This is a genomic window from Streptomyces sp. NPDC017940, from assembly GCF_044328435.1.
Classification (GTDB): domain Bacteria; phylum Actinomycetota; class Actinomycetes; order Streptomycetales; family Streptomycetaceae; genus Streptomyces.
The window spans coordinates 226950-279248 of sequence record NZ_JBIRHJ010000008.1 but is presented as its reverse complement, the minus strand read 5'-3'; the positions used below and the strand labels follow the sequence as shown (position 1 = coordinate 279248).

43 protein-coding genes (1 of these 43 cut by a window edge) are annotated in these 52299 nt (G+C 72.5%); 18 read left to right on the top strand and 25 right to left on the bottom strand.

Annotated elements, in window-relative coordinates; translation table 11 throughout:
- The first annotated feature begins 236 nt into the window (after nt 1-236).
- A complete protein-coding gene (locus tag ACH4DX_RS27540; RefSeq protein WP_398157147.1) occupies nt 237-929 on the top strand; it encodes a GntR family transcriptional regulator in 693 nt (230 codons plus the stop codon).
- A complete protein-coding gene (locus ACH4DX_RS27535) occupies nt 926-2272 on the top strand; it encodes a nitrate/nitrite transporter (RefSeq protein ID WP_398157146.1) in 1347 nt (448 codons plus the stop codon). The genes ACH4DX_RS27540 and ACH4DX_RS27535 overlap by 4 nt, the downstream gene beginning before the upstream one ends.
- 132 nt (nt 2273-2404) lie before the next feature.
- On the opposite strand, the gene ACH4DX_RS27530 is transcribed toward ACH4DX_RS27535, so the two are convergent.
- Nucleotides 2405-3229, bottom strand: a complete 825-nt coding sequence (locus tag ACH4DX_RS27530) for a maleylpyruvate isomerase family mycothiol-dependent enzyme (protein WP_398119645.1) — start codon at nt 3227-3229, stop codon at nt 2405-2407.
- Between the two features lie 166 nt (nt 3230-3395).
- Between ACH4DX_RS27530 and ACH4DX_RS27525 the strand changes: the two genes are divergently transcribed.
- Nucleotides 3396-4202: a carbon-nitrogen family hydrolase gene (locus tag ACH4DX_RS27525; protein ID WP_398119646.1), complete on the top strand. Its 807-nt coding sequence runs from the start codon at nt 3396-3398 to the stop codon at nt 4200-4202.
- Between the two features lie 48 nt (nt 4203-4250).
- On the opposite strand, the gene ACH4DX_RS27520 is transcribed toward ACH4DX_RS27525, so the two are convergent.
- The 4 genes from ACH4DX_RS27520 to ACH4DX_RS27505 form a co-directional block, all read right to left on the bottom strand.
- Complete coding sequence (locus tag ACH4DX_RS27520; protein WP_398119648.1) at nt 4251-4748, bottom strand: LURP-one-related/scramblase family protein; 498 nt, start codon at nt 4746-4748, stop codon at nt 4251-4253.
- 70 nt (nt 4749-4818) lie between these two features.
- On the bottom strand, nt 4819-6120 hold the full coding sequence (locus ACH4DX_RS27515; protein WP_398157145.1) for a M18 family aminopeptidase: 1302 nt from the start codon (nt 6118-6120) through the stop codon (nt 4819-4821).
- Between the two features lie 430 nt (nt 6121-6550).
- Nucleotides 6551-8377, bottom strand: coding sequence for an acyl-CoA dehydrogenase (locus ACH4DX_RS27510; RefSeq protein WP_398119652.1), 1827 nt, complete (start codon nt 8375-8377; stop codon nt 6551-6553).
- Between the two features lie 184 nt (nt 8378-8561).
- On the bottom strand, nt 8562-9458 hold the full coding sequence (locus ACH4DX_RS27505) for an alpha/beta fold hydrolase (protein ID WP_398157144.1): 897 nt from the start codon (nt 9456-9458) through the stop codon (nt 8562-8564).
- A gap of 179 nt (nt 9459-9637) precedes the next feature.
- On the opposite strand from ACH4DX_RS27505, the gene ACH4DX_RS27500 reads away from it, so the two are divergent.
- From ACH4DX_RS27500 to ACH4DX_RS27490, 3 genes are all read left to right on the top strand, one after another.
- Complete coding sequence (locus ACH4DX_RS27500; protein ID WP_058850131.1) at nt 9638-10117, top strand: SseB family protein; 480 nt, start codon at nt 9638-9640, stop codon at nt 10115-10117.
- 131 nt (nt 10118-10248) lie between these two features.
- Nucleotides 10249-11205: a pirin family protein gene (locus ACH4DX_RS27495; RefSeq protein WP_398119656.1), complete on the top strand. Its 957-nt coding sequence runs from the start codon at nt 10249-10251 to the stop codon at nt 11203-11205.
- A 169-nt stretch (nt 11206-11374) separates the two neighbouring features.
- The gene (locus tag ACH4DX_RS27490; protein WP_398119658.1) at nt 11375-12418 is read left to right on the top strand and encodes an AI-2E family transporter; all 1044 of its coding nucleotides are present in this window, start codon (nt 11375-11377) and stop codon (nt 12416-12418) included.
- Nucleotides 12419-12436: 18 nt separating this feature from the next.
- Here the strand turns inward: ACH4DX_RS27490 and ACH4DX_RS27485 are convergent, their stop codons facing one another.
- Entirely contained in the window at nt 12437-14944 is a 2508-nt protein-coding gene (locus tag ACH4DX_RS27485; protein WP_398157143.1) for a SpoIIE family protein phosphatase, read from the bottom strand.
- Between the two features lie 183 nt (nt 14945-15127).
- Here ACH4DX_RS27485 and aspS point away from each other — a divergent pair, with 183 nt between their 5' ends.
- The 3 genes from aspS (at nt 15128) to ACH4DX_RS27470 (ending at nt 21146) form a co-directional block, all read left to right on the top strand.
- Complete coding sequence (gene aspS / locus ACH4DX_RS27480; protein WP_398157142.1) at nt 15128-16990, top strand: aspartate--tRNA ligase; 1863 nt, start codon at nt 15128-15130, stop codon at nt 16988-16990.
- A gap of 276 nt (nt 16991-17266) precedes the next feature.
- A complete protein-coding gene (locus tag ACH4DX_RS27475) occupies nt 17267-19525 on the top strand; it encodes a hypothetical protein (protein WP_398157141.1) in 2259 nt (752 codons plus the stop codon).
- A gap of 40 nt (nt 19526-19565) precedes the next feature.
- Entirely contained in the window at nt 19566-21146 is a 1581-nt protein-coding gene (locus ACH4DX_RS27470; RefSeq protein ID WP_398157140.1) for an ABC transporter substrate-binding protein, read from the top strand.
- Between the two features lie 58 nt (nt 21147-21204).
- Here the strand turns inward: ACH4DX_RS27470 and ACH4DX_RS27465 are convergent, their stop codons facing one another.
- From ACH4DX_RS27465 to ACH4DX_RS27455, 3 genes are all read right to left on the bottom strand, one after another.
- The gene (locus ACH4DX_RS27465; RefSeq protein ID WP_398119667.1) at nt 21205-21432 is read right to left on the bottom strand and encodes a hypothetical protein; all 228 of its coding nucleotides are present in this window, start codon (nt 21430-21432) and stop codon (nt 21205-21207) included.
- 147 nt (nt 21433-21579) lie between these two features.
- Complete coding sequence (locus ACH4DX_RS27460; RefSeq protein WP_398119669.1) at nt 21580-22026, bottom strand: ATP-binding protein; 447 nt, start codon at nt 22024-22026, stop codon at nt 21580-21582.
- Nucleotides 22027-22356: 330 nt separating this feature from the next.
- On the bottom strand, nt 22357-23232 hold the full coding sequence (locus ACH4DX_RS27455; protein WP_398157139.1) for an NAD(P)-dependent oxidoreductase: 876 nt from the start codon (nt 23230-23232) through the stop codon (nt 22357-22359).
- 117 nt (nt 23233-23349) lie between these two features.
- Between ACH4DX_RS27455 and ACH4DX_RS27450 the strand changes: the two genes are divergently transcribed.
- Entirely contained in the window at nt 23350-23934 is a 585-nt protein-coding gene (locus tag ACH4DX_RS27450) for a TetR/AcrR family transcriptional regulator (protein ID WP_398157138.1), read from the top strand.
- Between the two features lie 173 nt (nt 23935-24107).
- Here ACH4DX_RS27450 and metG read toward each other — a convergent pair whose 3' ends face one another.
- Nucleotides 24108-25736 carry a methionine--tRNA ligase gene (metG, locus tag ACH4DX_RS27445; RefSeq protein WP_398157137.1) on the bottom strand — a complete coding sequence of 543 codons (1629 nt, stop codon included), beginning with the start codon at nt 25734-25736 and terminating at the stop codon, nt 24108-24110.
- A gap of 33 nt (nt 25737-25769) precedes the next feature.
- The gene (locus ACH4DX_RS27440) at nt 25770-27461 is read right to left on the bottom strand and encodes a VWA domain-containing protein (RefSeq protein WP_398157136.1); all 1692 of its coding nucleotides are present in this window, start codon (nt 27459-27461) and stop codon (nt 25770-25772) included.
- Between the two features lie 624 nt (nt 27462-28085).
- Between ACH4DX_RS27440 and ACH4DX_RS27435 the strand changes: the two genes are divergently transcribed.
- The gene (locus ACH4DX_RS27435; protein ID WP_398157135.1) at nt 28086-30230 is read left to right on the top strand and encodes a PhoX family protein; all 2145 of its coding nucleotides are present in this window, start codon (nt 28086-28088) and stop codon (nt 30228-30230) included.
- Nucleotides 30231-30330: 100 nt separating this feature from the next.
- Here the strand turns inward: ACH4DX_RS27435 and ACH4DX_RS27430 are convergent, their stop codons facing one another.
- Nucleotides 30331-31407 (bottom strand): LysR family transcriptional regulator, encoded by a 1077-nt coding sequence (locus tag ACH4DX_RS27430; protein ID WP_398157134.1) that lies wholly within the window; start codon nt 31405-31407, stop codon nt 30331-30333.
- A gap of 209 nt (nt 31408-31616) precedes the next feature.
- On the opposite strand from ACH4DX_RS27430, the gene snpA reads away from it, so the two are divergent.
- Entirely contained in the window at nt 31617-32300 is a 684-nt protein-coding gene (gene snpA, locus ACH4DX_RS27425; RefSeq protein WP_398119683.1) for a snapalysin, read from the top strand.
- 26 nt (nt 32301-32326) lie between these two features.
- Here snpA and ACH4DX_RS27420 read toward each other — a convergent pair whose 3' ends face one another.
- The 5 genes from ACH4DX_RS27420 to ACH4DX_RS27400 all read right to left on the bottom strand — a co-directional run bounded on the left by ACH4DX_RS27420 (nt 32327) and on the right by ACH4DX_RS27400 (nt 39527).
- The gene (locus ACH4DX_RS27420; RefSeq protein ID WP_398157133.1) at nt 32327-34330 is read right to left on the bottom strand and encodes an FUSC family protein; all 2004 of its coding nucleotides are present in this window, start codon (nt 34328-34330) and stop codon (nt 32327-32329) included.
- An 813-nt stretch (nt 34331-35143) separates the two neighbouring features.
- Nucleotides 35144-36175, bottom strand: a complete 1032-nt coding sequence (locus tag ACH4DX_RS27415) for an endonuclease/exonuclease/phosphatase family protein (protein WP_398157132.1) — start codon at nt 36173-36175, stop codon at nt 35144-35146.
- 61 nt (nt 36176-36236) lie between these two features.
- Nucleotides 36237-37448: a hypothetical protein gene (locus ACH4DX_RS27410; RefSeq protein ID WP_398157131.1), complete on the bottom strand. Its 1212-nt coding sequence runs from the start codon at nt 37446-37448 to the stop codon at nt 36237-36239.
- 160 nt (nt 37449-37608) lie between these two features.
- Nucleotides 37609-38454, bottom strand: coding sequence for an ABC transporter permease (locus ACH4DX_RS27405; protein ID WP_398157130.1), 846 nt, complete (start codon nt 38452-38454; stop codon nt 37609-37611).
- Nucleotides 38451-39527, bottom strand: coding sequence for an ATP-binding cassette domain-containing protein (locus ACH4DX_RS27400; protein ID WP_398119692.1), 1077 nt, complete (start codon nt 39525-39527; stop codon nt 38451-38453). The genes ACH4DX_RS27405 and ACH4DX_RS27400 overlap by 4 nt, the downstream gene beginning before the upstream one ends.
- A 206-nt stretch (nt 39528-39733) precedes the next feature.
- Between ACH4DX_RS27400 and ACH4DX_RS27395 the strand changes: the two genes are divergently transcribed.
- Nucleotides 39734-40159: a hypothetical protein gene (locus ACH4DX_RS27395; RefSeq protein ID WP_398157129.1), complete on the top strand. Its 426-nt coding sequence runs from the start codon at nt 39734-39736 to the stop codon at nt 40157-40159.
- 21 nt (nt 40160-40180) lie between these two features.
- Here the strand turns inward: ACH4DX_RS27395 and ACH4DX_RS27390 are convergent, their stop codons facing one another.
- The gene (locus tag ACH4DX_RS27390; RefSeq protein WP_398157128.1) at nt 40181-41500 is read right to left on the bottom strand and encodes an SGNH/GDSL hydrolase family protein; all 1320 of its coding nucleotides are present in this window, start codon (nt 41498-41500) and stop codon (nt 40181-40183) included.
- Between the two features lie 177 nt (nt 41501-41677).
- On the opposite strand from ACH4DX_RS27390, the gene ACH4DX_RS27385 reads away from it, so the two are divergent.
- Entirely contained in the window at nt 41678-42586 is a 909-nt protein-coding gene (locus ACH4DX_RS27385) for a LysR family transcriptional regulator (protein WP_398119698.1), read from the top strand.
- On the opposite strand, the gene ACH4DX_RS27380 is transcribed toward ACH4DX_RS27385, so the two are convergent.
- Nucleotides 42583-43056, bottom strand: a complete 474-nt coding sequence (locus ACH4DX_RS27380) for a hypothetical protein (protein ID WP_398157127.1) — start codon at nt 43054-43056, stop codon at nt 42583-42585. The two genes, ACH4DX_RS27385 and ACH4DX_RS27380, sit on opposite strands and share 4 nt — an antisense overlap.
- 128 nt (nt 43057-43184) lie before the next feature.
- On the bottom strand, nt 43185-43973 hold the full coding sequence (locus ACH4DX_RS27375; protein ID WP_398157126.1) for a TetR/AcrR family transcriptional regulator: 789 nt from the start codon (nt 43971-43973) through the stop codon (nt 43185-43187).
- 156 nt (nt 43974-44129) lie between these two features.
- Between ACH4DX_RS27375 and ACH4DX_RS27370 the strand changes: the two genes are divergently transcribed.
- Complete coding sequence (locus tag ACH4DX_RS27370; protein ID WP_398157125.1) at nt 44130-45719, top strand: MFS transporter; 1590 nt, start codon at nt 44130-44132, stop codon at nt 45717-45719.
- A gap of 273 nt (nt 45720-45992) precedes the next feature.
- Here ACH4DX_RS27370 and ACH4DX_RS27365 read toward each other — a convergent pair whose 3' ends face one another.
- Together ACH4DX_RS27365 and ACH4DX_RS27360 are read right to left on the bottom strand one after the other, a co-directional pair.
- Nucleotides 45993-46769, bottom strand: a complete 777-nt coding sequence (locus tag ACH4DX_RS27365; RefSeq protein WP_398157124.1) for an SDR family NAD(P)-dependent oxidoreductase — start codon at nt 46767-46769, stop codon at nt 45993-45995.
- The gene (locus ACH4DX_RS27360) at nt 46762-47250 is read right to left on the bottom strand and encodes a cupin domain-containing protein (protein ID WP_398119708.1); all 489 of its coding nucleotides are present in this window, start codon (nt 47248-47250) and stop codon (nt 46762-46764) included. Before ACH4DX_RS27360 ends, ACH4DX_RS27365 begins: the two co-directional genes overlap by 8 nt.
- A 291-nt stretch (nt 47251-47541) precedes the next feature.
- Between ACH4DX_RS27360 and ACH4DX_RS27355 the strand changes: the two genes are divergently transcribed.
- The gene (locus ACH4DX_RS27355; protein ID WP_398119710.1) at nt 47542-48417 is read left to right on the top strand and encodes an LLM class flavin-dependent oxidoreductase; all 876 of its coding nucleotides are present in this window, start codon (nt 47542-47544) and stop codon (nt 48415-48417) included.
- Nucleotides 48418-48461: 44 nt separating this feature from the next.
- On the opposite strand, the gene ACH4DX_RS27350 is transcribed toward ACH4DX_RS27355, so the two are convergent.
- Nucleotides 48462-48806 carry a hypothetical protein gene (locus ACH4DX_RS27350; protein WP_398119711.1) on the bottom strand — a complete coding sequence of 115 codons (345 nt, stop codon included), beginning with the start codon at nt 48804-48806 and terminating at the stop codon, nt 48462-48464.
- Nucleotides 48803-50437 carry a cytochrome c oxidase subunit I gene (gene ctaD, locus ACH4DX_RS27345; protein ID WP_398119713.1) on the bottom strand — a complete coding sequence of 545 codons (1635 nt, stop codon included), beginning with the start codon at nt 50435-50437 and terminating at the stop codon, nt 48803-48805. The genes ACH4DX_RS27350 and ctaD overlap by 4 nt, the downstream gene beginning before the upstream one ends.
- 116 nt (nt 50438-50553) lie before the next feature.
- Between ctaD and ACH4DX_RS27340 the strand changes: the two genes are divergently transcribed.
- Both ACH4DX_RS27340 and ACH4DX_RS27335 read left to right on the top strand, forming a co-directional pair.
- Nucleotides 50554-51180 (top strand): RNA polymerase sigma factor, encoded by a 627-nt coding sequence (locus tag ACH4DX_RS27340; protein WP_398157123.1) that lies wholly within the window; start codon nt 50554-50556, stop codon nt 51178-51180.
- Nucleotides 51173-52126: a CU044_5270 family protein gene (locus ACH4DX_RS27335; protein ID WP_398119716.1), complete on the top strand. Its 954-nt coding sequence runs from the start codon at nt 51173-51175 to the stop codon at nt 52124-52126. Before ACH4DX_RS27340 ends, ACH4DX_RS27335 begins: the two co-directional genes overlap by 8 nt.
- 18 nt (nt 52127-52144) lie before the next feature.
- Here the strand turns inward: ACH4DX_RS27335 and ACH4DX_RS27330 are convergent, their stop codons facing one another.
- Nucleotides 52145-52299, bottom strand: partial view of an SGNH/GDSL hydrolase family protein gene (locus tag ACH4DX_RS27330; RefSeq protein ID WP_398157122.1) — the 3' portion only. 814 nt of this gene lie beyond the right edge of the window; the window shows 155 of its 969 coding nt (coding positions 815-969); the start codon falls outside the window, past its right edge; it ends in the stop codon at nt 52145-52147.

The following is a 52299-nucleotide window of genomic DNA, read 5'->3' as shown; positions in this document are numbered from 1 at the left end:
GGCTATCCTGCCTAGTTGGGTGCCCGCCACCTGGTTGGGGGTGGTGGGGGCCCTTGGGTTGGCTGCAACACGGTTAAATGTGGGGGGGTGGGGGGGGGGGGGGGGGGGGGCCCCCCCCCCCCCCCCCCCGCGACCGGGCCGCACCAGCGCCCCCGCCCCCTGTCCAGCGCCCTCGCCCCCTGTCCGGATCGTGGACCGCGCTCCCCCTGTATACGTCTTGTATCTATGCTGTGCGCATGCCAGCCGCCCCGCCCGCACTCCCGACCGCCCCCCACGCCTCCCCCAAGTCCCTGAAGCAGCCCCCCGCCGCCGAGCGCGTCTACGCCCACGTCAAGGAGGGCGTCCTGGCGCGCCGCTACGAGGGCGGCACGCTCCTGACCGAGGGCGAGCTGGCCGAGGCCGTCGGTGTGTCCCGCACGCCGGTCCGCGAGGCCCTGCTCAAGCTGGAGGTCGAGGGGCTGCTGCGGCTCTACCCGAAGAAGGGCGCCCTCGTCCTGCCGGTCTCCGCCCAGGAGATCGCGGACGTCGTGGAGACCCGGCTCCTCGTGGAGACCCACTCCGTGCGCAAGGCCGTGCCCGCGCCGCCCGGACTGCTCGTCCGGCTCACGGAGCTGCTCGAACAGCAGCGGGAGCAGGCCGGGGCGGGCGACTTCGCGGCGGCCGCGGTCACCGACCGCTGCTTCCACGCCGAGATCGTCCGCAGCGGCGGCAACGACATCCTGTCCCGCCTCTACGACCAGCTGCGCGACCGGCAGCTGCGGATGGGCGTCGCCGTGATGCACTCCCACCCCGACCGCATCGCCAAGACCCTCGCCGAGCACGAGGAGCTCCTCGCCGCCCTGACGGCGCAGGACACCGACGCGGCGGTCGACGTGGTCACGCGGCACGTCGGCTGGTTCCAGCACCTCGCGCGGGGAGCGGCACGATGACCACCGACGTGCCGGCCGCGGGGGCGGCACGGCTGCCGGGGGACCCGCCGGGCGGCCGCAGGGCCGTCCTCGTCTGGTCCGTGGGCGTCGCCGTCTACTTCGTCGCCGTCATCTTCCGCACCTCGCTCGGCGTCGCGGGCCTGGACGCCGCCGACCGCTTCCACGTGGGTGCCTCCGCGCTCTCGACGTTCTCGATACTCCAGCTCCTGGTGTACGCGGGCATGCAGATACCCGTCGGCCTGATGGTGGACCGCCTCGGCACGAAGAAGGTCCTCACCATCGGCGTGGTCCTGTTCACCCTCGGCCAGCTCGGCTTCGCGCTCTCGCCCTCGTACGGCACGGCGCTCGCCTCGCGCGCGCTCCTCGGCTGCGGCGACGCGATGACGTTCATCAGCGTGCTGCGGCTCGGCACCCGCTGGTTCCCGGCCCGCCGCGGCCCGCTGGTCGCGCAACTGGCGGGGCTCGTGGGCATGGCGGGCAACCTGATCTCGACGCTGGTCATCGCCCGCATGCTGCACGAGATCGGCTGGACCGCCGCGTTCGCGGGCAGCTCACTCGCCGGTGTCCTCGTCCTCGTCCTCATGACCCTGTTCCTGAAGGACCACCCGGAGGGCCACGAGCCGGAGCCGGTCGCCCCGCGCCCTGGCGCGGGCTCCGGGGCGCGCGCCACGGGCCCGGGCTACGTACGCGAGCAGATCGCGCTGTCCTGGCGGGAGCCCGGCACCCGGCTCGGCCTGTGGGTGCACTTCACGACGCAGTTCCCCGCGATGGTGTTCCTGCTCCTGTGGGGCCTGCCCTTCCTGGTCGAGGCGCAGGGCCTGTCCAGGGGCGCGGCGGGGGACCTGCTGACGCTGGTCGTCCTGGCCAACATGGCGATCGGGCTCGTGTACGGGCAGGTCGTCGCCCGGCACCACGCGGCGCGGCTGCCGCTGGCGCTCGGCACGGTGGCGGCCACGGCTGTCGTCTGGGCGGGCACGCTCGCCCACCCCGGGGACCACGCGCCGATGTGGCTGCTCGTGGTGCTGTGCGTGGTGCTCGGGGCCTGCGGCCCCGCCTCGATGATCGGCTTCGACTTCGCGCGCCCCGCGAACCCGCCGGAGCGGCAGGGAACGGCGTCCGGCATCACCAACATGGGTGGTTTCGTCGCCTCGATGACGACGCTCCTCGCCATCGGCGTGCTGCTCGACGCGACGGGCGACAACTACCGCGTCGCCTTCTCGGCGGTCTTCGTCCTGGAGGCACTCGGCGTCAGCCAGATCCTGCGGCTGCGCCACCGGGCGGCGCAAAGGGAGCGGGAGCGGCTCGTGGCGAGCAGGGTGGAGACGGTGCACGTACCGGTGTGACGGCCGCGTTCCCCTGTGCCGCGCCCCCGGCGCGGACAGCCTGGTTCCGGTCCCCGGTGTGGACGGCCTGGTTCCGGACCTCGGTGCGGACGGCCGGGTTCCGGGCCCACCCCCGGAACCCCCGGCCGACGGCTACGGCGTGACCGCGAAGTCCCGCAGGATCGCGTCGCCGAGGTCCTGGTCGCCCTCGACCTTCACCCGGTCCCTGACCGCCGCGTACGACACCCGCCCGCAGGCGAGGCGGAAGTAGACGTCCCAGTCCATGCCGATGGTGACGAGCGGACCGAGGGAGGGGGCGTTGTCGACCGTGGCCTTGCCCTCCGCGTCGACGCGCACCGTGCGCAGGAACTCCACGGGCCCGTTGATGTCGAAGACGATGGCCGAGCTCGCGGGGGCGCCCGCCTTCTCCGCGACGACCTTCGGCAGGCCCTGCAACAGCAGGTCGCGGGCGACGTAGGCGCCCGGCGAATCGAGGTTCCCCGGCTTGTTCAGGGCGGTGCGCAGGTCCTGTTCGTGCACCCAGACGTCGAACGCCCGTACGCGCGAGGCCACTTCCAGGGTCTGCTCGGTGCCGAGCGGGCCGCGGATCTTCGTCGACGGGTCGCGGGACTCGTTCCGCAGCTGCCGGGAGCGGCGGATGATGGTGTACTCAAGCTCGGAGGTCATCTCGGGCGCCGTGTGGTGGCGGCGGACGTCGACCTGCATCTCCATGTACCGCTGGCTCTCGGTCTGTACGTGGTACAGGTCCCGCGGCAGGGTGTGGATCGGCCGCGGGTCGCCCAGCATCTCGCAGTCGAGACCGATGACATGGGACACGATGTCCCGCACGGACCAGGCGGGGCAGGGGGTCGCGCGGTTCCACTCGCTCTCGGCGAGGGGTGACACCAGCTCGGATATCGCTTCCACTGCGTGGGTCCAGGCATCGGCGTAGGTGTGAAGGCTGGGATGGAGACTCACGGGACCCCTCGGCGGTCGTACGCGGGCGGTGGGTGTCTTGGGATGCGTGGGGGCCCGGGGGGTACCCCCGGAAAGGCACAGTACGCTGCCCGCGGGCACCCCGGCAGTGCTTTCGTGTGACGATCGTAGGCCTAGTTGACGGCTCGAATGCCAGGACGGTGGTAGTGTGCGCGCCTCTCTCCTCCAGATCGCCGTAGATGATGACGAACCAGTTGATTCCCGGCGGCGGCGGGTTTCTTCGCTGGTGCGCGAGGTCGCCGCGCGGGAGGGACCCGACCTGGTCGTGCTGCCCGAACTGTGGACCACCGGCGCGTTCGCGTACGAGTCCTTCGCCGCGGAGGCCGAGCCGCTCGCGGGGCCCACGTACGAGGTGATGGCGAAGGCCGCGCGGGACGCGGGGGTGTGGCTGCACGCGGGGTCGATCCCCGAGCGGGACGCCGCGGGCGACGGTGCGGGCGAGGGGGCGCTGTACAACACCTCCCTCGTCTTCTCGCCCGAGGGGGAGCTCGCCGCCTCCTACCGCAAGATCCACCGCTTCGGCTTCGACAAGGGCGAGGCGGTGCTGATGGGCGCGGGCTCCGAACTCGCCACCGTCCGGGTGCCCGAGGCCGTCCTCGGCCTCGCGACCTGCTACGACCTTCGCTTCCCCGAGCTCTTCCGGGGCCTCGTCGACGCGGGTGCCGAGGTGTTCGTGGTGCCCGCGGGGTGGCCTGCGCGGCGGCGGTCGCACTGGTCGTTGTTCGCACGGGCGCGGGCCGTGGAGGACCAGGTGTTCGTGCTGGCCTGTGGGACCGCGGGCACGCACGCGGGGGTGCCGCAGGCAGGGGCGAGCGTGGTGGTCGACCCCTGGGGCGAGGTCCTGGCGGAGGCGGCCGGGGCGGAGGAGGAGGTCCTCACCGTGGACCTCGACCTCCGCAAGGTCGCCGAGACCCGGGAGCAGTTCCCGGCCCTCAAGGACCGCAGGCTGGCGTAGGCACCACCGCTGCCGTCGGCCGGGGCGCCCGGGGGAAGGCGGAGGGGGCTAGTCCGCCTCGCCCCTGTCCTTCTCCGCCAGGCGGATCACGCAGACCGCCACCGCGAGGAGGAGGGCCGGGTCGGCGTCCTCGCGGGTGATCTGGACGCCGTAGGCGTCGCGGACGGTGAACCAGCGGCGGGAGATGTCGGCGAGCAGTTCGCCCTCGTACTCGACGGCGAACTCGCGGTCCAGGATCTTGCCGCTGACGTCCAGCTCGGACCCGTCCGCGAGCGCCACGCGGTAGTGGTTGCGCAGCAGGGAGAGCCGCTTGCGCTTCACCGTGGCCAGCGGCTCGCCCTCGCGCTCGATCACCATCGTGTCGCGCACGGACAGCATCTTCGCGTGGATGTCGATGAGGACCCGGCCCTGCATGTCCTTCAGCTCGAAGGTCTCCCGCAGGCGCATCGCCTTGCCGTCGACGAGGAAGACCTTGCGTCCCTGGTCGTCCTCGATCCAGTAGTCGTCGCCGATGCCGAACACACGGTCGCGTACGAGTAGCTTCATGCGGCCATGAGTACCCCGAAACGGACGTTCCGCTCGCGCGGACGCCCGGTCCGGCCCCGCCAGGACCGGTTCAGCCCTTGAGGAACGCCCGCAGCGCTTCCGCGAGGAGGTGCGGGTCGTCGGCGCCGCACAGCTCGCGCACGCTGTGCATCGACAGGATGGCCACGCCCACATCCACCGTCTTGATGCCGTGCCGGGCCGCGGTGATCGGACCGATCGTCGTGCCGCAGGGCATCGCGTTGTTGGACACGAACGACTGGAAGGGCACACCCGCCTTCTCGCAGGCGGCGGCGAACACGGCCCGGCCGCCGCCGTCCGTGGCGTACCGGTTGTTGACGTTCACCTTCAGGATCGGACCTCCGTTGGCCCGCGGGTGGTGCGTCGGGTCGTGCCGCTCGGCGTAGTTGGGGTGCACGGCGTGGCCCGTGTCGGACGACAGGCAGACGGTGCCCGCGAAGGACCGCGCCTTGTCCTCGTACGTGCCGCCGCGCGCGAACACCGAACGCTCAAGGACCGTGCCGAGCAGCGGGCCGTCGGCTCCCGTGTCGGACTGCGAACCGTTCTCCTCGTGGTCGAACGCGGCCAGCACGGGGATGTACGGGAGCGCGTCGGCGCCGGAAGCGGTGGCCACGGCCGCCAGCGCCGCCGTGGCCGCGTGCACGGACAGCAGGTTGTCCATCCGCGGGCCCGCGAGCAGCTCGCGGTCGCGGCCCAGGTAGGCGGGCGGCTCGACGGGGTGCGTCATCAGGTCCCAGCCGGTGACGTCGCCGGGCGCCAGGCCGCACTCCTCCTCCACGAACCGGATGAGGTCGCCCTCGTGGACGTTGCCGAGCCCCCAGACGGGCTGCATGTGCTTCTGCTTGTCGAGCTTCAGCCCGTCGGTGTGCACCGAACGGTCCATGTGGATGGCCAGCTGCGGCACTCTGAGCAGCGCGCGGTCCACGTCGACCAGGCGCGATGTGCCGTCCCGCAGGGAGAGGCGGCCTGCCAGGCCCAGGTCGCGGTCCAGCCAGGAGTTGAGCAGCGGCCCGCCGTAGATCTCGACCGCCACCTGGCGCCAGCCGTGCGCCCCGGTGTCGGGCAGCGGCTTGACCCGCAGGTTCGGGGAGTCGGTGTGGGCGCCCACGATGCGGTACGGGGTGTGGGCGGTGGCGCCCTCCGGCACGAACCAGGCGATGATCGCGCCGCCCCGCAGCAGATACTTGCCGCCGGTGCTGCCGTCCCACGCCTCGGTCTCCTCGACCTGGCGGAAGCCGGCCTTCTCCAGGCGTTCGGCGGCGCTCGCCACGGCGTGGTACGGCGAGGGGCTTGCCGCGAGGAAGCTGATGAGGTCGTCGGTGTGGCCGCGGTCGAAGCGGGGGCGAGTGCTCATGGTTGTCAGCCTAGTCAGGCCCCTGGGCCCGTTGCGTGGCCCACCTGCGGTGGGTGTGCCCGGTGGCGGGGGGTGCGGGGCGTTCTTTCCCGCCGCTTCGCGGGCGGGTGCTTCCCGCCGGGCGGTGGCCGTCCCCGTGGGGGTGCCCACCATTGGCGGGTGCGGGTTCGTTTGTTTTCGCCGCTTCGCGGCGGGTGTCTCCCACCCGCCCGCCCGTTGCTGCCCGTCGGGCTGTGGGCGTCTCCCGTGGGGGTGCCCACCGTTGGCGGGTGCGGGTTCGTTTGTTTTCGCCGCTTCGCGGCGGGTGTTTCCCGCCCGCCCGTTTCTGGCCGCCGTGGGGTGGGCGTCTCTTGTGGGGCGTGCTCTTCGTTGGCGGGTGCGGGTGGCCCGCCCGCCCTGGGGTGGGCGGGCCGTCTGCTGTGTGAAGGGGTCAGAAGGCGGACTCGTCGAGTTCCATGAGGTCCAGGGAGACACCCTCGGCGAGGGCGCGCTCGGTGGCGACGCCGGGGAGTACGTTCGCCGCGAAGAACTTGGCGGCGGCGATCTTGCCCCGGTAGAAGGCCGCGTCCTTCGCGCCCGCGCTCGGGAGCTTCTCGGCGGCCACCGCGGCACCGCGCAGCAGCAGATAGCCGACGACGACATCGCCGGAGGCGAGGAGGAGGCGGGTGGTGTTGAGGCCCACCTTGTAGATGGACTTGACATCCTGCTCCGTGGCCGCGAGGTCCGTGAGCATGACGCCGACCATGGCCTCGAGCTCGACGGCCGCCTTGGCCAGCTCCTCCCGCGCACCGGCGAGCTCCTCGCCACCGGAGCCGACGGCCAGGAACTTCTTGATCTCCTCGGCCAGGCCGTTCAGCGCGGCACCCTGGTTGCGGACGATCTTCCGGAAGAAGAAGTCCTGGCCCTGGATGGCGGTGGTGCCCTCGTAGAGCGTGTCGATCTTGGCGTCGCGGATGTACTGCTCGATCGGGTACTCCTGGAGGTACCCCGAGCCGCCGAACGTCTGGAGCGACTGCGCCAGCTGCTCGTAGGCCTTCTCCGAGCCGTAGCCCTTGACTATCGGCAGGAGGAGGTCGTTCAGCGCGTGCAGCGAGGACGCGTCGTCGCCGTTCGCCTCCTTGAGCTCGATCTCGTCCTGCACGGCCGCCGTGTGCAGGACCAGGGCGCGCATGCCCTCCGCGTACGCCTTCTGCGTCATCAGGGAGCGGCGCACGTCCGGGTGGTGAGTGATCGTCACCTTCGGCGCGGTCTTGTCCATGAACTGCGCGAGGTCGGGGCCCTGCACGCGCTCCTTGGCGTACTCCAGGGCGTTCAGGTAACCCGTGGAGAGCGTGGAGATCGCCTTGGTGCCCACCATCATGCGGGCGAACTCGATGATGCGGAACATCTGGCGGATGCCGTCGTGCTTGTCGCCGATCAGCCAGCCCTTGGCGGGGTGCTTGTCGCCGAACGTCATCTCGCAGGTGTTGGACGCCTTCAGGCCCATCTTGTGCTCGACGTTCGTCGCGTACACGCCGTTGCGCTCGCCGAGCTCGCCGGTCTCCCAGTCGAACTCGACCTTGGGGACGAGGAAGAGGGAGAGGCCCTTGGTGCCCGGGCCCGCGCCCTCGGGGCGGGCGAGGACGTAGTGGAGGATGTTCTCCGACATGTCGTGCTCACCGGAGGTGATGAAGCGCTTCACGCCCTCGATGTGCCAGGAGCCGTCCGCCTGCTGCACGGCCTTGGTGCGGCCCGCGCCCACGTCCGAACCGGCGTCCGGCTCGGTGAGGACCATCGTGGAGCCCCACTGCTTCTCCACGGCGATCTCGGCGACCTTCTTCTGCGCCTCGGTGCCCTCCTCGAAGAGGATGCCGGCGAACGCCGGACCCGAGGAGTACATCCAGACCGCCGGGTTGGCGCCGAGCAGGAGCTCCGCGTACGCCCAGATGAGGGAGCGGGGGGCCGTGGTGCCCCCGATCTCCTCGGGCAGGCCGAGACGCCAGTACTCGGAGTCCATGAAGGCCTGGTAGCTCTTCTTGAAGGAGGCCGGGACCGGCGCGGTGTTGGTCTCCGGGTCGAACACCGGCGGGTTGCGGTCGGCGTCCTCGTAGGACTCGGCCAGCTCGTTCTCCGCGAGGCGGCACAGCTCGCTGAGAATGCTCTTGGCGGTCTCGACATCCGTCTCCGCGAACGGGCCGCTGCCGTACAGCTGGTCGCGGCCGAGCACCTCGAAGAGGTTGAACTCGATGTCGCGGAGATTCGACTTGTAGTGCCCCATGGCGACGGCTCCGTAAGTGGCTCGGGAGGCTGGAATCCTCGTAGGCGTACCAGTAAGTAGCTAATCGCTCCCCATGATGCTACCCGTCGGTAATAAGAGGCAACCCCTGATCCCCCAAGTGTGAGCAGGGTCTACCTGGCGGGGCCCTCCGTCCCCCCGGGTACGAGCAGTGCGACCGGTGCGGCTAGCGCGTCGTGTCCGTCCTGTCCGTCAGGAAGTCGCCGAGGAAGCCGCCCATGAGCTGCTGCCACTCCTCGGGCCGCTCCGCGAAGGGCAGGTGGCCCGTGGCCAGGTCGGATGTGCGGGCACCGCTGATCCGGGCCGCGACCTCGCGCTGGACGGCGAGCGGGACCAGCTGGTCCTGGGTCGTCGCTATGACCAGCGTGGGTGCCGTGATCGCGGCGAGGTCCGCCCGGACATCCGTGCGCAGCACCAGGTCCACGTGGTCCGCGGTGCCCTCGGGCACCGAGTCCGCCGTGTTCCGCACGGCCTGCTCGACCTCCTCCTCGGACAGGGCGGCCAGCGCCGCCGGGCTGAGGGCGAGCGGGAGCAGGAAGCGGGCCAGCGCCGACCGGTCGCGGGGTGTGCTCCCCGCCGACGCCAGGTGGTGCCAGGTCCGGGCGGCCAGGGACATACGGGTGTCGGGGCGGGCGAAGGGTGCGGTCAGGACCAGGGCGGTCACCCGCGACGGATGGCGGGCCGCGACGCGGACGGCGACCGCCGTGCCCAACGAGTACCCCGCGAGCGCGAAGGTGTCCGCGCCCTCCGCGTCGGCCGCCGCCACCAGCTCGTCCGCGAGGCCGTCCAGGGTGAGGGGAGCCGTGGCCCGCGGCGACGCCCCCGTGCCCGGATAGTCGACCGCGACCGCTCTGTGCGCAGCCGTCAGGGCCGGGAGCACCGGGCCGAAGTTGGCGTCGACGGAGCCGCCCGCACCGTGCGCCAGGAGCAGGACCGGGCCCGCTCCGGTCGGCGTGCGCGCGGCCCACGTCGTACGGACGGTGCGCGCGGTCCGGGGCGTGCGGGGGGCGCGCACCGCTCGGGTCGCGGGCGTGGTCGTGGCCGTAGGTGCGGTCGTGGACATGTTGTGGTCCCCCCTCGGGTCCTCGGGACAGGTTCGGTTCCGGTCCGGCGACCCATGTTCTGTAGTCGGCGCTATAGAAACCGTAACCGCCGCTCCCCGCATTTGTCTAGCGCCCGCTATATAAAAGTCGAGCCCCCGACCGCGTACGGCGCCGTACCGGGGTCGGTACCCTGGCCCGTATGTACGGCTACGACCAGCACGCGGGCGCGGGGCAGGGGTACGTCCCGCCGCAACAGCCGCCGCCGCAAGGCCAGATGCCCGGTGGATACGGCCAGCAGCCCCCGCTGTACCCGGAGCCGTCGCCGCCGTCCCTCGCGGACGCGGTGCGCGCGTTCACCACGGGCTCGATGTCCGCCGAGGACTTCCAGCAGATCTTCGCCACGTCGAAGGTGTACTGCCCGCGCGGTGACAACCCCGGCTTCCTCGCGCTGCACAACACCCAGCAGCCGGTCATCCCGATGTTCACGTCGCTCAAGGAGCTGCGCCGGTACGCCGGCAAGGACTCGAAGTACTTCGTGATCACCGGCGCCGAGGTCATCGACCTGCTGCCGACCGGCTACGGCTTCGTCCTCGACATGGAGGGCGAGCACCGCATGGTGTTCGACGCGAAGGCCGTCGAGCAGATGGTCGACTTCGCCATGCGCCGCATGTACGGCTGACGGTTTCGGCCAGGGGCCGCGCCACCGACGATCACCGGAACGCCCGGAGGGAATGCCCTCCGGGCGTTTCGTGTTCCCAGTGGCAGAAAGTTCTACGTTCAACTAACCTGAGCGTACAAGGAGGTCCCAACATGCCTGCAGTGACCGTCGAGAATCCGCTGACCCTGCCCAAGGTGGTCGCACCGGCCGACGCCGTGGCACGCCCCGTGCTCACCGTGGCGACCGCGCCGTCCGGCTTCGAGGGCGAAGGGTTCCCGGTGCGCCGCGCCTTCGCCGGGATCAACTACAAGTACCTCGACCCGTTCATCATGATGGATCAGATGGGCGAGGTGGAGTACGCCGCGGGCGAGCCCAAGGGCACGCCCTGGCACCCCCACCGCGGCTTCGAGACCGTGACGTACCTGATCGACGGCACCTTCGTCCACCAGGACTCCAACGGTGGCGGCGGCACCATCCGCAACGGCGACACCCAGTGGATGACCGCCGGGTCCGGGCTGCTGCACATAGAGGCGCCGCCGGAGTCGCTCGTCACGTCCGGCGGGCTCTTCCACGGGCTCCAGCTGTGGGTGAACCTGCCCGCCAAGGACAAGATGATGGACCCCCGCTACCAGGACATCCGCGGCGGCCAGGTGCAGCTCCTGACCACCGGGGACGGGGGCGCGCTGCTGCGCGTCATCGCGGGTGAGCTGGACGGGCACGAGGGTCCCGGGATCACCCACACCCCGATCACCATGATCCACGCGACGGTGCGTCCCGGGGCTGAAGTAACGATTCCCTGGCGGGAGGACTTCAACGGGCTCGCCTATGTGCTCGCGGGGCGCGGGTCGGTGGGCGCCGAGCGGCGGCCCGTCGCCCTCGGGCAGACCGCGGTGTTCGGGGCCGGGTCCTCGCTGACCGTCCGTGCGGACGAGAAGCAGGACTCGCACACGCCCGACCTGGAGGTCGTGCTGCTCGGCGGGCAGCCGATCCGGGAGCCCATGGCGCACTACGGGCCGTTCGTGATGAACACCCGCGCGGAGCTCCAGCAGGCCTTCGAGGACTTCCAGAAGGGGCTGCTGGGGTCGGTTCCCGCCGTTCACGGCATGTAACCCCCCGGGCGGGGCGGGCGGGCCGAGCCCCCCCCCGCTCCGCCCGCACCGCCGTACGGTCCACGCAGCGCGCGTGGGCCCCCCGCACGGCCCACGCAACGCGCCCGTCGGCACGCCGTACGGCCTACGCGACGCTGCGTGGGCCGTGCTCCTGTGCTCGGGTGGTCCCGTGCATACCCTTCTGCCCGAAGCCGTGCGGCGGCTCGCCGCCTGGTGCGTGGTCGTGCTGCTCGTGGCCGGTGTCGCGGGCGTCGGCGTGTGGCTGTGCACCGTCCTGAAGGCGGCCGTGACGCCCGTGCTGCTCGCGCTGCTCGGGACGGCGCTGCTCGGGCCGCTGTACCGGCGGCTCGTGCGGATGCACGTCCAGCGCTCCCTCGCCGCGGGCCTGACCTGCGCGGCCGTTCTCGCCGTCGTCGGCGGTGCCACGTACATCGTCGTCAAGGCCCTCATCGACACCGGCGACCAGATCATCGCGTCCCTGAAGCAGGCCGCCGTCGACCTGTCGAAGCACTTCAGCGTGGCCGGGACCTCCCTCGACGACCTCGCGTCCAACGCCAAGGACCTGCTCGGCAAGTTCGGCGGCACGGCCGCGTCCGGGGTCGTCAGCGGGATCAGCGTCGTCGGCCAGATGATCGCCACCGCGGTGCTCGCGCTGCTGCTCGTCTTCTTCTTCCTGCGGGACTCCCACAAGGCCGCGGGCGCCCTGCGCTCCCTGGTGCCCGAGTCCTCCGCCGACACCGTGGAGGCGATGGCCCGGCGCGCGTTCACGGCCGTCGAGGGCTTCATGCGCGGGACCACGTTCATCGCGCTCATCGACGCCGTGTGCATCACCGTCGGCCTGCTGGTCCTGCGCGTGCCGGGCGCCGCCGGACTCGGAGCGCTGGTCTTCGTAGGCGCCTACATTCCCTACCTGGGGGCGTTCCTGTCCGGCGCCATCGCCGTGCTCGTCGCGCTCGCCGACCGCGGTCTCGTCATCGCGCTGTGGGCGCTCGGCGTGGTCCTCGCCGTGCAGGTACTCGAAGGGCACGTGCTCCAGCCGGTGATCCAGAGCCGCACCGTGCAGATGCATCCGGCGGTGGTGATGCTGGCCATCACCGCGGGCGCGTCCGTCGCCGGGATCATCGGGATGCTGCTCGCCGTGCCCCTGACGGCCGCCGCGTTCGGGGTCGTCTCCGAGATGCGCACCCGCTACCGCGGCCCCGACGCCGCCTAGGCCCGAGGGCCACCGGGACTACGCCGCCGTCTCCGCAGGGCTCCCCGACTCCTCGTGCAGCTCGAACCAGATGCTCTTGCCCTCGCCCCGGGGGTCCACCCCCCAGCGGTGCGCGAGCAGCTCCATCAGCACCAGACCGCGGCCGGAGGACGCGAGCTCGCCGGGCCTGCGCTTGTGCGGCAGGTCGTCGCTGCCGTCGGAGACCTCCACGCGGAGCCTGCGCGTGCCCTCCTCGCCGGTGACCTCCGCGACCAGGAGCGCGTCGCCGTCCGTGTGCACCAGGACGTTGGTGATCATCTCGGAGACCAGCAGGACCGCCGAGTCGACCTGGTCGGAGTCCGCCCAGTCGTGCAGCAGGGACCGCAGATGGCTGCGGGCGCCCGCCACGCGCTCCGGCTCGGCCTGGGCGATGGTCAGCATCGTGCGCCGGGTGCGGGCGCTCTGCTCGGGCCGTTCGGTGCGGCGCAGCAGGAGTACGGCGATGTCGTCCTCCCTGCGGTCGGCGAGCGGGCCCGTGGTGTGGTGCGAGGACGGCCCGTGCACGGCCTGCACCAGGGCGTCGGCCAACGCCTCCAGACTGTCGCTCTCGGCCGCCTGCGCTTCGTAGGACTTGCTCTCGTACGGCTGCGCTTCGTAGGCGCGCGTCTTGTGCGGCTGCGCTCCGGAAGTCCCGGTTCCGTCCGGCTGTGCGTACGCCTGCGCTTCGTAGGCCTCCGTCTTGCGCGCCTGCGCTCCGGAGGAACCGTTTCCGCCCGGCTGCGCTCCGGAGGCCCCCGTTCCGTGCGGCCGCGCCTCGGAGCCGTCGGTCTCGTACGGCTCGGGTTCCTGCCCGTCCCGTCGCTCCAGGACGCTCCGGATCCTGGCCCAGCCCGTCTCCAGGTCGTGGCCGCCCGTCTCGATCAGACCGTCCGTGCAGACCAGCATCGTCTCGCCGGCGTCGAGGACGAGCCGGGTCGTGGGGTAGTCGGCGTCCGGGTCGATGCCGAGGGGCAGTCCGCCCGCGATGGGTCTCTGAAGAACCGTTCCGTCTCTCATGCGTATGACGGGTTCGGGATGGCCCGCGCGGGCGATCTCCAGGATTCCGGTCGCGGGATCGGCCTCTACGTAGAGGCACGTCGCGAACCGCGGATCGCCGGCCATCTCGTCGCGGTCGTCGCCGTCGTCGCGGTTCGCACGGGTGTCCGTCGAGCCGTAGGCGATGCCCTCCATGACGCCGGACAGGAAGCGGGTCGCGCGGGAGAGCACGGCGTCCGGGCGGTGCCCCTCGGAGGCGTACGCGCGCAGGGCGATGCGCAGCTGCCCCATCAGGCCAGCCGCCCGTACGTCGTGGCCCTGTACGTCACCGATGACGAAGGCGATGCGGCCGCTGGGCAGCGGGATCACGTCGTACCAGTCACCGCCGACCTGGAGACCGCCGCCCGTCGGCACATAGCGCGCGGCCACGCTCATGCCGGGGATCTCCGGGCCGAGCATCGGCAGCATGGAGCGCTGGAGGCCGTCGGTCAGCTCGCGCTCGGACTCCGCGACCCCGGCCCGCGAGAGCGCCTGCGCCAGCATCCGGGCGACCGTCGTCAGGACGGAGCGCTCGTCGGGCGTGAACGAGACGGGATAGGTGAACGCCGCCATCCACGCGCCCATGGTGCGGCCCGCGACGGTCAGCGGCAGGAAGGCCCACGACCGCCGCTCGAACCGCGAGACCAGCGGCCAGGTGGTCGGATAGCGGCGGCGGTACTCCTCCGGGGAGGAGAGGTAGACCGCGCGGCCGGTGCGCAGCACCTCGGTGGCGGGATACTCCGTGTCCAGGGGCATGGAGGCGAGCGGGTCGTCGTCCCCGAAGCCGTGGTGGCCGTGGTGGCCGACGACGGTGAGCCGGTCGGCCCTGGCGCCGAAGACGGCGAGCCCGTCCGGCGAGAAGCCGGGCATCGACAGGCCCGCGGCGACCCGCAGGACCTCCTCCGTGGAGCGCGCCTCCGCGAGCGCGCGGCCCGCGTCGAGCAGGAAGGCCTCCCGGGAGCGCCGCCAGTCGCCGGTGACGGGCGCGCGGGCGGCGGCGCCGGGGGCGGGCTCACCGACCTCCTGGAGGGTGCCGATCAGCTCGTAGGTGTTGGCCTTCTCGTGCACGATCGGCCGGGTGCGGCTGCGCACCGTACGCAGTACGCGGCGGCCCTGCTCGTCCATGATGCGCAGCCGGGCCTCGGCGAGGGTGTCCTCGGCGACGGCGAGCTGCACGATGCCGTGGATCTCGTTCCAGTCGACCGGGTGGAAGCGGGAGCGCACCGCCGCCTCGGTGGTGGTCCTGGCGTGCGGGGGCAGTCCGAGGAGCCGGGCCGCCTCGGCGTCCAGGGTGACGATCCCGGTGGCGTTGTCCCAGCGCCACAGGCCGGTGGCGATCGCCGCGAGCACGTCCGCCACGGGCGGCAGGGAGTCCCCCACGGGCGGCAAGGAGTCCTCCACGGGCTTGAGGGAGTCCCGTCCGGGAGGCAGGGAACCTTCCCCCACCTGCTCGCGGGGCTCATCGGTGCGCATTGCATCACTTTAGGAACACTGATGCGCCGCTCGCCACCGTATGTCCGTCCGACGCCCGTCGATATACGGGGGAAGCGATCTTCCACCGGACGGTAGCCTTGATTCGCAAGCACCTTCTTGACGCCCGGCCCGGGCACGCCCCCGGGCGGGCACTCCCGATTCCGAAAGACTGGATGAACGACGATGCATCGGTACAGGTCGCACACGTGCGGTGAGCTCCGGGCCTCTGACGTCGGCACCGACGTCCGGCTGAGCGGATGGCTGCACAATCGGCGCGACCTGGGCGGCATCCTCTTCATCGACATCCGCGACCACTACGGCATCACGCAGCTCGTCGCCCGCCCCGGCACCGCCGCGGCCGAGACCCTGGACAAGCTCTCCAAGGAGACGGTCGTCCGCGTCGACGGCAAGGTCGTGTCCCGCGGCGCGGAGAACGTGAACCCGGAGCTGCCCACCGGCGAGGTCGAGATCGAGGCCGTCGAGGTCGAGGTGCTCGGTGCGGCCGCCCCGCTGCCCTTCACGATCAACGCCGAGGACGGCGTGAACGAGGAGCGGCGCCTGGAGTACCGCTTCCTCGACCTGCGCCGCGAGCGCATGCACCGCAACATCATGCTGCGCAGCGCCGTGATCGCCTCGATCCGCTCGAAGATGGTGGCCCTCGGCTTCAACGAGATGGCGACCCCGATCCTCACCGCGACCTCCCCCGAGGGCGCGCGCGACTTCGTGGTCCCCTCGCGGCTGAACCCGGGCCGGTTCTACGCCCTGCCGCAGGCCCCGCAGCAGTTCAAGCAGCTGCTCATGATCTCCGGCTTCGACCGGTACTTCCAGATCGCGCCGTGCTTCCGCGACGAGGACGCCCGCGCGGACCGCTCGCCGGGCGAGTTCTACCAGCTCGACGTGGAGATGTCCTTCGTCGAGCAGGAGGACGTCTTCCAGCCCATCGAGAAGCTGATGACGGAGCTGTTCACGGAGTTCGGCGGCGGCCGCGAGGTCACCTCGCCGTTCCCGCGCATCCCGTTCCGCGAGTCGATGCTCAAGTACGGCAACGACAAGCCCGACCTGCGCGCCAAGCTCGAACTGGTCGACATCACCGATGTGTTCGCGGACTCGGGGTTCAAGGCGTTCGCGGGCAAGCACGTGCGCGCCCTGCCGGTGCCGGACACCGCCGGGCAGTCCCGCAAGTTCTTCGACGGCCTCGGTGAGTACGCCGTCGAGCACGGCGCGAAGGGCCTGGCCTGGATCCGCGTCGGCGAGGACGGCGCGTTCGCGGGCCCGATCGCCAAGTTCCTCACCGAGGACGACGTCCAGGAGCTGACCAAGCGCCTCGCGCTGGCCCCCGGCCACGCCGTCTTCTTCGGCGCGGGCGAGTTCGACGACGTCTCGAAGATCATGGGCGCGGTGCGCGTCGAGGCCGCCAAGCGCGCCGGGCACTTCGAGGAGAACGTCTTCCGGTTCTGCTGGATCGTCGACTTCCCGATGTACGAGAAGGACGAGGACACCGGGAGGATCGACTTCTCCCACAACCCCTTCTCCATGCCCCAGGGCGGCATGAAGGACCTGGAGGAGAAGGACCCGCTCGACATCCTCGCCTGGCAGTACGACATCGTCTGCAACGGCATCGAGCTGTCCTCCGGTGCCATCCGCAACCACGAGCCCGAGGTCATGCTGAAGGCCTTCGAGATCGCGGGTTACGAGGCCGAGACCGTCGAGCAGGAGTTCGCGGGCATGCTGCGCGCCTTCCGCCTCGGCGCCCCGCCGCACGGCGGCATCGCCCCCGGTGTCGACCGCATCGTGATGCTGCTCGCCGACGAGCCCAACATCCGCGAGACGATCGCCTTCCCGCTCAACGGCAACGCCCAGGACCTGATGATGGGCGCCCCGACCGAGCTGGAGGAGTCCCGCCTCAGGGAGCTGAACATCGCCCTGCGCAAGCCGGCCGCCCCGGCCCGCACCGAGGCCGCCTCCGCCAAGGAAGCCGCCTCCAGCAAGGAAGCCCCCTCCGCCAAGGAAGCCGCCCCTGCCAAGGGTGAGCAGGGCGCCGAGTAGCGTCCGCCGCACGGCAGGGAGGGGCCCGGAACCGAATGGTTCCGGGCCCCTCCGCCGTGGGCGGGCCCTGTCGCCGTACGGGTCCCGGTGACGGAGCCGGAGTGGGCGGAACCTCCCCAACCCCCTGGGCACTCCACTACCCTGACTGTTCATCAAGCGCACACCAAGCGCGTACGGAGCGCACTCGGAGCGCACCCGCGCCGGGACCGCGCGCCGTGCGCCCCCGCGCCGGGAACGCGCCGAGGACGTGCCGAACGGCGACACATCGGGGGGCCGGTGTCCGACGATCTGGGATTCGGCAAGCTGCTGGACGACGACGGGCTGGTCGCGCGGCTGCTCGGCAAGACCCACAAGGGGCGCAACCGCCCGCTCCTGTACGGGCCCGACCTGCCGGTCGTCCTGCTCACCGGTGGCCCCGGCATGGGCAAGGGACGGCTGCTGCGCTGCGTACGGGACGGGTTCGGGCGCCATGTCCCCGCCGCCCACCTGGACTGCGCCGCCCCCGTGTACGCCGAGCGCGCCGCCCAGCACCCCACTACCCGCTCCGACGTCACCGAGGCCCTGCGGGAGCTTGCCGTGCAGTTCGGGGCGTGGGGCGGCGACGGCGGCGCGATCCCGGTGCCGCGCCTGTACGCGGGTCTGGTGGCGGTCGCCGCCGGTGACCCGCTGGCGGCTTCGGTCACCGGCCTCGAAGAGGTGCGCAGGCACGACGACCTGCTGCCCAGGGGCTCCTTCTGGGGCGGTGTCCTGCACCGGGCGTTCCGCGCCTACCTCGCCGCGCTCGCCGCCCTGCTCGCCGCCCAGCCCCTGGCCACCCCGCTCATCACCGCCATCCTCGACGAACTCTTCGAGCGGCTCTCCTCGGAGGGCAGGGCGGCCCTGGAGGACTGCTACGGCGCCTACTCGGGTGCGGCAGGACATCCGCGCCTCGGCCTGCACGCCCTGAGCGTGGACTTCCAGCAGGGCGGCGAGGGGCGCGCCAACGCCGAGAGCTTCCTGTTCCGTGCGCTGCGCGAGGACGTCGAGGCGGCGTACGCGTCGATGCGCGGCCGGATGGCGCGCGCCGGGCGCCCCGCGGTGCTGCTCGACCACGCGGACAACGCGCTCGGCAGAAGGCTGCTCAGGCCCGTCCTGCTCGACCGGGAGAGCGGGCACCACGACCGGGTGGTGGTGTGCGCGACGGCGCGCCGCGCGGACGGCGGCCGCTTCCTGTACCGCTCGACGGACGCCGACGCGGGCTCCGTGACGGCCTGGGGCCCCGCCGACGGCGGGCTGCCCGCCTGGCGGCGCGCGCGGGGCGGCGTACCCGGCCTTGTCGCCCCGGCGCGCGGCATCCTGCTCGTCCGCATGCCCACCCTGACGACCGAGCAGCAGAACAACGAGGTCGCCCGGCTCCAGGGGCACGGCCGCGGCGGCGCGGGGGCGCGGGTGTCCGGCGGGCACCCGCCCGAGGAGCACGCGTCGCGGCTGCGGGTCGAGAGCGGCGTCCACCGGCTCAGCGGCGGCCGGCCGCGGTTCGTCACCCGGCTCGGGGAGGGCGCCGCGTCGTTGCGGGTGCGGGACCCGGGCGCGTTCACCGACTGGGACCTCCTCGACGCCCCGGTGCGGTCGCGGGACGAGCCGGATGGCCGCCCCGTGCCCGTGGCGGACCTGCTGCTCGACGACCTGATCGTCCGCCAGCTCCCCGAGGAGCTGCCGCCCGAGCAGCACGAGCACTGGCTCGACCTGCTCACCCATCTCTCGGTCGCGCACACCGGGGCGTGCGCGCAGCGCCTCGTGCAGTCCTGGCAGGAGGGACGCGACGTGCGCCTTACCGCGTACCGCGTGGACGAACTGCTCGCCGACAGCGGCTGGCCGCAGTGCTCGCGCCACTTCATCGGCGACCGGGGGCTGCGGCACCTGCTGATGCGGCGGCTGCACCGGATGCGGGGCGGCGGGGACGCGGGCGCGGGGGGTGCGGGCGGGGCCACAGGTGAGGGCGCGGGCGCGGATGGCGCCGTCTGGCGTGCCGACCACATGCTGCTGCGCGCACATTTCGCGGACCGCCTGCCCTCCGCCGCCGACGACCAGTGCGGCACCGCGGCGGCGCACGCCGCGCACCACCATCTCGCGGCGGGCGGCGTGGACGCCGCCGTGGACCATCTGACCGGTGCGTTCCCGATGCGCGACACCACCCGCTCGATGCGGGAGTGGTGCGCGGAACTGCTCGCGATCGCGGGCGCCCCCTGCGCCGCCCCGCTCGCCGGCGCGCCGGACGACCGGCACGCGCGTGCCCTGGGGGAGGCCCCGCCGTCCGGCGGCGACTGGCTGCGGCGCCGGATCGACCGGCTGCTGCACGCGGTGTGGGTGTACGAGGACCGGGCCCGCCCCGTCGACCAGGCGCTGGCGGGCACCTGGCGGCAGCTGCTCGACCGGCTCACGGACGAGCCGGTGCCGGGCACGGAGGTCCTCACGCGCATGGCGGGCGAGTGGGCGCAACTGGCACAGGAGAGGCAGCCGTTGAGCGCGTGCGCGTGCACACGGCACCTCGGGTAGAGGGGGCGGCGATGTACGACGGCGGGAGAGGGCGGGCGCGGTGCTGAACTGGCTGTACAAACACCTGTGGGCGACGCGCCTGAAGAAGGCCGTCACGATCGTGGTGGCGGCGGCGGTCGTGACGACGGCGGCGATCGTCGTACCGCGGAACGTGGGCGGCCCCGACAACTGCGCCGACGGTGTGGAGAGGCACGGCGGCGAGTGCATCGGGGTGAACGGTTCCGGATACGACTTCGGCGTACCGGAGATCACCAAGGTCAGCGACGCGATCGCCGCGGAGAACCGGCGCGTGGACGGCCGCCCGCACATCACGGTGGCCATGATGCTGCCGCTGCAACCGGAGGCGGACGCCGAGCGCGCGCAGTTGCGCAGCGACGTCCAGGGCGCCTATCTCGCGCAGTACCGCGCGAACCGCGCCGAGCAGAAGCCGCTGATCCGCCTGGTCCTCGCCAACCCCGGCCGCAACTACGGGCAACAGGCGCGGGTCGTCGACCGGCTCGCCGTGCTCGCCGACTCCACGCGGCACAATCTGCGCGCGGTCACCGGTTTCAACCTGAGTCTGCGCAACACGGTCGCCGCCGTGGACCGGCTCACCAACGAGCTGCGCATCCCCGTCCTGATCAGCCGCGCCAGCGCCGACGAACTCGCCAACACCGAGGGGCGCGAGAGCAAACCGCGCTTCCGGGGCCTCGCGCGCGTGATCCCCACCAATCAGCAGCAGGCCGAGGCGCTCGCCGCGTTCCACGGCAACCTCAACGACGACGAGACCGTCCTGGTCAGGGACACCCGGCCGGACGACGTCTACGTCGAGTCCCTCGCGCGGGCCTTCAGCCGGGACGAGCCGGGCCGGGCGGGAGCCAAGGACCAGACGTTCGTCTCGCCGTCGATCGGCGACCCGGGGGAGACCGGCAACGACTTCACCCTGATAGGCCACAACATCTGCCAGTCCCGGGCGAAGGTCGTCTACTTCGCCGGGCGCCCCGTCCATCTGCGGCTCTTCGCCCTCAAGCTGGCGGAGGTGCCGTGCCACGGCAGGAAGTACAAGGTCGTGAGCGGTTCGGGTGCGGCGACCCTCGACCGGTACATGAGCGACGCGGACTGGAGGAAGCTCCGGGGCGACGAGGGGGCGAAGGATCCCGCGGTCACCGTGCAGTACACGGCCCCCGGGCACCCCGCGGCCTGGTCGTCGGCGGGGCGCGGGGCGAAGAACCGGCCCGCGCACCTGGTCGAGCCCGCCCGGGAGCTGGACGAGCTGCGTGCGCTCGTCGGGCGGGAGGGCGCGGGGGACATCGGCCCGGTCGAGCTCGACGACTCCCGCACCATGCTGGTGCACGACGGGGTGCGCACGATCACCCGGGCGGTGTTCCTGGCGAACGCCCAGTCGGCCGGTGCGGTGCCGCCGCGCGAACGGGTGTCCGCCCAGTGGTCCCGCCTGGAGTCCGCGCACCGGGTGGCCGGAACCAGTGGGTGGGTGTGCCTGACCAACGCCGGAAATCCGTACGACAAGCCGGTGGCCGTCGTCGAACTCGACCCCCGTACGCGGAAGCTGGCGTTCGTCGGCCTGGCCTGGCCGGAGGGGCGTCCGCAGCCCAAGGACTGCGTGGTGCCGAGCGGGACGTGAAGGGGCGAGGGGCGGGCGACGGGCGGTCCGGGGCCGGTCGGCGGATCGGGCCGACCGGTCAGGCGGCGCGTTCGGAAGCGGCGTGCGCCTGCGGGCCGGGGGTGAGCCGGGAGCTGTGCGCCAGGGATTCGGCGGCGGCCCACTCGGTCACCAGGCGTTGGTACTCACGCCGTTGCTCGGTGCTCAGGCGCCCGCCGCAACGCAGCCACAGCGCACGGATCTCCTCGTTCACCTCGGCGGAGGTACGCGGGGTCCGCGTGCTCTCGGAAGCGGGATTCGTGGGCATACTGTGAAGCGTACGTGCGACGGCGTGAAGACGAAGTGAGGCCGGTCACGAAGTGATCAACGGCTCATCGTCACAGTGCACATCAAGCCATGCGCATACTGTGTCGCCGGTCACTCTCCCCGGCCCCCCTCGCGGGCGGCTACCCCGTCACGCCGCCTCGGCCAGCTCGCACCACACGAACTTGCCCTCCCCCTCGGTCAGAGGGGCGCTGTCCAGGTGATACCAGCCCCAGCCGTCCGCGCACCCCTTCACGAGGGCGAGGCCGCGGCCCGCCTCCAGCAGCGGGGTGTCCCGTGCCGGAGGCGAGGGTGGTCGCGGCGGGGTCGGATCCGCGTCCCACACCTCGATGCGCAGGACGGCTTCGGACCAGTGCAGGCGCAGGGCCGCCGGGCCCTTGGTGTGCGTGACGGCGTTGGCCACCAGTTCGGTGGTGACGAGCTCGGCGGACTCGGCGAGGTGCGGGAGGCCGTGAGCGGTGAGGATGACGCCGAGCGTGCGACGACAGATGGGAACGGCACGGAGGTCATTGGGGATGTGCAGGGTGTACTGCCAGGGACTTGTGCGGTCGTCGCCGGTGTCGCTGCTGCGGTGCATGCGGAACTCCAGTGTGTCGTGGTGGAGTCGGAGGCTGGCGGCAGGGCCGTTGCTCTGTGTGGTCGAGGCGTGACACACCGTAGGGTCAGGTTTTTCGCACACGCAAGGGCGTTCCGTAATCTGAATCCGAACGGGGCTTCTCAACCACGGCTTTGAGCAGCGCTGTTGATGCGGTGGTGAGCGCTGTCCGGCGACGATCCGGTATCGCGCGCCGCGTGCTCCGGCGCGCGGGTGGTGACCGTGATCCGGTTCATCCGGTGACCAGGTGTGACCACGCCCCGGGTGCCGTGCGGCGCACGATGCCGGGCACCCGGGATCCCGGCCGGCCGCTCAGGAGCCCGCCGGGGCGCGGAGCAGTTCCACCATGCTGCTGAAGCTGTCCGCGCCGCGGCCCGCCGCCGCGCCGCGCCGGAAGGCGTCGAGGACCGCCTCGGGGAACGCCGTGTCCACGCCCGCGTCCGCGTTCGTGTGGACGACGTGCTCCATGCTCGCCAGGCCCATGGACAGGCGGTCCACGTCGCCCGCGTGGTTGCCCGCGTCGATCCGGGGTGCGTAGAAGTCGATGAACTGCCCCATGCCCGCGTGGTTCTCGGTCACGTACGGGGCGATCTCCGACGCGGTGATGCCGTGCGCGCCCGCGAGGGCGACGGCCTGCCAGTACGCGAGCATCGCGGGCCAGAAGACCACCATGTTCAACTGGTACATGAGGGCGGCCAGGCCCGGGTCCTCGCCCCGGTAGTCGGTCCTGCCGGTGATGACCTCCAGGTCCGCGCGGAACCTCTCGTACGTCTCGCGCGGGCCGCTGTAGAAGGTCGACATGTCCGGGCTGCCGATCCCCGGGGGCGGGGAGAGCACACCGCCCGTCAGGTGCGTGCCGCCGAGGCCCGCCACCCAACGGGCCGCCGCGCGTGCCTTCTCCGGCGCGTCCGAGCTGAGGTTCACCAGGACCCGGCCCGCGACCGCCTGCTCCGCCCCCTCGAACGCCGTGTACATCGCGTCGTAGTCGATCAGGCTCAGGATCACCAGCTCGCTGGCGCGCAGCGCCTCCTCGGGGCTCGCGGCCGCCACGGCGCCGCGTGCCACGAGCGCGTCGGCGCGGGACGGGGTGCGGTTCCAGACGGTGACCTCGTATCCCCGGTCCAGATACGCGGCGGCCATGGCCTGCCCCATCGGGCCCAGACCGATGACGGTTACGGATTGCGACATGGGTGCCCCCAGTGAGTACGTGAAGTGACTAGAACGAGCGCTCTATCCAGCGCCGGACGAAAACGTAGCACAGCTCTAGAACGAACGCTCTACTTAGAGAGTGGGTAAGGTGGGCGGATGAGTCTCCCCAGCGCGCCCCCCAGCACCCGCCAGCGCATCGTCCTGGTCGCCGCGCGGCTCATCCAGCGGCAGGGCTACGTCGGCACCGGCATCAAGCAGATCGCCAACGAGGCTCAGGCCACGCTCGGCTCCGTCTACCACTTCTTCCCGGGAGGCAAGGAGACCGTCGCCGTGGCCGCGCTCCGGCACGGGGAGCAGGAGTTCGCCCTGCTCCTCAAGGACACGCTCCGCTCCGAGGACGACCCGGCCGCCGCCGTCGAGGCCTGCGCCGTCGAACTGGCCCGCGGGCTGCGGGAGTCCGGCTGGGTCGACGGCTGCCCCGTCACCGCCGCCGCCCTGGAGACCCTCGGTACCGAGTCCGCGATCCAGCAGGTGTGCGCCGAGGCCCTGCGCGGCTGGGAGGACATCGTCGCCGAGAGGCTCCGCGCCTGCGGCTTCGCCGACCAGGAGGCCCGCGAGGTGGCCACCACCGTCATCGGCGCGCTGGAGGGCGCGGAGGTCACGGCCCAGGTGAGCCGCAGCGAGGAGCCGCTGCGCGCGGCGGGCAGGCAACTGGCGCGCCTCATCCGCACGTACGCGTAGACGTAGGCGTACGCGTAGACCTAGGCGTACGCGTAGACCCAGGCGTACGCGTAGACGTGCGCGAACCCTGAAGGGCCGGAACCGACGCGCGGTTCCGGCCCTTCAGGACTTCGTACGGGGACTTCGTACGGGGACTTCGTACGAGGATCTCGTACGGGGATCTCGTACGGGGATCAGCCCTGCTTGGGCTCCTCCAGGCGCGGGAAGAGCACCGCGCCCTTGGTGACCGTGGACCCGGCGGGGAGTTGCCCCCAGGTGCCCGCGTCCTGGACCCGCTGCTCGGCGAGGGCGCCCAGCGGGGCCTCGGCGCCGAGGGAGTCCCAGAGCTTCTGGGAGGTCTCGGGCATGACGGGGTTCAGGAGCACGGCGACCGCGCGCAGCGACTCGGCGGCGGTGTAGAGGATGGTCGCGAGGCGCGCCCTGCCCTCGGGCGACTCGTCCTTGGCGACCTTCCACGGCTCCTGCTCCGTGATGTAGCCGTTGACCTGCTTCACGAAGTCGAAGACGGCGAGGATGCCGCCCTGGAAGTCGAGGTCGTCGCCGACGCGCCGGTCGGCCTCGGCGACCGCCGTGGCGAGGCCGTCGCGTACCGCCTGCTCGGCGGTGCCGGGGGCCTCGTCGGCGGGCAGCGCGCCGCCGAAGTACTTGCCGACCATGGCGGCGACACGGGAGGCGAGGTTGCCGTAGTCGTTGGCCAGCTCGCTGGTGTAGCGGGCGGTGAAGTCCTCCCAGGAGAACGAGCCGTCCTGGCCGAAGGCGATGGCGCGCAGGAAGTACCAGCGGTAGGCGTCGACGCCGAAGTGGGAGGTCAGGTCCTGCGGCTTGATGCCCGTCAGGTTCGACTTGGACATCTTCTCGCCGCCGACCATCAGCCAGCCGTTGGCGGCGACCTTGCCGGGCAGGGGCAGGCCCTGTGCCATCAGCATCGCGGGCCAGATGACCGCGTGGAAGCGCAGGATGTCCTTGCCGACCAGGTGCACGTCGGCGGGGAAGGTGCCGTCGAACTTGGCCGGGTTCTCGTTGTACCCGACGGCGGTGGCGTAGTTCAGGAGCGCGTCGACCCACACGTAGATGACGTGCTTGTCGTCCCAGGGCACCTTGACGCCCCAGTCGAACGTCGACCGCGAGATCGAGAGGTCCTGGAGCCCCTGCTTGACGAAGTTCACGACCTCGTTGCGCGCGGACTCGGGCTGGATGAAGCCCGGGTTCGACTCGTACAGGGCGAGGAGCTTGTCGCCGTACTCGCTCAGCTTGAAGAAGTAGTTCTCCTCGCTGAGCAGCTCGACCGGCTTCTTGTGGATCGGGCACAGCTTCTCGCCCGCGTACTCGCCCTCGCCGTCGAGGAGCTCGCCCGGAAGCTTGTACTCCTCGCAGCCGACGCAGTACGGGCCCTCGTAGCCGCCCTTGTAGATCTCGCCCTTGTCGTAGAGGTCCTGGACGAACTCCTGCACCCGGTCCGTGTGGCGCTTCTCCGTGGTGCGGATGAAGTCGTCGTTCGCGATGTCCAGGTGCTCCCAGAGGGGCCGCCAGGCCTCCTCCACGAGCTTGTCGCACCACTCCTGGGGTGAGACGCCGTTCGCCTCGGCCGTGCGCATGATCTTCTGACCGTGCTCGTCCGTGCCGGTGAGGTACCACACCTTCTCGCCGCGCTGGCGGTGCCAGCGCGTGAGCACGTCGCCTGCGACGGTCGTGTAGGCGTGGCCCAGGTGAGGAGCGTCGTTGACGTAGTAAATGGGGGTCGACACGTAGAACGCCTTCGCGTTCCCGCTCGTCCCCTGCTTCTCGGATCCAGTGGCCGCCATGGTCGAAATCCTAACGGCCCCAGGAAGATCGACTCACACCTCGCCCTGGCGCGGAGCCGGTCCCTCCGGTCGCCAGGAGGCGAGGACGCCCTCGTAGAGCTGCTTGTCGGTGAGTTCCCTTGGGTCGGCGCCCGCGAGGAAGTACGCGGCGTTGTCCGCCTTGAGCCTGCGCAGGTAGTCGAAGGCCTTGCTGTCCTTCTCCCCGAAGGCGACGAAGGAGAAGAACAGGGGGTGGCGGGCGGCGTCGGCCAGGGCCTGGGTGGCGGGGCCCTTGGTGTCCGGGGCGCCGTCGGTCTGGAAGATGACGAGGGCCGGTGCGCCGGTGCGGGCCGACTCCGACTTCTCGTAGTGGGCCACGACCTCCTCGATCGCGCGGTGGTAGCTGGTGCGGCCCATGCGGCCGCAGGCCGCGTGCAGTTCGTCCACGCGGTTCTCGTGGGCGTCGAGTGTGAGGTCGGCGGTGGCGTCGATGTCGGTCGAGAAGAACACCACGTGGACGGTGGGGCCGTCGCCGCCGTTCTCGCCGGCGTCCGTGTGGGCCGCGAGGGCCAGCGTCTGGTCGGCCAGGTTCTGGACGGAGCCGTCCTTGTAGTACGGGCGCATGGACCCCGACCGGTCGAGGACGAGGTACACCGGCGCCCTGACGCCGGCTTGCCCGCCCTTGCGGAGGGCTGCGCCTGCTGCCTTGTAGGCGGTGGCGAGGGTGGGGGCGGCGGCTTTGACCCTGGCGAGGCTCAGCGCGGGCTTCCCCCCGGCTTCCGGGTGCGCCGGGCTTTGCGGGGGCGTGGGGGCGTCCGGCTGCGCCGGGCTTTGCGGGGGCGTGGTGGCTTCCGGGTGCGCCGGGCTTTGCGGAGGCGTGGGGGCTTCCGGGTGCGCCGGGGCGGCCTTGGGCTCGGTGGGGGTGGGGTTCGGCTGCGCCGCGGTGGGGCTCGGCTGCGCCGGGGCCGGGTTCTGCGGCTGGGCGGCGGGGGTCACCGGCTCCGCCGGGAGGTCGGAGGGGGTGCCGTCGTCGTCGACGCTCCCGCCGGCCGGGGCTGTGCCCACCCGTTCCGCCCCCTGGGCGGACCAGGTGCCCACAGGGGAGGTGGACTCGGTGGGGCCGGTGGGGTCTGCGGGGGCCGTGGGCCGGACGGGTGCGGTGGGCTCGGTGGCCTGGGAGGGCTGGGCGGCCTTGGTGGGGCTGGTGGGCTTGTCGGGGTTCGTAAGCCCGGCGGGGTCCTCGGGCTCAGTGGCCCCGGCGGGCTCTGCGGGCTCAGTGACCCGGGCGGGCTCGGCGGCCTTGGTGGGGCTGATGGGCTCGGCGGGGTCCGTAACTCCGGCGGGCTCTGCGGGCTCGGCGGTTTGGTCGGGCTCCGCGGCCTTGGTGGGCTTGTCGGGGTCCGTGGCGTGGACGGGCGCCGGGGTCTCGGCGGCCCGGTCGGGCTCTGCGGCCTCGGCGGGGTCCGTAACCCCGGCGGGCTCTGCGGGCTCAGTGGCCCGAACGGCCTCCGCGGGCTCGGTGGCCCCGGCGGGCTTCGCGGGCTCCGTGATCCCGGTGGGGGAACCCTCCGGTGCGGCGGAGGATGTGCCGGCGTCGGACCCCGGCGCCGTACCCGCACCCGGCTGTTCGGGGTCACGGGTGGGTGGGTGGGAGGCATCCGCCGCGGAGCGGCGGGCAGCAGGTACGCGGACCGACACATTGTCGAAGGCCTGAGCGACGAGCGCCTCCGCGGCAGCGGACCCCACGGAGGTCACGGCGGGCGCGGCGGTGACCCCACCACCGGAGGAGGCCCCGGCGCCACCGGAGGCGGACGTGCCGACGCCGGAGGCGGACGCGCCGTCGGCGTCCCGTCCCGGAGGGACAGACGTGCCGTCGGACGAGGCGGACGCGCCGTCGGCGTCCCGTGCCCGAGGGACAGACGTACCGTCGGACGCTCCCGCCGGACGGGTAGACGTGCCGTCGGGTGCCCCCGCGGGAAGGGCGGACGTGCCGTCGGACGACCCCGCCGGAAGGGCAGACGTGCCGTCGGACGCCCCCGCCGGGGAGGCGGCAGGGTCAGGGGACGGTGACGGGACCCCCGTCGCGGCGGCCTCGTTACGGGACCGTCGGAAGACAGCCCGCAGGCGATCCCAAATGCCCATGTGCGCAACCCTTCACGTGACTTGTGTCCCCGAATTCCCGGAGCCTCCCTCTGGCCAAGAGGGACACGTAAGGTTAGCGGCCCCCGCCGCACCCGCACCGGCGGCCCGGAACGGGCACGGATTCACCCGCCGTTCACCCGCAGTCCCCCGCCGTGCAGACCGCCCCGCCTAGCCTCCAGCCGGAATCACCGGCAAAAAGAAGCCAAAGCGCCGCCAACCGGCCACTTCATGGAGGACCCCGTGCCCAAGCTGCTGCCTCTGATCACCTCACACCCGGGCGGCTCCGGTGGCCGCTCGGCCATGACGTGCCGGTTCCGCTGTGGCGACGCCTGCTTCCACCCGGTGCCCAACACCAGTGACAACGCGTACATGGGAGACGTCATAGCGGGCGCGCTCAGCCGCCGCTCGGTGGTGCGCGCCGCCGCGGTCGTGACCGTCGCGACGGCCGCGACCGGCGGCCTCGCCCTCGGCCCGGGCACGGCCGAGGCCCAGGCGGCGTCCGGGTCCGCCGAGGCCCAGGCGGCGGCCGCCGCGGCGAAACGCAGAGGGAGGAAAGCGGCCCGCGGCCTGCGCTTCACACCCGTCGCCCCCAACACCGCCGACACGGTCACCGTCCCCACCGGCTACGGCCAGAACGTGGTGATCCGCTGGGGCGAGCCCATCCTGCGCGGCGCGCCCGCCTTCGACCCGGACAAGCAGACCGCCAAGGCGCAGGCGGGCCAGTTCGGCTACAACAACGACTTCCTCAGCCTGCTCCCGCTGCCCGGCGAGAAGCACGGCGAGGACCACGGCCGTCAGGTCCTCGTGGCCAACCACGAGTACACGGACGAGATCCTGATGTTCAAGGGGTACGACGCGAAGAACCCCACCCGCGAGCAGGTCGAGATCGCCTGGGCCGCCCACGGCCTCTCGGTGGTCGTGGTGGAGGGCGAGCGCAGGACCGGCGCGCTGCGTCCCGTACCGCGCCACCAGCTCAACCGGCGCCTGACGGTCACCAGCAAGTTCCACCTCACGGGCCCCGCCGCCCGCAGCGAGTTCGTCCGCACCCAGGCGGACCCCAGGGGCGTCACCGTCCTCGGCACCCTCAACAACTGCGCGGGCGGCACCACCCCGTGGGGCACGACGCTGCACGGCGAGGAGAACTTCAACCAGTACTTCGCCAACGCGGAGAAGGTGACCGATCCGACGCAGGCCGCGCGGCTGAAGCGGTACGGCGTCTCGGGCGGCGAGTCGGAGCGCAAGTGGGAGCGCTTCGACGACCGCTTCGACCTCGCCAAGGAGCCGAACGAGGCCAACCGCTTCGGCTGGGTGGTGGAACTCGACCCGTACGACCCCGACTCGGTGCCGCGCAAGCGCACGGCGCTCGGCCGCTTCAAGCACGAGGGCGCCCAGCCGCGCCTGACCAGCGACGGCCGCCCGGTCGTCTACATGGGCGACGACGAGCGCTTCGACTACGTCTACAAGTTCGTCGGCAGCAAGCGCATGGCGAAGGGGAACTCGCGCTGGGCCCGCGAGCACAACCTCACGCTCCTCGACGAGGGCACCCTGTACGTCGCCAGGTTCACGGGCGACTCCCCGGAGAAGGAGATCGACGGCACGGGCAAGCTCCCGGCCGACGGCGAGTTCGACGGCAGCGGTACGTGGATCCCGCTGGCCACCTCGTACGCGGGCGGCAAGGCCGTGTCCCACGTCGAGGGCATGTCCGCCGACGAGGTGTACGTCTTCACGCGCCTCGCGGGCGACAAGGTGGGCGCCACGAAGATGGACCGCCCCGAGGACATCGAGCCGTCGCCGCAGAGCGGCAAGGTGTACGTCGCCCTGACGAACAACACCGACCGCGGCAAGCCCGGCAAGGCGGGCGCCGACGAGGCCAACCCGCGCAACCTCAACAAGCACGGCCAGATCCTGGAGCTGACGGAGTCCCGCAACCGCCCGGAGTCCACCCGCTTCGCCTGGAACCTCTTCCTCGTCGCGGGCGACCCGAACGACCCGGCCACGTACTTCGCGGGCTTCCCGAAGGACAAGGTCAGCCCCATCTCCTGCCCGGACAACGTCACCTTCGACCCGCACGGAAACCTGTGGATCTCCACGGACGGCGCGCAGCTCGGCTCCCACGACGGCCTGTTCGGTGTCGCCACCAAGGGTGAGCGGCGCGGTGAACTCAAGCAGTTCCTGACGATGCCCAAGGGTGCGGAGACCTGCGGTCCGCTGGTGCAGGACCGGCGGGTGCTCGTCGCCGTGCAGCACCCGGGCGAGATCGACGGGGCGTCCGTCGAGAAGCCCGCGAGCGCCTGGCCCGACGGGCCCGGCAGGATCGTGCGCCCCGCGGTCGTGTCGGTGTGGCGCAAGGACGGCACCGACATCGGCGTCTGAGCACCCTGACGACGGCGCCCGAACGACGACCTGACGGCGTCCTGACGACGGCGCCCTCCTCCGCCCGCGGGCAGGGGGGCGCCCGGCAGGTGCCGGAGGGTCACAGCGGGGTGGGGCGGAGGTTCTGGACCGGGGCGGGTCCGAGGCCCGGCGGCGGGATGCGCGGGGTGAGGCGGGGGAGCCGGGCCGCCGCCTGGGGAGCGGGGGGAGCGGGGGCCTGTTCCACGGCCGGGGGCGGTGTGGTGGGTCTCGTGCCGAGCAGCCAGTTCTGGTAGGCGGGGGCTTCCGCGGCGGCCTCCCAGTACGCGGCCTCCAGCTCGCCGTAGACCGCGTCCAGCTCCGCGGTGGTGCGGGCCACGACGAGCAGCCGTACCCCGAGCGGATCGCCGTACAGGGGTCTGACCGCCATGTCGGGCCTCGCCACCGAGGTCGGCTGACAGACCGTGACGACCTCACCGGTGGCGACGAGGGTGGCGGCGGTGAGGTAATCGCCGTGCAGGACGCGCGGGCTGAGCCCCGCTTCGCGCAACACCCTTTGCAGTCCGTCCCATTCGCCGTCGACCGTCGGGTCCACCATCCAGCGGTCGGCCGCGAGGTCCGTGAGGTGCACGACGGACTCGCGGGCCGCGGGATGGTCGGCGGCGAGCGACACGAACTGGGGTTCACGCTCGACGAGCACCCTCCGGCGCAGCCCCTCGGGCAGGCGCAGCGGGCTGCCCTCGACTTCGTGCACGAAGGCGATGTCGAGCTGGCCCGCGGCCACCATTTGCAGGAGCGCGTTCGCGGAGACGTCCATCTGGAGCGAGGTGTCGGCCTCCGGCATGCGGTGGCGCAGCCTGCGCAGCCACCCCGGTATGGCGCGGCTCGCGGTGGAGCCGATGCGCAGCTGCGGGGTGCCGTCGGCGGCTCGGGCCGCCACCGCGCGCGCCTCGGTGAGCAGGGCGCGCATCTCCACGACGAGGGGGCGGGCCCGGCTGAGGACGGTGCGCCCGAGCGGTGTCGGCCGGCAGCCGGTGCGCTCACGGGCGAAGAGCTGACCGCCGACGGCGTGCTCGATGCGGCGCAGCTGGGTGGTCAGCGAGGGCTGGCTCATGCCGAGTTGCCGGGCCGCCTTGTGCAGGCTGCCCGTATCGGCGATGGCACAGAGTGCGCGGAGGTGCCTGACCTCTAGCTCCATGGGCGTGAGACTAGAGCGGCTCACGGCCTCCCACCAGCCACCCAAACCCCTACGGACCCCCATGAGTTGGCACGTATGCCCGGTGTCCTGATGTGCGGCGATAGGGCGGTGCTATCGCCATCTGCCATCATCCCGGGGCGGCGCGGCTCCCCGACACTCACGGATACCGAAACGTTCACCTTTCATCGAACGAGCAGGGAGCCCCCCACATGCACAAGCGTTACCTGTCTGTCGCCGCCGCCCTCGGCCTCGCCGTCGCCGCTCTCGGGACCTCGTCCGTCGCGTCGGCCGTCGACTCCCCCCGGGCCGGCGCCGACACCGCTTCCTCGGTGTCCACGCCCGCCTCCGTCGCCAAGTACGCGGGCTCGGGCGAAGAGGCCGCCGCCAACAAGGCGTTCTTCCAGGCCGTCGTGAAGGCCGTCGCCGAGAAGCGGGCCGCCAACCCCGGCGCCCGGGCCGTCACCGTGACGTACAACGCCTCGCAGGCGCCGCGGTTCCAGCAGCAGATAGCCGCGTCCACCTCCATCTGGAACGCGGCCGTCACCAACGTCCAGCTCCGCCAGGGCACGTCCGGCGCCAGCTTCTCGTACCGCGAGGGCAACGACCCGCGCGGCTCGTACGCGAGCACCGACGGCCACGGGCGCGGCTACATCTTCCTCGACTACCGGCAGAACCAGCAGTACAACTCCACCCGGGTGACCACCCACGAGACGGGCCACGTGCTCGGCCTGCCCGACAACTACCGCGGCCCGTGCTCCGAGCTGATGTCCGGTGGCGGCCCCGGCCCGTCCTGCACCAACGCCCAGCCCGACGCGCGGGAGCGGGCCCGTGTGAACCAGCTGTGGGCCAACGGCCTCGCCAAGGCGCTGAAGCAGGTCCAGAAGCAGGGCTGACGCCCACGTCGTAGCTGACGCTCGCGTCAGGACAGCTGCCCGCCCGGTGACGCCACCGCGCGGGCCGCTGTCACTTCCTGGCGGAGCGGTCCGAGCACACCGTCGTCGGTCCCGGTGAACTCCACCGGGACCGGCACGAGGACCTCCACCTCGCGCAGGCCCCCGGCCAGCTCCCGCAGCTGCCGGGAGACCTCGGCGACCTCCGCGGGGCCCGGCGGCCGCGCCCCGTGGCGGACCCGTACCCGCGCGGCGGTCGTCGCGTCCACGATCCGCTCGACGGCCACCACCAGCGGCCACCACGCGGCGGCCCGCGCCCCGGTGGGCGGCGGTTCGGTCAGGGCGCGCTGGAACTCGGTGCGGATGTCGGACAGGTCGCGGTAGAGGCGGCGCCGCATCCTGGCCCGCGCGGCCGGTGCCTGCTCGGACTCGGTGCCGAAGGCGCACTCGACGTAGCGCGCGGTGTCCGACACGGCGTCGGCGAGCCGGTCCCCGATGCGGGTGTGCCAGCTCTCCGGCCAGAGCAGGTATCCGGCGACGAGGGCGATGGCGCAGCCCATGAGGCTGTCGACGAGGCGCGGGACGACGAGCCCGAAGCCCTGGTGGTTCAGTACGTCGGACAGGAGCAGGATGACCGGGGTGATGGCGGCCGTCTGGTAGCCGTAGCCGCGGGGTGTGAGGGCCGGGACGAGCGCGGCGAGCACCAGGACCACCGGCACGTCCCACCAGCCGCGTTCCAGGACGGAGAGGACGGCGGCGGCCACCACCAGGCCGGCTACGGTGCCGAGCGCCCGCAGCACGGCCCGTGAGAACACCGAGCCGAAGTCGGGCTTCAGGACGAACGTGATGGTCAGGGCCACCCAGTAGGAGCGCGGTACGTCGACGAGCGACACCAGGGCCTGGGCGATGCCGATGCACAGGGCCAGGCGCAGGCCGTAGCGCCAGGAGGCCCCGGAGAGGATGACGTTGCGGGTGGCGCGGCGGGCGCGGACCCGCAGCGCGGCCGGGCGGCCGAGGCGGTCCTCGGCGTGCACCACCGTGAGCGGGTCGGGGTCGGCGAGGGTGTCGGCGGCGTGCCGCAGGGCGTGGTGCACGGCGCGGGCGGCGGGCCCGTACGGCAGGGCCCCGTCCTCCGGCAGGCCGAGGTCGGTGTACGCCGGATCCCCCGGGCGTTCGCCGCGGGCCACGGCGGCGGCGAGGGCGCGCAGGGCCGCGGGGAGTTCGGGCGGCAGCCTCTCGCCGTACCGGTGGGCGGTGGGGGCGGCCTCCACGACGGGGGTGACGGCGTTGAGCTCGGCGATGAGGCGGACCAGGTCGGGGCTGCGGCCGTGGTCGCGGGTGCGGCGGGCCAGGACCAGGTCGTAGGCCTGGTTGAGGGCGGCGGTGACGTCGGCGCGGGCCCTGTCGTAGGCCTCGTGCCGGTCGGCGCCGCCGTCGCCCGGTCCCGCCGCCTCCAGGAGCGCCGCCGCGCTGCGGTACGTCGCCGCGACCGCGGCGCGCTCCGGTACGCCGGACCGCAGGGGCCAGGCGAGCAGGGCGAGGGCCAGGACGAGGAGGCCGCCGCCGGTCATCAGGGCCGGGGCGAGCCACCACTGGCCCGGCAGGGGGAGGCCCGCGCCGATCACGCTGTTCAGCAGGAGCAGCAGCCCCGATACGGAGGCGACGGCGCCGATCGTCGACATCATCCCGGAGACCAGCGCCACGGCGGTGACCGCGGCCACCGCTGTCCAGCCGTGCCCGAAGACCAGGGAGCCGAGGGTTACGCCGAGGGCGCCGAAGAGTTGGGGGACGGCGATGTTCAGGATGCGCATGCGGTACGCGTCCGCCGTGTCCCCGATGACGCCGGACAGGGCGCCCATCGAGGCCAGGGCGCCGTACTCCGGGTGGCCTGCCGCGGTGCCCGCTGCCAGGGGCAGGCTCATGGCCAGTGCGGCGCGGGTCACGGCTGCCCATGGGGTGGTGGCGGGTTGTGGCTTCAGCGTGCGGACCAGCCAGTCGGGCGGGGTGAGGGGCCGGAGCGTGCTGTTCCGCATGGGGTCATTATCGCTGGCGGGGGGTGACTGTCCCCTCGCGGGGCGCCCCAGTCCCGCCCCTTTCCCGATAACCATGGGTCTGCCGCCCCCTGGACCCCCGCCCCTCATCGGCGCTCCGCCCCTCATCGGCGCTCCGCGCCTCGTCCGCAAACGCCGGACAGGCTTTTTCCCCACCCACCCGCCCTTCCATCGCGCTGCGCGCTCGTCCTCAAACGCCGGACGGGCTGAAGTCGCGCTGACGCGCTCGTCCTCAAACGCCGGACCGGCTGAAATCGCGCTGACGCGCTCGTCCTCAAACGCCGGACCGGCTGAAATCGCGCTGACGCGCTCGTCCTCAAGCGCCGGACGGGCTTGGAAGCTTCGCCGGGCGGGCTTGGAGCCTCACCGGGCGGGCTTGGAGCCGCGCCGGACCGGCTTGAGAGTCTCGCCGGACCGGCTCGAGATCTCTGCCGGGCAGGCTTGGAAGCTTCGCCGGGTGGGCTTGGAAGCTCCGCCGGGCGGGCTTACGAGCTTCGCTGGACGGCTTGCGGGCTTCGCCGGAAGGGCTGAGAGCTCTGGCGAGGGCTTGCGAGTTCGCCGGACGGGCTTGAGAGCTTCGCCGGGTGGGCTGCGTTCGTGCCGTCGGGGCGAAGTATCCAGCCTGTCCGGCGTTTGAGGACAAGCGCGCAGCGCGGGAAAAGGGCGGGCGGGTGGGGAAGAGCCCGTCCGGCGATTGAGGACGAGCGCGCCAGCGCGATGGAAGGGCGGGCGGGTGGGGGAAAAAGCCTGTCCGGCGATTGAGGACGGGGCGCGGAGCGCCGACGGGGGGCGCGGTCACTCCGGGGCGCGATGCAGGGTCAGGTCGATGAGGAGCGCCCGGTGATCGGTGTCACCGATCTCCAGGAAGCGGGCGTCACGCGCAGCGAAGTCCTCCGTCGCCAGGACGTGATCGATCTGCGTACCGAAGGGCCGCGGCACAGAGGTGGGCCAACTGGGAGTGCGGGCGGAGCCGGCGACCCGCGCACCGTCCCGCAACCCGGCACCGAGAATCCGCCGGAAGGCCGCGTGGTCCTGCGTGGCGTTGAAGTCCCCGGCGAGGATGGTGGCCTGCCCGCCCCCCGAGGCGGCGAAGTCACGAAGCCGCCCCAGCTCGGTACGCCAGCGGCCGACGTCACCGGGCGTCGGCGGCATGGGGTGGGCGAGCTGGAGCCGTACGGGGATGCCCTTGATGTCGGCGACGGCACCGGGCATGCCGAGGGTCCCGCGTACGCCGTCGGCCGGCTTCAGCGGCAGGTTGCTGAGGATGACGGAGCCGTCGGCACCGTTGCCGGAGACGGCGACCCGGTAGGGGTAGGCGGACCGGGGCAGCCCGGCGCGCAGCACGGCGTCGCACGCCCGGTCGCACTCGGAGGCGAAGACGAGGTCTGGCCTGCGTTCCCGCACCGTCTCGAGGAGCCCCCGCACTCCGCGCCCGAACTCGACGTTCGACGCGAGGACCCGCACCTCGGCGACCGGCGGCCCCTCGGGGTCGGCCACCGTCCCGTACGGCTGCACGAACCAGGTGAGCCCGCCGAGCACGGCGACCGCCCACACCAGGCCGACCCGCCACCGCCCGAGCGCGGCGAGCAGCAGCGCGACCGCGGCGGGCACGAGCAGCCACGGCAGGAAGGCGAGGACCTGCGGCACGGGTGTGACGGCGTCCGTGTCGGCGGCGCGGCACCCGAGCACGGCGCTCACCCCGGCGAGGAGCAGCCCGGCGACCCAGGCGGCGACGCGACGGCTCTGCGGCCGCCGTACGTACGAATCCTCGCCACCGCCGTCGAGGCCGCCGGGCCCCGCCTCGGGGGGTGGGGACGGTGCCGTCACGTGCTCCAAGGGGCGCCCTTTCGTCTCGCGCGCGGAGGTGTCCGCGCGCGCAGATCCTCCCTCAGGGACGCGAACGGACGGCGGGCGGGTTGCCGAGGGCGGGAAGGGGGGCGGGGGCGACCGCCCCCGAGGCCGGGGCGCACCGCGCGCGGTCGGGGCGCGGGGCGTCGACGGCGACGACGGCGGCGCCGCCCGCGCCGTCACCAACCGCGGCTCCGTCCGCTCCGGCCGAACAATCCGAACCGGTGGCTCCGTCCACACCGGCCACACCGGCTGCTCCACGCAAACAGGCCGCACCGTGCGAACCGGCTCCTCCGGCCGAACCGGCCGCACAGGGCGTACGCCGTCCATCCCGCCGGAACAGTCCTGTCAGGCGGGACACCCGGGACCCCCCGGACCCCCCGGACCCCCGAGACCCCCGGGACCCCCGGGTCACCCCCGCGCTCGATGGGCGTCGGCTCAGCCACGTACCGAGTGCCACCGTGAGCCCCACGGCGACGATCACCCAGGACGCGGTCCGCAGGGTGGCGGTCAGGGCGTCGTACACGGCGCCCGCCGCGTCGCGGGACACGTCCGACGGGAGGTCGTCGAGGGTGAGCCCGCGGCCCACGGCGACGGCGACGGCGAGCGCGGTCGCCCCCGCGGCCGCGCCGAGGGCGGTTGCGACCACGGCCCGGCGGCGGCGCACCGCGAGGAGGATGCCGCCCGCGGCGAGCAGCACGGCGGTGACGGGCAGCCAGAGACCGGCGACCTGGAGCATGCGGAACCCCTTACGGAAGTCGCTGAGATCCTGGGCCCGCATGACCGTGACCTCGGTGTGCCGCACCGGGATGCGGTTCGCGAAGGGCGTGCCCTCCTCGGTGAGCTGGCGCTTGACCTGCTGGGTGATGGGCGCGAGGTCGATGGTGACGGCGCCGTCGGAGTCGTGGGTGAGCGCGGCCTGCACGGCGTCGTGCGCGGCGCGGTTGGCGGCGTTCCACGCGGCCTGGAAGGCGCCGGTCTCGGTGAAGGAGTGCACCGCGTCCCGGACGAAGGAGGTGACGACCGACTGGAGCGGACCCGTGTCGATCTCGTTCATCGCGGATTCGGTGACGGCGTCGCTGACGGCGGCGCGCACCGCCGGGTCGGAGGCGAGCGGCGCCATCGTGGCGACGTACGCGCCCGTGTCCTCGATCTCGTACTTCGCCCAGGTCGAGACCGTGCCGAGCGGTACGAGCAGGCAGCCGAGGACCAGCAGTACGGCGGACAGGGCGGCGCGGGGGCGTCTGGGCACGCCCCCCAGGCAAGACCCCGGCCGCGGACCGCGCGACCGGGGTCACTGCATATGGGGGCAGGAATGCCCGCCTTCGTGGGACGCCGCCCGCGCGCCGCGTGCGAGGGACCGCGTGCCGCGTGCGGGGGCCTGCGCGCCGCCTGCGAGGCCCGCGCGCGGGCTACTTGCGGTTGTAGAGCCGCATCGTCACCGGGCCGAAGACCGCGACGAGCAGGCCCGCCCAGCCGAGGCTCCAGGCGATGTCGGCGGCCGGCCAGTCGCCCTCCATCAGACCGCGCACGCCCGCGGCGACATGGGTGACGGGGTTGTTGTTGACGAAGGCCTGCAACCAGCCGGGCATGGTCTCCGGCTTCACGAAGATGTCGCTGAGGAACGTCAGCGGGAAGAGCACCATCATGCTGACGCCCATCACGGACTTCTCCGTCCGCAGGAGCAGCCCGAACATCGTCCACACCCAGGAGAACGCGAACGCGAACACGAGCAGGAGCAGCACCCCGGCGAGCACGCCGAGCGCGCTGTCCGGGCGGAAGCCCAGGATGATGCCGACGGTCAGCATCACCGCGGACGCCATGGCGTACCGCAGGGCGTCGCCGAGGAGGTAGCCGACGAGCGTCGAGGGCCGCCAGATCGGCAGCGAGCGGAAGCGGTCGAAGACGCCCTTCTCGATGTCGGTGTTGACCGAGACGCCCGTGTACATCGTGATCATGACGACGGACATCACCAGGATGCCGGGGAGCAGGTACTGGATGTACTCGCGCGGGGAACCGGCGAGGGCGCCTCCGAAGAGGTACGTGTACATCAGCACCATCATGATCGGGAACGCCGTGACGTCGAAGAGCTGCTCCGGCACGTGCTTGATCTTCAGGATGGCGCGCCAGCCGAAGGTCAGGGACGCGGACAGGGCGCTGGGGCGCGGCGGGCGCTCCTTGGCTATGAGCAGGTCGGTGAGGGACTCCGTGCGGACGGGAGCGAGGTCCTGGGCCTCGGTGGTGGTCGCGGTACTCATCGCGTTGCCTCGGCTTCCTGGCGGTCGTTGACGTCGACGTCCTTCTGGGCGGCACCGCCGCCCGGGGGCTCGTGCTCGCTCGGGTGGCCGGTGAGCGCGAGGAACACCTCGTCGAGGCTGGGCTGGCCCAGGGAGAAGTTGTCGACGGTGATGCCGGTGCGGGCCAGTTCGGCGAGGGCGCGGGACGCCTGCTCGGCGGCGCCTGTGCCGTTGCCGGAGCCCTCGCCGACGCGGGCGGTGAGCGCGACCGGGTCGGCCTCCCGCTGGATCGTGGCGCCGTCGAGCGCGAGTCGCAGCACCTCCTCGGCCCGGGGGCGCTGCTCGGCGTCGCGCAGCCTGACGTGCACGGAACCCGCGCCGACGGACGCCTTCAGCTCGCCCTTGGTGCCCTCGGCGATGACCCGGCCCTTGTCGATGACGGCGATGCGGGACGCGAGCTGGTCGGCCTCGTCCAGATACTGCGTGGTCAAAAGCACCGTCGTGCCGTGGCCGACGATGGCGCGGACGATGTCCCAGACCTGGTTGCGGCTGCGCGGGTCGAGGCCCGTCGTCGGCTCGTCGAGGAACAGCAGGTCGGGGGTGTTGAGGATGGAGGCGGCGATGTCGATGCGGCGCCGCATGCCGCCGGAGTAGTGCTTCACCTGCCGGGGCGCGGCGTCCCCGAGCCCGAAGGCGTCCAGGAGCTGTTCGGCGCGGGCGTACGCGGCCTTCTTGCCGTGTCCGGTGAGGCGGGCGAGGAGCACCAGGTTCTCGGTGCCGGTGAGGTCCTCGTCCACCGAGGCGTACTGCCCGGTGAGGCTGACGAGGCCGCGGACCGTGTCGGCCTCGCGGACCACGTCGTGGCCGAAGACGTGCGCCTCACCGCCGTCCGGGCGCAACAGCGTGGCCAGCATCTTCACGGTCGTCGTCTTGCCCGCGCCGTTCGGCCCGAGGACCCCGTAGACCGTGCCCGCGGGGACGGTCAGGTCGACGCCGTCGACCGCGCGGTTGTCGCCGAACGTCTTGACCAGGCCCGCGGTCTCGATGGCCGGACCTCCGGACCCCGCTCCCCGGTGTGGGTGCTTGCTGCTCATGTCCCTGTGCCCTCCGCTGTGCGGTTCGTCGGCTGTCCGTCATGGGGGAAGACCGGTCCGGCGGCGGAAACTCATCGCTGCGGGGCCGGCAGCGGGCCGCCGCCGCCCGGCGTGGCACGGGCTCCGGTGGAGCGCGGGGTCGAACGGGTGTTTCCTTGAGCTGGGGAACAGGACGCCACTGGGCGTGAGCAGAGAGGAGCCGCGTCATGGCTCACACCGCACACACCGGGCACACCGGGCACGGCACGCACACCGCACACGGCGGGCACGGCGCGCACGCGGGCCTGGGAGCACTCTCGGCCACCTGGGCGGTGCCCGCCCTCCTCGCCGTCGTGTACGGCGTCTGGGCCGCCGCCAACCACCGCGACGGCGGCCCGATCACCGGCGGCAACGTCCTTCTCGGGGTGCTGTCCGCCCTGGCCTTCGCCGGTCTGTACGTGGCGCTGCGCGCGGCCGCCCCCGCGCTGCCCCGGGAGCTGCGGGCCGCGGCCTGGGCGCTCTTCGCGGGGGTGTCCCTCGGCTTCCTGTGCGGCCTCACGGACGCGAGTGTCCTGCGGACGGCTGTGACGGCGGCCGTGGTCGCCGCGGCGGTCTTCGCGGCGGCGTTCTACCGGTACTACACACGGGAGTGAGGCCCCCGCGGCGCCCGTGCCTCACAGGGCGTCGAGGTCCACCGCCCGGGCCATGGCCCGGTACCCCGCGTCGTTGGGGTGCAGGTGGTCCCCGCTGTCGTAGGCGGGCCGGATCCGCTCCGGGTCCGCCGGATCGGCGAGCGCCCGGTCGAGGTCGACGTACGCGTCGTACTCGCCGGACGTCCGCACCCACGCGTTGAACGCGTCGCTGACGGCGGCGGCCCGCGCCCCGTAGTGGTCGGACCCGCCGAGCGGCACCAGCGTCGCCCCGACGACCTTCAGGCCCTTGTCGTGCGCGGCGCGTATCAGCTTGCGGTGCCCGGCGATGAGCTGCTCGGCGCTGACGACGGGCGCGGGCTTGTAGGTGGGCGTGTCGGTCTCGCTGAAACCGATGTCGTTGACGCCTTCGAGGACGACGACGGTCCTGGCGCCCGGCAGGTCGAGGGCGTCCCTGCGGAACCGGCCGGTGCCCTTGTCGCCGTACCAGGCCGAGTCGTTGAGGACCATGTTGCCGCCGATGCCGGAGTTCAGGACGGGCCGCGGCGCCCCGGACTTCGCGAGGCGCTCGGCGAGGGCGTCGGACCAGCGCCGGTTGGCGTCGGTGGTGGAGGCGAACCCGTCGGTGATGGAGTCGCCGAAGAGGACGACACCGCCCCGCCCGGCCCGGGCCCCGGCTCCGCGCTCGCTCCGCCGCTCCGTGTCGCGCACGTCCACGCCGGACAGGTAGTACCAGGACTCGGTCGACTCCTCGAAGGCCCGCCCGCCGGTGTCGGCGGTGTGGTCGCCCTGCGCCCGGTAGCTGGTGGCGAACGACTGGGCGTGGAACGTGGCGGGGCCCGTGGTGCCCGCCAGGTGCAGGGTGACGGTCACGGACTCGAACCGGCGGAGGCCGAGGCCGACTTCGTCGCTGGCGAGCTGCCCGCCCGCCGGGACGGTGGCCGACCCCGCGCCGCCGAAGGTGAGCCGCCGCACCGAGCCCCGCTCGACGTCCGCGCCCCCGGTGCCCGCGGTACGGGCGACGGTCGCGCTCGCGACGCGCAGCGGTGAGGCCCCGTACCGGTTGGAGAGACGGATCCGGGCTCTGTCACCCCCTTCCGTCACCCGGACGACCTGCCGGAGGGTCTGGTCGTCGAAGCCCGCTTCGGACCAGTTGGCCTTGAAGTCGGTGCTCGGACGCTGCGGTGCCGCCGCCCACGCCGCGGTCCAGGCCTCCGCGGCGGCCTCGTGGCCGGACGTGGGGCGGGCGGTCCCGGCGTCGGAGGCCCGGGCGACGGTGACGGCGGTACCGGCGGTGACGGCGAGGGCGACGGCGACGGCGGTCGTACGGGTACGCGAGATCATCACGAGCTCCTCGGGCTGGGTGTGCCGGAGCCGGGAGTGCCCCGGCTCCGGGGTGGTCGGGCACGCTGCCGTGCCGACTCCCCAAAGATCCGCCGACGCCGCGGGACCATCAACGCCGATCTGTGGAACGATCACCACGATCGGGCTTATCGATCCAGGTCACAGGGGGAGCGCGGCATGGAACGGCAGGAACTTCAGACCTTTCTGACCCTCGCCGAGGAACTGCACTTCGGCCGCACGGCCGAGCGGCTGCTGCTCTCGCAGGCCCGGGTCAGCCAGACCGTGAAGAAGCTGGAGCGCAAGATCGGGGCGCCGCTGTTCGAGCGCACCAGCCGGGTGGTGCGGATGTCGCCCCTGGGACGGCAGTTGTACGACGACCTCGCGCCGCTGCACGACCGGATGGAGGCGGCCGTGGCCCGCGCCAAGGACGTGGCGCGGGGCGTGGAGGGGGAGTTGGGGGTCGGCTTCCTCGGTTCCGGGGCGGGATCGCTCACCCAGCCGGTCCTGAAGCTGTTCCGGGAGCGGTGCCCGGGGTGCGAGGTGCGGATGCGCGAGACGCAGTTCCAGGACCCGCTGGGCGCGCTGCGCAGGGGCGAGGTGGACGTCCTCTTCACCTGTCTGCCGGTGCAGGAGCCCGATCTGACGGTGGGCCCCGTCGTCATCAACGAGAAGCGGGCCCTCGCGGTGCCGCTCGGCCACCGCTTCGCGGGGCGCGCCGCACTGTCCTTCGAGGAACTCGCGGGCGAGACGTTCTTCGGCGTGGCCGGTGGCGCGCCCGCGTACTGGTGGGACTTCCACGTGCCGCCGCGCACGCCGAGCGGCCGGGAGATCCGGCGCGGGCAGGACGTGGCGACGTTCCAGGAACTCATGACCCTGGTCGCCACGGGCCAGGGCGTGTCCCCGGTCATCGCGTCCGTGCAGACGTACTACGCCCGGCCGGACGTCACCTTCGTCCCCGTGCACGACCTGCCCACGGCGGACGTGGGCCTGATCTGGCGCACGGGCGGCGCCGACGCCCGCACGGAGGCGTTCATCCGCGCCGTCCGGGACGTCGTCGCGGCGAACGGCGGGCCCGCGGCGTTCTAGGACCTGTCCGCGGGGCCCGCGCCCCTGGTGGCCGCCGCGCCCGGGTCCGTGCACAGCGCCCAGATCACGAACGCGCCGAGCGCGAGCGAGACGAGGGCCCACAGCGGGGTGTACGGCAGCCACAGGAACTGCGCGACCATGCCGAGGGCGGCGAGCGCGACGCCCGCGCCCCGGGCCCAGTCGGCGCCCTTGAGGATGCCCGCGCCGGTCACCGCGATGAGCAGGCCGAGCACGAGGTGGATCCAGCCCCAGGTGGTGAGGTTGAACTTGTAGACGTAGTCGCCGATACGGGCGTACACGTCGTCCTCCGCGATGCCCGCGATCCCGGCAAGGACGCCGAGAACGCCGTTCACCAGCATCAGGACACCGGCGAACACCGTGCTGCCGGAGACCCAGGTGCCGTGTCCGCGATGGCTGTGGTGGCCCTGCGGGCCGGGCTGTCCGGGCCGGTCGTGCTGTGGGGAGTCCATGGACCGAGCGTCCGACGGGCGGGGCGGCACGGCGAACGGGGTGGGCCGTTCGGGTGCGTCCGGCCGGTCGGACGCTCGGGAGGGGGGACCGGTGGGCGGCACGTCCAGCAGCGGGGCGGGGCCGCGGCTCAGGCGCCGCGCTGGGCCTCCAGGCCGTCCAGGATGACGTCGAGGCCCACGTCGAAGTTGCTGCGGCGGGTCTGGTCGGCGGCGCCCGCGCCCTGCTCCGCGTACAGCTGCCGCAGCCGCGGGTAGGGCTCCATGGCCTGCTCGGAGATGGCGGCGACCCGCTCCGCCCACTCCTGCTCCTCCTGGCCGCTGCGGGCCAGCATGGTCAGCCACGCGGCCTCGGTGGCGGCCGTGCCGATGACGTACGCCCAGATGGTCTTGAGGGCGACCTCCGCGCGCGGGGGGGTGAAGCCGCCGCTCTCGAAGAGTTCGAGGGTGTCCTCGGTGAGCCGCATCATGTTCGGCCCGAGGTGGGCCATGCCGACCTCGCCGAGGACGGAGGCGATCCAGGGGTGGCGCAGGATCGCGGCGCGCACGTTGTGCCCGCACTCCACGGCGGCCGCCCGCCACTCGGTGCCGGACTCGGGCCGCGGCACTCGGATCTCGCCGTACACCTCGTCGACGACGAGCTCGATCAGTTCGTCCTTGTTGGACACGTGGGTGTAGAGCGAGGTGGCGCCGGCGTTCAGACGGGTGCCGAGCTTGCGCATGCTCAGGGCCTCGATGCCGTCCGTGTCGAGCAGGGCGACGGCTTCGGCCACGATCTGGTCGCGGCTGAGCGTGGGCTGGTCCCGGCGCGGACGCTGGGGCCGGGTCCACACCGAGCCGATCGCGTCGAGGGCCGTCTCCTTGCGCGAGGACTTCGACGGCCCGGTCGACGGATTGGTCGGCTGCGCGGCGCGCGGCATGCGGCCACCCCTTTTCTGCTCGTCGTTCGCGTTGTGGTCGTTTCCAGCCTACCGCAGGGGCGCACGCCGTTCGGGGTTTGCGATCAGTGTACGGCGGGCGTACAGTGTTCGGCGTAAGCGAACGCCGTACCGTTGCACTTGCTCTGGAGGTCCGTCATGGACGATGTGGGAACGAAGACAGCGGCCGGGGAGCCGAAGGAGCGCGATCCGAAGCGCTGGCTGATTCTGATCGTGCTCTGTCTCAGCACGCTCGTCCTGGTGATCGACAACATGGTCCTCACCGTCGCGGTCCCGCCGATCGCCGAGGACCTGAACGCGAGCGCGTCGGATCTCCAGTGGATCCTCGACTCGTACATGCTGGTGTTCGCCGGTCTGCTGCTCACCACCGGATCGCTCTCCGACCGGTTCGGCCGCCGCAAGGTGATGCTCATCGGGTTGCTGCTCTTCGGCGCCGCCTCCCTCATCGCGACCATCGCGGAGAGCCCCGAGCAGCTCATCGGCGCCCGCATCCTGATGGGTGTCGGCGGCGCGCTGATCATGCCGAGCACCCTGTCGATCGTGATCACCGTCTTCGACGACGAGGAGCGCCCCAAGGCGATCGCCGCCTGGTCCAGCGTGACCATGGTCGGCCTCGTCGGCGGCCCCCTCTTCGGCGGCGTGCTGCTCGACCACTTCTGGTGGGGCTCGATCTTCCTGATCAACGTGCCGATCGCCGCGGTCGCCTTCCTCGCCGCGATCGTCCTGATGAAGGAGTCGAAGGGCCCCTGGCGCAAGGCCGACCCGGTCGGCATGGTCCTGTCGATGGTCGGCATGGTCTCGCTGGTCTGGACGATCACCGAGTGGCCCAAGGAGGGCTTCGGGGACCCGAAGGTCTATGTGGCCGCGATCCTGTCGGTGCTCTGCCTCGTGGGCTTCGGCATCTGGGAGACCCGCGTCGAAGAGCCCATGGTGCCCCTGGCCCTGTTCCGCAACCGCGTCTTCACCGGCGCCAGCTTCTCCATCGTCCTGCTGACGTTCGCCAACGGCGGTCTGATGCTGGTCCTGAGCCAGTACCTCCAGTTCGTCCTGGAGTACACGCCGACGAAGACCGGCTGGGCCTTCGCGCCCCTCGCCCTGGCCTCGCTCGTCTTCAACGCCCTCAGCGCCGTGCTCGGACCGAAGATCGGCAACCGCTTCATGGCGGCGCTCGGTCTCGCGGTCATCGCGTCCGGCTTCTTCACCCTCGCCACGCTGGAGCCCGGTGACGGCTTCGGCATCGTGACCACGGCCATGGTCCTCATGGGTGCCGGTGGCGGTCTGGCCATGCCGGCCGCGCAGGCCGCCATGATGGGTGCCGTCCCGCACGAGCACGCCGGTGTCGGCTCCGCCATGAACGACACGGTGCAGCAGGCGGGCGCCGCCCTCGGTGTCGCGGTGCTCGGCTCCATCCTGTCGAGCACCTACGGCAACAAGATGCCCGACGACGCCCCCGGCAAGTCCGACGAGTCCATCGTCGAGGCCTTCTCGGAGGCCGCCCGCACCGGTAACGAGGCCCTGGTCCACACGGCCCGCGACGCCTTCACCGAAGCCATGTCGTCGGCCTTCGTGGTCGGTGCGATCGGTGTCCTGGTCGCGGCCGCCCTGTCCCTGGTCCTGATGCGGACCCGCGGCGGCGACACGCCGCCCACGGCCGCGGTGCCGGGTGCGGCGCAGCCGGACGGCAGTGAGTCCGCGGAGGCGTCTGCGGACGTCAAGACCGGGCGCTGAGGTACGGCGGCGCCGGCCGCAGGTACGGCGGTACGCGACACCACGGCCGCTCGGCTTCCCCGTACGGGGGGCCGGGCGGCCGTTGCCGTGCCCCGCCAGGGCCGCGGGGTGGTGCTGCGGCCCCGTCAGGGGCGCGGGGAACTGCGCGCTCAGCGCGCGACAAGCCGCAGACGCGTCTGCGTGGTCGCTCGGCAGACGCGTCTGCGGCATTTCGTCGGTTGCTCGCGCAGTTCCCCGCGCCCCTTGCGGGGCGCCTCTTACGGAGGTGGACGCTCACCAGGTGGAGCGGGCGCTGACGCCGCCGTCCACGAGGAGATCCGTCCCCGTGATCCACCCCGCCGCGTCGGACGCGAGGAACACACAGGCGGACCCGACGTCCTCGGGGCGCCCGAGGCGGGCCAGCGGCGCGGCCCGCGTCCACCGTCGCACGCCCTCGGGCCAGGCGTCGGCGAGGCCGGGGTGCTCGATGAGGCCCGGGGACACGCTGTTGATCCGGACCCCGCGCGGCCCGTACTCCACGGCCGCGGCGCGCGCGTGCATGATGAGGGCGGCCTTGGACGCGCTGTAGTGCGCGTGCCCCACGGCGGGCTGATGCCCCTCGATGGACGCGATGTGGGTGACGCTGCCACCGTGCTCCTGGCCGGACATCACCTCGGCGGCGGCCTGCGTGCAGCAGAACGCGCTGGTCACATTGGCGTCCTGGAGCCGCCGCCAGTCCTGTGCCGCCATCGCGGACAGCTCCTGCACGGGCTGGATGCCCGCGTTGTTGACGAGGGCGTCCAGGCGCCCGCGCCAGGCGTGCGCCTCCTCGACGAGCCGCTCGCACTCGCTCTCCCGCCCCAGGTCCGCGGCGACGACGAGGGCGGCACCCCCGTCGTCACCGATCCCGGCGGCGACCTCGTGCGCCCGCTCCTCGTTGCGGTGGCAGTGCACCACCACGGCGGCGCCCGCCTGCGCGAACCGCCGGGCGATGCCACCGCCGATGAGCCCGCTGGCACCGGTCACGAGCGCCACGCGCCCCTCCAGGGTGGGCAGGCGGGGGTCAGTCACGGCACAGCCTCCGGATCAGCTCGGCCTGCTGCGGATAGCGGGCGGCGAGGACGTCGGGGTCGCCGGCCTCGTAGTCCGACTCCAGGAACCCCGGTGCCATCGTCGTACCGAACAGCGACCACTCCCCGCCGTCCCGCACCCGTGCGCCCATCCACGTTCCCGCGCGCACCACCGACTGGAACTCCTCTCCGTCCCCGTCACCGAGTATGCGCAGCTCGTCGGTGCCGTCCGGGGCCAGGAGCAGCAGGTCGAGCGGGTCGCCCTGGTAGAAGTGCCACACCTCGTCCGTGGGCAGGCGGTGCAGCGCCGAGAAGTCGTCCGCCGCGGAGGTGAGCAGCATGACGATCGCCGTCCCCGCGGGGTGCCCCGCGGCGTCCGGCGGTCCCGCCCAGGTCTGGCGGAAACGGCCCCCCTCGAAGGGCAGGGGCTCGAGGCCGTGCCGGGCGATCAGTTCCTCGGCGGTGACAGGGCGCTTGGCCATGCGCTGCCCACATCCTCTCCGTCGTCGCAGCCGAAGCAGCAGCTGAACCAGCTGTCGAGCCAGCGGCGGTGCCCGTGCTCCGGCAGCACGGTAACCCCAGGCGCGGCGGCGAGGAATATCGCTGTCCCGGCCACCCATCCCCCGGGGCCACCCCGGGACGGCCGCGCTCCCCACCGCGGCGGGTGCCACGGCCTGACCGGGACCCCGTACCGGAGCCGTACGGTGGAAGGCGGTCGACGAACCGTGCCGAGTGCATTGCCTGGTGGTGGGCCTCGGCGTCACGATGCCGTCATGCGCTTCTCGATCAACATTCCGAACTTCGGGGACTTCGCCGACGCCAGGACCATCGCCCGGGTGGCGGCCGCGGCCGAACTCGCGGGCTGGGACGGCCTGTTCGTATGGGACCACGTGGTGCACGACAAGCGGGCCCAGCGCGGCAAGCCGTTCGGTGACCCGTGGATGCTCCTCACGGCGGCGGCGCTAGCGACCGAGAGGATCAAGCTGGGCACCCTGGTCACGCCGGTGGCCCGGCGGCGCCCGCACCAGCTGGCGCGGCAGGTGGCCACCCTCGACGAGGTGAGCGCGGGCCGGGTGGTCTTCGGCACCGGCCTCGGCGGGCCGATCGAGGACGAGTACGCGAGCTTCGGCGAGCCCACCGAGCCGCGGGTGCTCGCCGAACGCCTCGACGAGGGCCTCGGCCTCCTCGACCGCTACTGGTCGGGCGAACCCGTGACGCACCACGGCAAGCACTTCCACGTCGACGACGTGCAGCTCCTGCCCGCCACCGCGCAGCGGCCCCGGCCGCCGGTGTGGGTCGCGGGCTTCTGGCCCAACCGCCCGCCGATGCGCCGCGCGGCCCGCTGGGACGGCGCCGTACCGCTGTTCAAGTCGGCCGCGCACGGGGAGATCCCGCCCCTGGAGGAGTTCCGCGACCTGGTCGCGTACGTGCACGCGCACCGCGAGGACGGCGGGGCGGGCGCCGCCCCCTTCGACTTCGTCGTCGGCGGCGCGAGCCCGACCGATCCCGCGAGGGCCAGGGACCTGCTCGGCCCCCTGCGCGACGCGGGCGCCACCTGGTGGGACGAACGACAGCTCCAGACGGCGACGTCCCTGGACCGGCTCGACCCGGTCCTGCGCCGCATCGAACAGGGGCCGCCACAGCTCTGACCGCGCTCGGGCCCCGTCCGAACCTCCCGGGACCGGCCGTACTACTAGGCCCGGAGCGCGAGCACCGCGCCGACGAACACCGCGGCACCGATCAGGCACCACGCGCACGTCCGCCGCTGGAGGACCCGGTAGGCCTCCTCGTACTCGGTGCGCAGCTCGCGGGCGCGGGACGCGGTGCGGTCCCAGGCGCGGCGGACGAGCACCATGTGCTCCTCGGTGTACTGGCGCTCCACCTCCTCGCGCTGGCTCTCGGTGAGCCAGGGCAGGCGGTGGGCGAAGCGCTCGGCGGCCGCGCGGGACTCGGACCGCGCGGCCTCGACGAGCAGCAGCCCCTCCAGGTCGCGCACCAGGGCCCGCGCGTCGGCCCCGCGCTCGTCCATGGCGGTCACGCCGGCACCTCCGCGGCCCGCTTCCCCGGCTCGACGGCGGCGCTGTCGGACTCCACCTCGGGGTGGTGCAGGTCGAAGGCGGGCGACTCGCTGCGGATCCGGGGCAGGGAGGTGAAGTTGTGCCGCGGCGGCGGGCAGGACGTGGCCCACTCCAGGGAGCGGCCGTAGCCCCACGGGTCGTCGACCTCGATCTTCTTGCCGTACTTGGCGGTCTTCCAGATGTTGTGGAAGAACGGCAGCAGCGACATGCCGAGCAGGAAGGAGAAGATCGTGGAGACCGTGTTCAGGGCGGTGAAGCCCTCCACCGCCAGATAGTCCGGGACACGGCGCTGCATGCCCGCCGTACCGAGCCAGTGCTGGACGAGGAAGGTGCCGTGGAAGCCCACGAACAGCGTCCAGAAGGTGATCTTGCCGAGGCGCTCGTCGAGCATCTTGCCCGTGAACTTCGGCCACCAGAAGTGGAATCCCGCGAACATGGCGAACACGACGGTGCCGAAGATGACGTAGTGGAAGTGCGCGACCACGAAGTACGAGTCGGACGAGTGGAAGTCCATCGCGGGTGAGGCCAGGATGACCCCGGTCAGACCGCCGAAGACGAACGTGATGAGGAAGCCGACCGCCCACAGCATCGGCGTCTCGAAGGACAGCGAGCCCTTCCACATGGTGCCGATCCAGTTGAAGAACTTCACACCTGTCGGTACGGCGATCAGGAACGTCATGAAGGAGAAGAACGGCAGGAGCACCCCGCCCGTGACGTACATGTGGTGTGCCCACACCGTCACCGAGAGACCGGCGATCGCGATGGTCGCGCCGATCAGGCCCATGTAGCCGAACATCGGCTTGCGGGAGAAGACCGGAATGACCTCGGAGATGATGCCGAAGAACGGCAGCGCGATGATGTACACCTCTGGATGGCCGAAGAACCAGAAGAGGTGCTGCCACAGCAGCCCCCCGCCGTTCGCCGCGTCGAAGATGTGGGCGCCGAACTTGCGGTCCATCTCCAGGGCGAAGAGCGCGGCGGCCAGGACGGGGAAGGCAAGCAGCGCGAGCACGGCCGTGAGCAGCACGTTCCACACGAAGATCGGCATGCGGAACATCGTCATGCCGGGCGCGCGCATGCAGATGATGGTGGTGATGAAGTTGACCGAGCCGAGGATGGTCCCGAAGCCGGAGAACGCGAGCCCCATGATCCACATGTCGCTGCCGATGCCCGGTGAGTACACCGCCCCGGACAGCGGGACGTAAGCGGTCCAGCCGAAGTCGGCCGCGCCCTGCGGGGTCAGGAAGCCGCCCACCGCGATCAGCGAGCCGAACAGGTAGAGCCAGTAGGCGAACATGTTCAGACGCGGGAAGGCCACGTCGGGGGCGCCGATCTGGAGCGGCATGATCCAGTTCGCGAAGCCCGCGAACAGCGGCGTCGCGAACATCAGCAGCATGATCGTGCCGTGCATCGTGAACGCCTGGTTGAACTGCTCGTTCGACATGATCTGCGTACCCGGACGGGCCAGCTCGGCGCGCATGAAGAGCGCCATCACCCCGCCGACGCAGAAGAACGCGAACGACGTGACCAGATACAGCGTGCCGATCCTCTTGTGGTCCGTGGTCGTCAGCCACTTCACGATTTCCCTCATGCCCCGAAGGTGTCCGGCAGCCGCTCCCGCATCACCGCGCACACCCGGCCGCCCCCGCCGCGAAAGTCACACCGTCCGGGTGTGAGGATCGAGGACATGCCGGACACCTACGGTCCATGAGCACGGACGATTCCTTCGCGGCCGCCTACCGCGAGCACTACTGGGCGGTGAGCCGGTTCGTCGCGCGCCGGCTCGACGCGGGGGAGGAACACGAGGTCGAGGAGGTCGTGGCGGACGTCTTCTCCATAGCCTGGCGGCGCCGCGCGGAACTCCCCGACGTGCCGCTGCCCTGGCTGTACGCCGTGGCCCGCAACTGCCTGGCCAACACGGTGCGCGGACTCGGCCGCCGCCGGCGCCTGCTGCACCGCCTCGGGCACCACGAGACCGTGGGCGGCCGCCAGGTCATGGACAGCCCGGACACCGAACGCCCCGGCTCCTGGGTGCACGAGGCCCTTGCCCGGCTCTCCCCCGCCGATCGGGAGGCCCTGCGCCTGGCCACCTGGGAGGAGCTCGGCGTCGACGAGCTCGCGGTGGCCCTGGAGTGCAGCCCCGGAGCCGCCGCGATGCGCCTGCACCGGGCCCGCCGCAGACTCCGCGCGCAGATCGACCGGATGCAGATGAACGTACGAGCAGGGCAAGCAGGGCGAGCAGAACAAGCAGGGCTAGCAGAACAAGACGAGCAAGCAGAACAAGCAGAGCAAGCAGGGCGAGCGGGACGAGCGGGAGTTGAGAGCCGTGACTGACCACCTGGACGACGACCGCCACGACCTGGACCTGCTGCGCGCCGCCAACCCCGTGTCGGCGACCTCGGGGCCCTGGCGTGACCGCCCCCTGACCGCCGTCGCCGAGCGGGGCCTGAACCAGCTCCTGCGCACCGCCCGCGCCCGCGCCCGCCGCCGCGTCGTGCTCTGGGCGGAGGCCGCCGCCGTGGCCCTCGCCGCCGTGCTCGCCCTGACCGTGCCGGGCCTCGGCGCCGCGTCCGCCACCGCGGCGCCGAGCGCCCTGCACCCGCGCGCGGGTTCCGTGACGATGCCGCTCGACCGCATCGCCGACCGCGCGGAGGCCATCGCCCGCGACGGCGGGCCGCGGCTGCGCAGGGGTGGGCACGTACAGAGCTGGAGCCTCGCCATGGACTCGGGCCCCGACGCCGAACGCCCCGTCACCCTGCCCGAGGAGCGCGAGGTCCGCTGGCGGCCCGACGGCGGCCGCACCGAGCGCGTGGAGTCCGACGGCGAGCTCGTGGGCGAACGCGTCTACCCGCCGAGCCGGTCCGACGCGCCGCCCTGGGCCCGCCCGCCGGGCACCCCCGCCGCCCTGCGCGCCTACCTCACGGAGGTCCGCGAGCCCGGGTTCCCGCGCCGCACCGGCGCCGTCACCACCCAGCAGCTCCTCGACTCCCTGCCCCAGCTCCTGGACAACTGGACGCTCGGCGCCCGCGAGAGCGCCGCGCTCGCCCGGGTACTCGCGGGCACCGGCGGCCTGCGCGCCGAGGGCACCGTCACCGACCGCCTCGGCCGCACCGGGCAGGCGTACGTGCACGACACCCCGGACGAGCACCTGCGCTATATGCTGATCCTGGACCCCACGAGCGGCGAGGTGCTCGGCCTGGAGGTCCTCTTCACCGAGGACCAGCCGGACTTCGCCGTCCGCGCCGGGGACGTGATGTCGTACGACGCCTGGCGCCGTTAGCCGACCGGGCGCCGGACGCTAGCCGCGGTGGGCGCGCACCGTGTCCGTGACCGCCTGGGCGATGCGCCGGATGCCCGGTGAACGCACTGGGCAGGGGCGCGACTTGGCGGTCGTCGGGGCCAGGCAGAAGTGCAGGAAGTCCTTGGGGCGGTGCAGGGCGGTGCGGCCGCTCC

Coding starts and splice junctions, on each gene's coding strand:
- ACH4DX_RS27540 (WP_398157147.1), top strand. CDS start 237: ATGCCAGCCGCCCCGCCCGCACTCCCGACCGCCCCCCACGCCTCCCCC.
- ACH4DX_RS27535 (WP_398157146.1), top strand. CDS start 926: ATGACCACCGACGTGCCGGCCGCGGGGGCGGCACGGCTGCCGGGGGAC.
- ACH4DX_RS27520 (WP_398119648.1), bottom strand. CDS start 4,748: ATGAAGCTACTCGTACGCGACCGTGTGTTCGGCATCGGCGACGACTAC.
- ACH4DX_RS27515 (WP_398157145.1), bottom strand. CDS start 6,120: ATGAGCACTCGCCCCCGCTTCGACCGCGGCCACACCGACGACCTCATC.
- ACH4DX_RS27510 (WP_398119652.1), bottom strand. CDS start 8,377: ATGGGGCACTACAAGTCGAATCTCCGCGACATCGAGTTCAACCTCTTC.
- ACH4DX_RS27505 (WP_398157144.1), bottom strand. CDS start 9,458: ATGTCCACGACCGCACCTACGGCCACGACCACGCCCGCGACCCGAGCG.
- ACH4DX_RS27500 (WP_058850131.1), top strand. CDS start 9,638: ATGTACGGCTACGACCAGCACGCGGGCGCGGGGCAGGGGTACGTCCCG.
- ACH4DX_RS27495 (WP_398119656.1), top strand. CDS start 10,249: ATGCCTGCAGTGACCGTCGAGAATCCGCTGACCCTGCCCAAGGTGGTC.
- ACH4DX_RS27485 (WP_398157143.1), bottom strand. CDS start 14,944: ATGCGCACCGATGAGCCCCGCGAGCAGGTGGGGGAAGGTTCCCTGCCT.
- aspS (WP_398157142.1), top strand. CDS start 15,128: ATGCATCGGTACAGGTCGCACACGTGCGGTGAGCTCCGGGCCTCTGAC.
- ACH4DX_RS27465 (WP_398119667.1), bottom strand. CDS start 21,432: ATGCCCACGAATCCCGCTTCCGAGAGCACGCGGACCCCGCGTACCTCC.
- ACH4DX_RS27460 (WP_398119669.1), bottom strand. CDS start 22,026: ATGCACCGCAGCAGCGACACCGGCGACGACCGCACAAGTCCCTGGCAG.
- ACH4DX_RS27455 (WP_398157139.1), bottom strand. CDS start 23,232: ATGTCGCAATCCGTAACCGTCATCGGTCTGGGCCCGATGGGGCAGGCC.
- ACH4DX_RS27450 (WP_398157138.1), top strand. CDS start 23,350: ATGAGTCTCCCCAGCGCGCCCCCCAGCACCCGCCAGCGCATCGTCCTG.
- metG (WP_398157137.1), bottom strand. CDS start 25,736: ATGGCGGCCACTGGATCCGAGAAGCAGGGGACGAGCGGGAACGCGAAG.
- ACH4DX_RS27435 (WP_398157135.1), top strand. CDS start 28,086: ATGGAGGACCCCGTGCCCAAGCTGCTGCCTCTGATCACCTCACACCCG.
- ACH4DX_RS27430 (WP_398157134.1), bottom strand. CDS start 31,407: ATGGAGCTAGAGGTCAGGCACCTCCGCGCACTCTGTGCCATCGCCGAT.
- snpA (WP_398119683.1), top strand. CDS start 31,617: ATGCACAAGCGTTACCTGTCTGTCGCCGCCGCCCTCGGCCTCGCCGTC.
- ACH4DX_RS27420 (WP_398157133.1), bottom strand. CDS start 34,330: ATGCGGAACAGCACGCTCCGGCCCCTCACCCCGCCCGACTGGCTGGTC.
- ACH4DX_RS27405 (WP_398157130.1), bottom strand. CDS start 38,454: ATGAGTACCGCGACCACCACCGAGGCCCAGGACCTCGCTCCCGTCCGC.
- ACH4DX_RS27400 (WP_398119692.1), bottom strand. CDS start 39,527: ATGAGCAGCAAGCACCCACACCGGGGAGCGGGGTCCGGAGGTCCGGCC.
- ACH4DX_RS27395 (WP_398157129.1), top strand. CDS start 39,734: ATGGCTCACACCGCACACACCGGGCACACCGGGCACGGCACGCACACC.
- ACH4DX_RS27390 (WP_398157128.1), bottom strand. CDS start 41,500: ATGATCTCGCGTACCCGTACGACCGCCGTCGCCGTCGCCCTCGCCGTC.
- ACH4DX_RS27385 (WP_398119698.1), top strand. CDS start 41,678: ATGGAACGGCAGGAACTTCAGACCTTTCTGACCCTCGCCGAGGAACTG.
- ACH4DX_RS27380 (WP_398157127.1), bottom strand. CDS start 43,056: ATGGACTCCCCACAGCACGACCGGCCCGGACAGCCCGGCCCGCAGGGC.
- ACH4DX_RS27375 (WP_398157126.1), bottom strand. CDS start 43,973: ATGCCGCGCGCCGCGCAGCCGACCAATCCGTCGACCGGGCCGTCGAAG.
- ACH4DX_RS27370 (WP_398157125.1), top strand. CDS start 44,130: ATGGACGATGTGGGAACGAAGACAGCGGCCGGGGAGCCGAAGGAGCGC.
- ACH4DX_RS27360 (WP_398119708.1), bottom strand. CDS start 47,250: ATGGCCAAGCGCCCTGTCACCGCCGAGGAACTGATCGCCCGGCACGGC.
- ACH4DX_RS27355 (WP_398119710.1), top strand. CDS start 47,542: ATGCGCTTCTCGATCAACATTCCGAACTTCGGGGACTTCGCCGACGCC.
- ctaD (WP_398119713.1), bottom strand. CDS start 50,437: ATGAGGGAAATCGTGAAGTGGCTGACGACCACGGACCACAAGAGGATC.
- ACH4DX_RS27340 (WP_398157123.1), top strand. CDS start 50,554: ATGAGCACGGACGATTCCTTCGCGGCCGCCTACCGCGAGCACTACTGG.